General features: G+C 35.3%; 50 protein-coding genes (2 of these 50 only partly in view). 26 read left to right on the top strand and 24 right to left on the bottom strand.

All coding sequences use genetic code 11. The features are described 5' to 3' along the window. The 3 genes from fucP to ACF3OB_RS10220 all read right to left on the bottom strand — a co-directional run. Positions 1-606: the beginning of an L-fucose:H+ symporter permease gene (fucP, locus tag ACF3OB_RS10210; RefSeq protein WP_392447639.1), read on the bottom strand. 684 nt of this gene lie to the left of the window's left edge; only the first 606 of its 1,290 coding nucleotides appear in the window; the start codon lies at positions 604-606; the stop codon falls past the left edge of the window. Positions 607-1,058: 452 nt separating this feature from the next. Beyond that, on the bottom strand, positions 1,059-2,855 hold the full coding sequence (locus ACF3OB_RS10215) for an L-fucose isomerase (RefSeq protein WP_188111512.1): 1,797 nt from the start codon (positions 2,853-2,855) through the stop codon (positions 1,059-1,061). A 250-nt stretch (positions 2,856-3,105) separates the two neighbouring features. Next, complete coding sequence (locus ACF3OB_RS10220; protein WP_392420248.1) at positions 3,106-4,641, bottom strand: YifB family Mg chelatase-like AAA ATPase; 1,536 nt, start codon at positions 4,639-4,641, stop codon at positions 3,106-3,108. A gap of 716 nt (positions 4,642-5,357) precedes the next feature. Here ACF3OB_RS10220 and ACF3OB_RS10225 point away from each other — a divergent pair. Then, positions 5,358-6,554 carry a heparan-alpha-glucosaminide N-acetyltransferase domain-containing protein gene (locus ACF3OB_RS10225; protein ID WP_042342974.1) on the top strand — a complete coding sequence of 399 codons (1,197 nt, stop codon included), beginning with the start codon at positions 5,358-5,360 and terminating at the stop codon, positions 6,552-6,554. Between the two features lie 10 nt (positions 6,555-6,564). On the opposite strand, the gene ACF3OB_RS10230 is transcribed toward ACF3OB_RS10225, so the two are convergent. The 5 genes from ACF3OB_RS10230 to ACF3OB_RS10250 form a co-directional block, all read right to left on the bottom strand. Then, complete coding sequence (locus tag ACF3OB_RS10230) at positions 6,565-7,779, bottom strand: bifunctional folylpolyglutamate synthase/dihydrofolate synthase (protein ID WP_392447641.1); 1,215 nt, start codon at positions 7,777-7,779, stop codon at positions 6,565-6,567. A gap of 2 nt (positions 7,780-7,781) precedes the next feature. Further along, positions 7,782-8,639, bottom strand: a complete 858-nt coding sequence (locus tag ACF3OB_RS10235) for a hypothetical protein (RefSeq protein ID WP_042342978.1) — start codon at positions 8,637-8,639, stop codon at positions 7,782-7,784. A gap of 7 nt (positions 8,640-8,646) precedes the next feature. Further along, positions 8,647-9,033, bottom strand: coding sequence for a biopolymer transporter ExbD (locus tag ACF3OB_RS10240; protein WP_042007961.1), 387 nt, complete (start codon positions 9,031-9,033; stop codon positions 8,647-8,649). A gap of 21 nt (positions 9,034-9,054) precedes the next feature. Further along, entirely contained in the window at positions 9,055-9,753 is a 699-nt protein-coding gene (locus ACF3OB_RS10245; protein ID WP_042342983.1) for a MotA/TolQ/ExbB proton channel family protein, read from the bottom strand. Between the two features lie 167 nt (positions 9,754-9,920). Next, on the bottom strand, positions 9,921-10,637 hold the full coding sequence (locus tag ACF3OB_RS10250) for a DNA repair protein RecO (protein WP_392447643.1): 717 nt from the start codon (positions 10,635-10,637) through the stop codon (positions 9,921-9,923). Between the two features lie 105 nt (positions 10,638-10,742). Between ACF3OB_RS10250 and ACF3OB_RS10255 the strand changes: the two genes are divergently transcribed. The 9 genes from ACF3OB_RS10255 (at position 10,743) to ACF3OB_RS10295 (ending at position 24,482) form a co-directional block, all read left to right on the top strand. Then, a complete protein-coding gene (locus ACF3OB_RS10255) occupies positions 10,743-16,193 on the top strand; it encodes an alpha-2-macroglobulin (RefSeq protein WP_392447645.1) in 5,451 nt (1,816 codons plus the stop codon). A gap of 217 nt (positions 16,194-16,410) precedes the next feature. Beyond that, entirely contained in the window at positions 16,411-16,929 is a 519-nt protein-coding gene (locus ACF3OB_RS10260) for an inorganic diphosphatase (RefSeq protein WP_042007953.1), read from the top strand. A 17-nt stretch (positions 16,930-16,946) separates the two neighbouring features. Beyond that, entirely contained in the window at positions 16,947-18,029 is a 1,083-nt protein-coding gene (gene gcvT / locus ACF3OB_RS10265) for a glycine cleavage system aminomethyltransferase GcvT (RefSeq protein WP_172913843.1), read from the top strand. 509 nt (positions 18,030-18,538) lie between these two features. Further along, entirely contained in the window at positions 18,539-18,739 is a 201-nt protein-coding gene (gene ccoS, locus ACF3OB_RS10270; protein ID WP_042009732.1) for a cbb3-type cytochrome oxidase assembly protein CcoS, read from the top strand. Between the two features lie 12 nt (positions 18,740-18,751). Then, positions 18,752-20,929: a cytochrome-c oxidase, cbb3-type subunit I gene (gene ccoN, locus ACF3OB_RS10275; protein WP_095893282.1), complete on the top strand. Its 2,178-nt coding sequence runs from the start codon at positions 18,752-18,754 to the stop codon at positions 20,927-20,929. Between the two features lie 6 nt (positions 20,930-20,935). Next, a complete protein-coding gene (locus ACF3OB_RS10280) occupies positions 20,936-21,133 on the top strand; it encodes a cytochrome c oxidase subunit IV (RefSeq protein WP_042009728.1) in 198 nt (65 codons plus the stop codon). Beyond that, the gene (locus ACF3OB_RS10285) at positions 21,130-21,960 is read left to right on the top strand and encodes a cbb3-type cytochrome c oxidase N-terminal domain-containing protein (RefSeq protein WP_042009726.1); all 831 of its coding nucleotides are present in this window, start codon (positions 21,130-21,132) and stop codon (positions 21,958-21,960) included. Before ACF3OB_RS10280 ends, ACF3OB_RS10285 begins: the two co-directional genes overlap by 4 nt. A gap of 237 nt (positions 21,961-22,197) precedes the next feature. Further along, positions 22,198-23,622: a cytochrome c oxidase accessory protein CcoG gene (gene ccoG / locus ACF3OB_RS10290; protein ID WP_095893280.1), complete on the top strand. Its 1,425-nt coding sequence runs from the start codon at positions 22,198-22,200 to the stop codon at positions 23,620-23,622. A 488-nt stretch (positions 23,623-24,110) separates the two neighbouring features. After that, positions 24,111-24,482 carry a hypothetical protein gene (locus tag ACF3OB_RS10295; RefSeq protein ID WP_095893279.1) on the top strand — a complete coding sequence of 124 codons (372 nt, stop codon included), beginning with the start codon at positions 24,111-24,113 and terminating at the stop codon, positions 24,480-24,482. Positions 24,483-24,669: 187 nt separating this feature from the next. Here the strand turns inward: ACF3OB_RS10295 and metE are convergent, their stop codons facing one another. Together metE and metF are read right to left on the bottom strand one after the other, a co-directional pair. Beyond that, positions 24,670-26,973, bottom strand: a complete 2,304-nt coding sequence (metE, locus tag ACF3OB_RS10300) for a 5-methyltetrahydropteroyltriglutamate--homocysteine S-methyltransferase (RefSeq protein ID WP_392447648.1) — start codon at positions 26,971-26,973, stop codon at positions 24,670-24,672. A 60-nt stretch (positions 26,974-27,033) separates the two neighbouring features. Further along, the gene (gene metF, locus ACF3OB_RS10305) at positions 27,034-27,990 is read right to left on the bottom strand and encodes a methylenetetrahydrofolate reductase [NAD(P)H] (protein WP_042009719.1); all 957 of its coding nucleotides are present in this window, start codon (positions 27,988-27,990) and stop codon (positions 27,034-27,036) included. Between the two features lie 346 nt (positions 27,991-28,336). On the opposite strand from metF, the gene ACF3OB_RS10310 reads away from it, so the two are divergent. The 3 genes from ACF3OB_RS10310 to mazG all read left to right on the top strand — a co-directional run bounded on the left by ACF3OB_RS10310 (position 28,337) and on the right by mazG (position 31,508). Then, positions 28,337-29,119: a Mur ligase gene (locus ACF3OB_RS10310; RefSeq protein ID WP_172913840.1), complete on the top strand. Its 783-nt coding sequence runs from the start codon at positions 28,337-28,339 to the stop codon at positions 29,117-29,119. 90 nt (positions 29,120-29,209) lie between these two features. Next, entirely contained in the window at positions 29,210-30,544 is a 1,335-nt protein-coding gene (mtaB, locus tag ACF3OB_RS10315) for a tRNA (N(6)-L-threonylcarbamoyladenosine(37)-C(2))-methylthiotransferase MtaB (RefSeq protein WP_042342993.1), read from the top strand. A gap of 181 nt (positions 30,545-30,725) precedes the next feature. Continuing rightward, positions 30,726-31,508 (top strand): nucleoside triphosphate pyrophosphohydrolase, encoded by a 783-nt coding sequence (mazG, locus tag ACF3OB_RS10320; RefSeq protein ID WP_172913839.1) that lies wholly within the window; start codon positions 30,726-30,728, stop codon positions 31,506-31,508. A 138-nt stretch (positions 31,509-31,646) separates the two neighbouring features. Here mazG and ACF3OB_RS10325 read toward each other — a convergent pair whose 3' ends face one another. Next, positions 31,647-31,910: an Ada metal-binding domain-containing protein gene (locus ACF3OB_RS10325; RefSeq protein ID WP_042344983.1), complete on the bottom strand. Its 264-nt coding sequence runs from the start codon at positions 31,908-31,910 to the stop codon at positions 31,647-31,649. Between the two features lie 250 nt (positions 31,911-32,160). Here ACF3OB_RS10325 and ACF3OB_RS10330 point away from each other — a divergent pair, with 250 nt between their 5' ends. Together ACF3OB_RS10330 and gldA are read left to right on the top strand one after the other, a co-directional pair. Continuing rightward, complete coding sequence (locus tag ACF3OB_RS10330) at positions 32,161-32,451, top strand: DUF493 family protein (protein ID WP_042009711.1); 291 nt, start codon at positions 32,161-32,163, stop codon at positions 32,449-32,451. Between the two features lie 108 nt (positions 32,452-32,559). Beyond that, positions 32,560-33,483, top strand: a complete 924-nt coding sequence (gene gldA, locus ACF3OB_RS10335) for a gliding motility-associated ABC transporter ATP-binding subunit GldA (RefSeq protein WP_042009708.1) — start codon at positions 32,560-32,562, stop codon at positions 33,481-33,483. On the opposite strand, the gene ACF3OB_RS10340 is transcribed toward gldA, so the two are convergent. The 7 genes from ACF3OB_RS10340 to panC form a co-directional block, all read right to left on the bottom strand. Further along, positions 33,480-35,000 (bottom strand): sulfatase, encoded by a 1,521-nt coding sequence (locus tag ACF3OB_RS10340; protein ID WP_042009706.1) that lies wholly within the window; start codon positions 34,998-35,000, stop codon positions 33,480-33,482. The genes gldA and ACF3OB_RS10340 overlap by 4 nt on opposite strands. Positions 35,001-35,131: 131 nt before the next feature. Next, positions 35,132-36,412 carry a replication-associated recombination protein A gene (locus ACF3OB_RS10345; RefSeq protein WP_392447650.1) on the bottom strand — a complete coding sequence of 427 codons (1,281 nt, stop codon included), beginning with the start codon at positions 36,410-36,412 and terminating at the stop codon, positions 35,132-35,134. Between the two features lie 12 nt (positions 36,413-36,424). Continuing rightward, positions 36,425-36,745, bottom strand: a complete 321-nt coding sequence (locus ACF3OB_RS10350) for a translation initiation factor (protein WP_042009700.1) — start codon at positions 36,743-36,745, stop codon at positions 36,425-36,427. Between the two features lie 5 nt (positions 36,746-36,750). Then, positions 36,751-37,038: a hypothetical protein gene (locus tag ACF3OB_RS10355; RefSeq protein ID WP_042009698.1), complete on the bottom strand. Its 288-nt coding sequence runs from the start codon at positions 37,036-37,038 to the stop codon at positions 36,751-36,753. Positions 37,039-37,046: 8 nt separating this feature from the next. Continuing rightward, positions 37,047-38,006, bottom strand: coding sequence for a ribonucleotide-diphosphate reductase subunit beta (locus tag ACF3OB_RS10360; protein WP_042009695.1), 960 nt, complete (start codon positions 38,004-38,006; stop codon positions 37,047-37,049). 212 nt (positions 38,007-38,218) lie between these two features. Beyond that, positions 38,219-39,697, bottom strand: coding sequence for a proline--tRNA ligase (gene proS / locus ACF3OB_RS10365; protein WP_042345760.1), 1,479 nt, complete (start codon positions 39,695-39,697; stop codon positions 38,219-38,221). 380 nt (positions 39,698-40,077) lie between these two features. After that, the gene (gene panC / locus ACF3OB_RS10370; RefSeq protein WP_392420986.1) at positions 40,078-40,920 is read right to left on the bottom strand and encodes a pantoate--beta-alanine ligase; all 843 of its coding nucleotides are present in this window, start codon (positions 40,918-40,920) and stop codon (positions 40,078-40,080) included. Positions 40,921-41,029: 109 nt separating this feature from the next. On the opposite strand from panC, the gene ACF3OB_RS10375 reads away from it, so the two are divergent. The 5 genes from ACF3OB_RS10375 (at position 41,030) to ACF3OB_RS10395 (ending at position 46,774) form a co-directional block, all read left to right on the top strand. After that, complete coding sequence (locus ACF3OB_RS10375; RefSeq protein WP_392420256.1) at positions 41,030-41,836, top strand: glycogen/starch synthase; 807 nt, start codon at positions 41,030-41,032, stop codon at positions 41,834-41,836. A gap of 35 nt (positions 41,837-41,871) precedes the next feature. Beyond that, on the top strand, positions 41,872-43,455 hold the full coding sequence (locus tag ACF3OB_RS10380) for a DUF4270 domain-containing protein (protein WP_392447651.1): 1,584 nt from the start codon (positions 41,872-41,874) through the stop codon (positions 43,453-43,455). A 94-nt stretch (positions 43,456-43,549) separates the two neighbouring features. After that, positions 43,550-44,269 carry an ABC transporter permease subunit gene (locus tag ACF3OB_RS10385; RefSeq protein WP_392447652.1) on the top strand — a complete coding sequence of 240 codons (720 nt, stop codon included), beginning with the start codon at positions 43,550-43,552 and terminating at the stop codon, positions 44,267-44,269. After that, positions 44,266-45,993 (top strand): gliding motility-associated ABC transporter substrate-binding protein GldG, encoded by a 1,728-nt coding sequence (gene gldG, locus ACF3OB_RS10390; RefSeq protein WP_392447654.1) that lies wholly within the window; start codon positions 44,266-44,268, stop codon positions 45,991-45,993. The genes ACF3OB_RS10385 and gldG overlap by 4 nt, the downstream gene beginning before the upstream one ends. Before the next feature lie 244 nt (positions 45,994-46,237). Beyond that, positions 46,238-46,774: a DUF4199 domain-containing protein gene (locus ACF3OB_RS10395; protein WP_095893266.1), complete on the top strand. Its 537-nt coding sequence runs from the start codon at positions 46,238-46,240 to the stop codon at positions 46,772-46,774. Positions 46,775-47,252: 478 nt separating this feature from the next. Here the strand turns inward: ACF3OB_RS10395 and ACF3OB_RS10400 are convergent, their stop codons facing one another. From ACF3OB_RS10400 to ACF3OB_RS10415, 4 genes are all read right to left on the bottom strand, one after another. Next, positions 47,253-47,798, bottom strand: coding sequence for a DUF4252 domain-containing protein (locus tag ACF3OB_RS10400; protein ID WP_095893265.1), 546 nt, complete (start codon positions 47,796-47,798; stop codon positions 47,253-47,255). 14 nt (positions 47,799-47,812) lie between these two features. Beyond that, positions 47,813-48,313 (bottom strand): DUF4252 domain-containing protein, encoded by a 501-nt coding sequence (locus ACF3OB_RS10405; protein ID WP_042345769.1) that lies wholly within the window; start codon positions 48,311-48,313, stop codon positions 47,813-47,815. Between the two features lie 18 nt (positions 48,314-48,331). Next, positions 48,332-48,760 (bottom strand): hypothetical protein, encoded by a 429-nt coding sequence (locus ACF3OB_RS10410; protein ID WP_392447656.1) that lies wholly within the window; start codon positions 48,758-48,760, stop codon positions 48,332-48,334. A 61-nt stretch (positions 48,761-48,821) separates the two neighbouring features. Then, entirely contained in the window at positions 48,822-49,349 is a 528-nt protein-coding gene (locus ACF3OB_RS10415; protein WP_042009668.1) for an RNA polymerase sigma factor, read from the bottom strand. A gap of 78 nt (positions 49,350-49,427) precedes the next feature. On the opposite strand from ACF3OB_RS10415, the gene ACF3OB_RS10420 reads away from it, so the two are divergent. The 6 genes from ACF3OB_RS10420 (at position 49,428) to bcp (ending at position 57,025) form a co-directional block, all read left to right on the top strand. After that, positions 49,428-50,921: a S41 family peptidase gene (locus ACF3OB_RS10420; RefSeq protein WP_392447658.1), complete on the top strand. Its 1,494-nt coding sequence runs from the start codon at positions 49,428-49,430 to the stop codon at positions 50,919-50,921. 99 nt (positions 50,922-51,020) lie between these two features. After that, positions 51,021-52,061 carry a ferredoxin--NADP reductase gene (locus ACF3OB_RS10425; RefSeq protein WP_172913829.1) on the top strand — a complete coding sequence of 347 codons (1,041 nt, stop codon included), beginning with the start codon at positions 51,021-51,023 and terminating at the stop codon, positions 52,059-52,061. Between the two features lie 146 nt (positions 52,062-52,207). Then, a complete protein-coding gene (locus tag ACF3OB_RS10430) occupies positions 52,208-52,783 on the top strand; it encodes a DUF3365 domain-containing protein (RefSeq protein ID WP_392447660.1) in 576 nt (191 codons plus the stop codon). A gap of 67 nt (positions 52,784-52,850) precedes the next feature. After that, positions 52,851-54,149: a Fe-S cluster assembly protein SufD gene (sufD, locus tag ACF3OB_RS10435; protein ID WP_172918492.1), complete on the top strand. Its 1,299-nt coding sequence runs from the start codon at positions 52,851-52,853 to the stop codon at positions 54,147-54,149. Between the two features lie 319 nt (positions 54,150-54,468). Next, on the top strand, positions 54,469-56,364 hold the full coding sequence (locus ACF3OB_RS10440) for an SLC13 family permease (protein WP_095893259.1): 1,896 nt from the start codon (positions 54,469-54,471) through the stop codon (positions 56,362-56,364). A gap of 199 nt (positions 56,365-56,563) precedes the next feature. After that, positions 56,564-57,025 (top strand): thioredoxin-dependent thiol peroxidase, encoded by a 462-nt coding sequence (bcp, locus tag ACF3OB_RS10445; RefSeq protein WP_042005812.1) that lies wholly within the window; start codon positions 56,564-56,566, stop codon positions 57,023-57,025. Positions 57,026-57,115: 90 nt separating this feature from the next. On the opposite strand, the gene hemG is transcribed toward bcp, so the two are convergent. Next, positions 57,116-57,640 (bottom strand): menaquinone-dependent protoporphyrinogen IX dehydrogenase, encoded by a 525-nt coding sequence (gene hemG / locus ACF3OB_RS10450; protein WP_172915011.1) that lies wholly within the window; start codon positions 57,638-57,640, stop codon positions 57,116-57,118. Positions 57,641-57,649: 9 nt separating this feature from the next. After that, on the bottom strand, positions 57,650-57,671 hold the 3' portion of the coding sequence (gene hemH, locus ACF3OB_RS10455; protein WP_042346782.1) for a ferrochelatase. The gene runs 1,001 nt beyond the window's last position; only the last 22 of its 1,023 coding nucleotides appear in the window; its start codon lies off the right edge, out of view; it ends in the stop codon at positions 57,650-57,652.

Below are 57,671 nucleotides of genomic sequence, written 5' to 3' on the forward strand. Positions count from 1 at the left end.
TTTACTGATAATTTCTAAATCTTGAGTCCGTATGATTGCTTTTTCAGAAGCAGAGAGCGTCTCGAAAACTATATTTCCTGCAACGTCTCTTTTATCTGATTCTAAATGAGATAGAACAAAATTCGAAGCAACAAACATTCCTAATAGTGACCCAACAGGGTTGAATGCTTGGGCTAAATTTAGGCGACGCGTAGCCGTGGTTTCGCTCCCCATCGAAAGAATGTACGGATTTGCTGTGGTTTCTAAAAAAGCTAACCCAAAAGTTAGTATATAAAGCGAAATTAAAAAATAATTAAATTGCTCATATTTTGCAGCGGGATAAAACAATAACGCTCCCACGGTATACAAAATCAGCCCTAATAATATACCTTTTTTATAGCTGAACCTACTTGCAAAAATAGCTGCAGGAATCGCCATCGTTCCATACCCTCCGTAGAAGGCAAATTGAACCAAAGCAGCTTCTCTATTGGGAATTTCCATTACAGTTTTAAACGCTGCTACCATCGGATTGGTAATATCGTTAGCGAACCCCCATAAAGCAAAAAGACTGGTAATGATAATGAATGGTACTACGTAATGTGAAGGAACAATTTTTTCTTTTTTCATTGCAAAGAATAGTTTTGGTTGTGTTTATTTATACTATATCATCAGCTACAAAGATAAAAAAAAATATAAAAAAAACATGCTTTTTTAACTTTTTTTTGAAGATGTTTCGAATCTTCTCGTAAGAAAAGAAAGTATATCGAAGCTACAGCCTTAACGAAATTTGAAGTATGTTATACAAATACATGATTATCAATATTTTTCAAAAATATTAAAATATCGGGAAGTGATGTAAAAAGTATGATACCTTAAAAAAAGAGGACATTTCTGTCAGGCTGAGCGAAGTCGAAGCCCTGTAATGATAAGGCTTCGACTTCGCTCAGCCTGACAATCAGAACTTCCATCATACTTTTTACAACACGACCAAATATCGTATATTCAAAAGTAAACCTGAAAAAATCAAAAAGGCTGTTGAAAATTCATTCAGACAGCCTTTTTTATTAAAAATCAATCAATTATTTTTTGATTCCGTACAAAGCTCCATAGGTATCACAAGCTCGGTAATCAGAACCTTCTTTATCCATTCCAAAAGCGGCCCAAGCTGATGGTCGGAAGATGTCTTTATCCTCCACATTATGCATCATCACAGGTATGCGAAGCATTGATGCTAAAGTAATTAAATCTGCACCTATATGTCCATAACTGATAGCTCCATGATTAGCACCCCAGTATGACATTACCGAATATACATCCTTAAAGTTATCTTTTGAAGCATCTAATCTCGGTACAAACCAAGTCGTTGGCCATGTTGGATTGGTACGTTCATCTAATGTTTTATGTATATCCTCAGGAATTTCAACCGTCCAACCTTCTGCAATTTGCAACACAGGCCCAACACCTTTCACTAAATTGATTCGCGACATTGTTACAGGCATTTCTCCGACAGTTTTAAACTGAGACGAGAATCCTCCTCCACGGAAATACTCACGAATAGCTTGTGGCCAAAGCGTATTGTCTAAACAAGCCTGAACATCTTGCTCTGTAACTTCCCAATAAGGCTTTAACAAATGGTTGCCTTCGCTGTCTTTCATTTGTCCTGTAGCATCCAAAGTAGTTGATCCTGAATTGATAAGATGAATAATTCCATTCTTAGCTCTGCCTTCAAGAGTTTTTCCTGTGATACGTTTTACAGCTTCTGGACTCCAATAGGTTCTCACATCTGAGAAAATCTGGGCTGTTCCTGTAAGTAAATGCCCAAATAACATACTTACACCGTTTAAACAATCATTTTCCGTTGCCACAACAAACGCTTGGCGGATGCCGTTCCAATCAAAAGATGAATTCAGAATTGCCTCAGGGAAGTCGCCATTAGGCATAAAATCAGTCCATTGGCGTTGTCCCTGGAAACCTGAAATTAAGGCATTACGCCCGTTCGATTCTTCTCCAAAACCTAACTCGCGTAATTTTGGGTTACCAATCATTAAATCACGAATAATAATTGTCATTTTCACAACAGTTTCCCACTCATAATCTTTTTGTTTTTCATCGACAATATTATGTGCATTATTCCAATTTTTACCCTCTTTGCAATGTTTACGAGTCCATGCTATAGCTTTTTTATATTCATCTTTGTCGTAGATTTCTTCTTTGATACGACGTTGGATTTCAGACATATCTACGAACTCGGTGCGTACACCAAGATAATCTTGTAAGAAATGAATATCAACCATTGACCCTGCTATTCCCATTGATGAATAACCTAATGACAGATATGATTTTCCTTTCATGTAAGCTACGGCCAAACCTGATTTTACAAAACGTAAGATTTTCGCTTGTACATCAGCAGGGATACTGGTGTCATCAGCATCTTGCACCTCACTTCCGTAGATTCCAAATGCGGGAAGTCCTTTTTGAGTGTATCCTGCCAAGGCTGCAGCCAAATAGACAGCTCCCGGACGTTCTGTTCCATTAAAACCCCAAACCGCCTTTGGAATTAATGGATCAGTGTCCATGACTTCAGTTCCATAACACCAGCAAGGCGTAACGGTCAATGAAACACCTACTCCCTCACGTTGGAATTTGTCGGCACAACGTGCTGCTTCCGCCACACCTCCAATGGTTGTGTCGGCAATAACACACTCCACCTGTTCTCCATTCGGGAATCGCAGAGATTTACTAATTAAATCGGCGGCTGCTTGAGCCATTTTCATACACTGAACTTCCAATGATTCACGGACACCTTGCTCTCGCCCGTCAATCACTGGACGAATCCCCACTTTAGGAAGTCGTCCAATTAATCTTTCTTTATTCATTTTTATGATATTAATTTTAACCTTATTAATCCGAATCCTTTCTATCTCTTTATCAAAGCCAAGCTAGAGTTACTCGAACATACCTCTTTATTGGAGAAACTGTCCTTAGATAGAGTAATTTATATTGATTTTTAATCTCTTACATTTTTATTATTCTTTTCTTCCTTTCAAAACAAAATACATGTAAATCAGTTACTAATCTTTTTATGGAATAATCAGCAACAAAAGAGCGTAATTTATTTCCAAAACACTATCCCAACCAACCTTCACGATCTAAACTTCGGTATTGGATTGCTTCCCCAATATGATTTTGATTGATAGTTTCACTTTGGTCTAAATCGGCTATAGTCCGTGCTACTTTCAAAATACGGTCATATGCACGAGCCGAAAGATTCAAGCGACTCATTGCATCTTTCAACATCGAAAGTGAAGTTTCATCTAATTTGCAGAATTTTCGTATCTGTTTGGTATTCATTTGAGCGTTGTAGTGTATGTTTTCATACTCTCTAAATCGAGCAGTTTGTATATTTCTCGCTGCAATGACACGCTCTCGAATAGCGTTACTACTTTCTGACTTATGTTCTGATGACAATTTTTCAAACGGCACAGGGTTTACCTCGATGTGTATATCAATTCGGTCTAACAAAGGCCCTGAAATTTTACTCAAATAGCGTTGCATTTCGGCAGGTGTTGAGGTCATTGGAGCATTGGGATCGTTGAAATAACCACTGGGGCTTGGATTCATACTTGCCACCAACATAAAAGATGCAGGATAGGTTATGGTAAATTTAGCTCTTGAAATGGTTACTTCACGGTCTTCCAGAGGCTGTCGCATCACTTCCAAGACGGTACGCTTAAACTCGGGCAACTCATCTAAAAATAAAACTCCATTGTGAGCCAATGAAATTTCACCGGGTTGGGGATATGACCCTCCACCGACTAACGCCACATCAGAAATGGTATGATGAGGACTACGGAACGGACGGTGATACATCAAACCACTGTCTTTAACCCGCCCCACAATGCTATGTATTTTTGTCGTTTCCAAAGCTTCGTGCAAAGTCATCGGTGGTAAAATACTTGGTAAACGCTTTGCTAACATCGTTTTCCCAGATCCTGGAGGCCCTATCAGAATGATATTATGCCCTCCTGCTGCTGCAATTTCCATACAACGTTTGATTGACTCCTGCCCTTTAACATCCGCAAAATCAAATTCCGGTGAATCTATCTGCTTATAGAATTCCTCACGAGTATTAACAACCGTTTTTTCAAGTTCCTTTTCTCCGTTAAAAAAGTCAATAACATCTTTGATATTTTCCACTCCATAGACGTCCAAATCATTGACAATAGCGGCTTCCTTCGCATTTTGAACCGGTAGGATGAATCCCTTGAATTTCTCTTTTCTAGCTTGAATGGCTATCGGCAAAGCTCCTTTGATAGGCTGTAAACTCCCGTCTAAGGATAACTCACCCATAATTATATACTTCGAAAGGTGATCACTTTCCACCTGTCCGTTAGCTGCCAAAATCCCGATGGCAAAACTCATATCATACGCTGAACCTTCTTTACGCATATCAGCAGGAGCCATATTTATAGTGATTTTCTTTCCTGGAATTTTGTAGCCTATATTTTGAAGTGCAGCAGCAATACGGTAGTTACTTTCTTTGATGGCATTATCGGGCAAACCAACCAAATGGTACCCCACACCTTTGTCTATATTCACTTCAATGGTAATAGTGGTTGCTTCTACTCCAAAAACAGCACTTCCGTATATTTTTACAAGCATAAAATCCAATGTATTAGTTCTACAAAGGTATTTTATATTTTGAAAAAAAACAAGTTTTTAAAGCGTTGAAAATTATTTTATTCTAAAAGAACCCTTTTCATTGATTTTCATAATGAGTTGTTCCCGTTTACCTTGGAGTGTAAACGTACTTTTTAATTTTAGCTGTGATTTGGTAATTGCTACGATGGAATAACTTCCTTTGGGAAGAAAAAATGAAGATCAAGATGTTCCCGCAACGATGTTTTCAGAAAAATAGGGTTCAATACTGACAGAAACCGATTCAAAGTAATTATTTCTGATATTAAGATGATACTGTTCAGGTTCAATGGCATCTTTTCTGTGAAAAAATATATGCTATATCAGTAAAAAAGAGCGTGTGTTTAATTTTTTTTAAGATAACAATGTTAATCTTTTCTTAAAAAATAAACAGTTCAGGTTCATTTTTTGACCGTTCATGCAAAAATCACCTTTTTTGAACAGAAAATGTTAAAATTTCATGTGACACAAATTTGGTTAGAAGAAAATAGATATGTACATTTGTACCGCAAATTATCTCTTTGAGAGTACAAACTCTCAGAAGGAAATCATTAATCATCTCTTTATATGGAAAAGGTTGTCTATATTCAATAGCAACCTTTTTTCTTGTAAATAAAACCGTTTATCATTCATATTTTTTTGTAGCTTTGCATCCGTTTTATGAAAAACATATTTCTTAAATGAAAAATCCTGTATTCCGACTGTACTTTATTGATGTGATGAGAGCTTTTGCCATTTGCATGATGTTACAAGGTCACTTTGTTGATGGCTTGTTAGCAAATGAATTTCGAAACTCAGAAAATATTTTTTATTCTACATGGTTGTTTTTTAGAGGATTAACAGCTCCTGTATTTTTCACCGTATCAGGTTTTATTTTCATGTTCCTCTTAGCTAAAGAAAAAACAGACGAAAAAATAGGATGGAATCACTCACGTGTTATTAAAGGAATCCGCAGAGGTATTGTATTGATTATCACCGCATATCTACTCAGAACACATATTAGAAGTCTATTGGTTTACGGAAAAATATATCCAAACACCTATATGATTGACGTATTGCATTGCATTGGGTTATCTCTACTATTTCTAATTTCAATTTATTTGTTTTCCTATCGAAAGAAAATTTACGTAATGCCATCAATTTTGTTAGGTTTCACACTAATTTCTTTTGTCTTTGCACCTATCTATTCAGCGATGAACTACGATTTTCTACCGATAGCACTAGCAAATTATTTCACAAAAGCGAACGGATCGGTGTTTACGATTTTCCCTTGGTTTGGTTACGCTTCCTTTGGTGCGTTTATGGGCGTCTTGTTTAGTATCTTTCGTAATAATAAATATGTTTATAGCTACGCAATTGTTTTCACATCTTTTTTCGGGTTGGTGCTATCCTTTATCTTTTCTCCATTCCTTTTATGGGTGAATCAACTAACAAACAGCGATTTAGCATTATTACTTGCCAAAAACGAGATATTCAATCGTTTAGGAAATGTTTTATTAGTATTTACAGTGTTCATGGCATTACGAAATGTGATTATGTCTGAAAAAATCCGCAGTATCGGACAAAATACATTGTCGATTTATATCATCCATTACATCATTCTTTACGGAAGTTTTACCGGATTCGGATTGTATCAGTATTTTCATTTTAGTTTAAATCCGTACATAACTATTATAGGAGCATTGCTCTTTGTAGCGTTAAACATCTGGATTTCATTCAGATACAATCACTGGAAATTTATTGTATTTGAAAAACTGCAATTTGTTATCACTGAAATAAAACAAGCCTTCATCGAAGGATATCGCCTAAGTACTAGGTTTTTCCTGAGACTCAAAAATCAAATATTATTACTACTATTGGCGTTCACCCGAAAATAATGGATGCCAACTAAACAACCTCAGCAACAACAAACGTACTGCCTCCTACGAAAATAAAATCTTCGGGGGTAGCATTCTTTTTTGCAAAAGTGAGTGCCAATTCTACCGAAGAGTAAGTATCTCCTTTTAAATTATTTTTGTTCGCCAATTCCTTTAAAAGATGTACATCCAACCCTCTTGGGATATTTGGCTTACAAAAATAATAATGAGCTGTTTTTGGAAACATTTTCAATACAGTTTCTACATCTTTTTCTTTTACAAACCCTAAAACAATATGTAAGTTTTTATAAGTTTCCTTTGCAATTTGGTCAAGAACATAGGATAACCCTGCCTCATTATGCCCTGTGTCACAGATAATTTTAGGATTTTCACCAAGTGTTTGCCAACGACCTTTTAAATTGGTATTTTTCACAACGCTTTTGAGTCCAATAGCGATGTTTTCTTCTGAAATATCCCAAAAATGGTCGCGTAAAAAATCTAAAACGGCAATAACCCCTTTAATATTTTTCTCTTGATAAAACCCTTTCAAATCGGTAGTTAAATGAGTTTTTATTTCATTAGCGAAAACAATTGGAGCGTTTTCTTCTTTTGCTTTTTGAATGAAGACATCTGCCGTTTGCTCATCATATTCGCTGATAACCACAGGTGTGTTTCTTTTAATAATTCCAGCCTTTTCAGAAGCTATTTTAGGAAGTGTATTACCTAATATATCCGTATGATCTTTTGAAATGTTTGTAATCAATGACACTTCAGGAATTATAATATTGGTAGAATCAAAACGTCCTCCCAAACCAACCTCAATCACAGCTATATCCACTTGCTGTTTAGCAAAATAATCAAAGGCAAGTCCCACGGTCATTTCAAAAAAAGAGAGATTGTTAGCTTCGAAAAAAGATCGGTAATTAGCAATGAACTCAACTACCTCTTCCTGTGGAATTTCAAAGCCATTAATTTTTATTCGCTCCCGAAAATCACGTAAATGAGGAGAAGTATATAACCCCACTTTATAACCTGCCTCTTGTAGGACAGATGCCAACATATGGCTTGAAGAGCCTTTTCCGTTGGTTCCTGCGACATGTATGGTCTTAAATTTCGTTTGAGGATGTCCTAATTCGGCAACTAATTTTTGAATGTTATCAAGTTTATGGTTCAAAGCGCTACGCCCTTGTTGTTGAAACATCGGTAGTCTATTGAACATCCAATTGAGTGTTTGTTGATAGTCCAAGGTTATTCTCCTAACTTAAAATTAACGACAATAAATCCAACTTGACGAGCAGGAGCATTGCTGTCGGCATTCCATTTGTGCTTGAAAGCTGTTTTCCGAGCTGCTTCAAGCAAACAAGGTTCTCTACTGGTTGTTCCACGAGCTCCTGGGGTAGCTTTCACAACATTCCCATTTTGGTCAACTTCGATTTGTACAACGACTACGCCTTCTTCATTGCAGTTTTGTATCTCTTTTCCTTCAGCTTGAATGCTACGACCTTTAAGCCCCCAACCCTTACCGCTAGTTCCGGAGCCTCCTGCTCCGTAGTAAGAATTTGCGTATGGATCACCATTCGGATCACCTTTGTATCCTCCAACCTTATCGTCACCCTGCCCTGATGTAGCATTACCACCAGCATTGGCTGCCCCCAGAATACTTGACAGTGCATCCGTAGCTTCTTTTGAAGGCTTAGGGGTTTCTTTTGGAGTTTCAGATGCAGTTGGTTTTGGATTCTCTTTAGGTTTCTCCTTTTTAGGTTCGTCTTTTTTCTTTTCTTCTTTCTTAGGTTCGTTTGTAGTAGCGACAACCTCTTCATCAGTATTCTCTTGAGCTAATAAGTTTTCTTTTACCTCTTCGATTTTAGTTTCTTGAGGCTGTGAAGGTTGTTCAACACGCGTGGACTCAGATCGAGAAGCACTGGGTGGCGGTGTACGCTGTCCACTTCCCATCAAATCTACACCAAAAATGACATCTACCCCATTTTCAGGCGGAGGGTCTAAATATTTCAGACCTGTAAAAAACAACAAAAAAACCGTAATCGCCATAATAAATATGGTGATAACTAATGATTTACGTTTGTGTTTTGTATCTACTATACTCATATTTGCTTTACTTCGGGCGTACAGCCAAAATAACCTTATATTGATTTTGGTTAGCGATGTCCATTACTGTCACGGCATTCTCTATCGGTACGCTTTCTTCTACTCTCAAAATGATTGTAGGCTTTTCTACATCTTTAAGAGCATTTCTCAATTCTGTTTCTAAATTTTCAACCGCAACAGGTTTCTTATCAATAAAATAATCTAATTTCTTATTGATACTCACAGAAACATTCTGCGTATTTGTTGATTTTCCTTTGGCTTTGGGCAATAGCAAATCCAGCGCATTAGGACTGTTAGCCGTAATCATAAAAAACACTAACAGCAAAAACACAATATCGGTCATTGAGGACATGCTAAATTCTGCACTTACCTTGTTTCTACCTCTGATTTTCATTATTTTACGAATGTTAAAATGTTATAGAGGTTCGTTCAATAAGTCTAAAAACTCTACCACGTTTGCTTCCATTTGGTGAACCACTTTGTCAGTACGAACCACCAAGTGGTTATAGCCAATATAAGCAATAATTCCCACTATAAGTCCAGCTACTGTAGTTGCCATAGCCGTGTAGATACCACTTGCTAATGACCCCATTTCAGCCTGACCTCCTGCGGATGCCATCTCATGGAACGATAAAATCATACCAACAACCGTTCCTAAAAATCCAATCATAGGACCTGCTCCCGCAATAGTAGCCAAAATAGCAGTATTTTTCTCTAATTTATACACCTCTAATGTTCCTGCATTTTCAATGGCTTTGTTGATGTCATCAAGAGGCTTACCAATGCGAGAAATCCCCTTTTCAATCAAGCGAGATACCGGTGAGTTTGACTGCAAACAAAACATTCGTGCCGCATCTAACTTCCCTGCTAAAATGCTATCTCTAATTTTCATCATAAAATTCCTGTCTACCTTGGAAGCTGCATTGATGGCAAATAATCGTTCAAAATAAATGAACAAAGCCACTGTAAGCATAGCAAATAGTACAGCAATGATGATAATACTTGAGGTACCACCATTAACAATTAAATCCATAACGGAAAGCGTTTTTTCCTCAACAAGAGCAGTTTCACTTGCAACACCAAGTGAATCAATAGATGTCTGTAATGCCATAATAATTAGTTAAGTTATTTCTTTAAACCCGCAAAAATAACAATTAATTTATTTATACCACAATATTTTTTATTGATTTTTTGTTTTAAATACTATAAATGTTCCTCTTCAGCATCTTGACTAAAAGAGAGAGATGATTTTATCTCGGAATGTACGTCCTATAAGTTAGATCAAAATAGCGTTTGCAGAACTTCCAAAGATTTATTCCTTTTAAAATTTGGAAAATGCCACTCGTAATATTTCAACAAACTGTTTAACAAACTATTACGAATAATTCTATTGGTTTTTACACTTTCTAAATCGGCATACGAAGTTTGAATGATACGTTTGAACAAAGCTAAAGCTTCGCCCGAAATGCTGTACTTACTCTGGTCAATAGTGGTAAAAATACCCTCCTCAACGTTGAAAAACAGATGACTATCATCGAAAGTATTAGGATAAAAACCTAAATAGTACGTCATATCAACTAAAAATTTTAGATGGAAATTTGCCGAAAATTCGTTTTCATCAAAAAAATGAAGTTTTTCTATTAAAAATCGATAAAATTCAGGTTCCTTGTGTTCCACATTGCAAACAATAGCACTTATTTCCGAAAGCAACATCACCACTGAACTTTTCAAAACATTGGTGTGTAACGAATGGTAAAAGCGCTTTAATTTAGCTTCTTTAATGCGTCCCAATGTTCCAGAATCTTTGTTTAAGGCTATCAGCTCCAATTGTGTAAAAGGTTGAAAAAGAGCTATCTTTAAAGTTGTTTTCTTTGAGGATAATACACCTTGTAGCAGATAACTACGCATACCATATTCCTTTGTAAAACATTTGACAATCAAACTACTGTCAGTATATTTCATAGAGGAAATAACAATAGCATCGGTTTTTATATACATGGGTAGGATAAAACTTTGGTGGCAAAGATACAACTTTTTGTAACACTTTTCTTTGAGATTTTGATATTTTCTCGTACCTTTACGGCTCTTTTAAAAATAATCATTATGAAAAATAGTTTTATCATCTTATTTATCTTCTTTACAGCCTTGGGATGTAAAAAGGACGGTGCAAATTTTAACAGTAATCCATTGATTTACAAGGATTACATTACAGGATTTTCTAATGGATTAGTCTCTGCCGAATCTCACTTCAAAGTAACGCTGAATGAGGCTATCTCTCAGGAAAAGTTGGACAAAATTGATAATCTAAAACTTTTTGATATTTCTCCAAGAGTGAAAGGAAAGGTTGTGGCATTGAATAACCGACACATTGAATTTGTCCCAGAAGAACGTCTGAGTCAGGACACTGAATACAAAATTTCGTTTCAGTTGAAAAAATTATTTGACGTATCATCTGATTTAGAAGTGTTTAACTTTACTGTTAAAACTTTTCAACAGGCATATAAAATTAAACAAGGAGATTTGCAGTCTTACAACGAAAACTTATGTTTCTTAAATGCCGAATTGCTTACCAATGATGCACTTGCATATGAAGAGGTGCAGAAATTAGTAACTGCAAAAGTAGGAGACAAAAGCATTTCAGTTAAAGTATCACCACAGACGAGTGAAAATCGTTATCCAATTATTTTTGATAGTATCCCACGCACGGACAAAGAACAACGCTTGGTAGTGTCGTGGCGTAACGACCAAGTAGCCGAAGAAAACAAAGAACCTTTTGATTATTTGATTCCTGAAAAGGGAAATTTTAAAGTACTATCAATAGTTGTTGACGATAAAACCAACAAATCGTTTTCGGTAAATTTTTCAGAACCTTTGGAAAGAAACCAAAATTTTAATGGATTGGTTTCAAGCGTTTTAGGAACGGAACAAAAATATAGCACCAATGGGAATATACTGAAAGTATTTTTAGACGCTCCTGCTGAAGGCGATTACAAGTTATCTGTTTTTCAAGGTATTAAAAGTGTTTATAATAAACGTTTACGAACAGACTACACCACTAATATTTCTTTTTTACAACAGAAACCTGATTTGCGTTTTATTAAAAATGGTACAATTTTACCAAGTTCTGAAAATTTGAAAGTTAACTTTCAAGCAATCAACCTACGAGCAGTTCACGTAACAGTCTATCGTATCTACGAAAATAATGTACTTCAATTTCTACAAGAAAACTCTTTACAGTCAAGCAATTCCATTTACAGAGTAGGAAAACCTGTAGCTCGAAAAGTTATTGAATTGACTGAAAGTGCATTATATCCACTGAAGGAGTGGAACACCTATGCTGTAGACTTGTCGTCAATCATCATGCCTGAACCAGGAGCCATCTATCGTGTTGAATTGGGAATGAAAAAGAATTACGCTCTTTATGGCTGTGGCAAAGATGATGAACCTTTGGATTATTCTTTTGAAGATGAACCTCTTGAAAAAGATAATTTCTATGATGATGACTATTACTATTGGGAAGGTAGTGACGATCCTTGTGAAGAATCATATTACACATATAGAAGTAAAACAACCAACATCTTAGCTTCCGATCTGGGAGTAATCGCTAAAAAAGGACAAAATAATAATTACACCATCGTAGTTAATAACATTTTGACTACTGAACCTGTAGCTGGAGCTTTGGTAGAAGTATTTGATTATCAACAGCAAAAAATCAATGAAGCGAAAACCGATAAAAAGGGAATTGCCAACTTTGATTTGTCATCACGAGCGTTCTTTGCAGCTATTAAGAAGGATAATAGCACAACCTACATTAAAATGGATGATGCTATTCCTCAGTCAGTTAGTAAATACGATGTAGATGGAATGCGTTTGCAAAAGGGATTGAATGGATTTGTTTATACAGAGCGTGGTGTTTGGCGTCCGGGAGATAGTATTTACGTTGGATTTGTACTTAACGATTTTGCTCAGAAAAACCCTGAGAAATTACCTGTAAAATTAACATTTACAGACCCTTATGGAAAAGTAGTTGCTGAACGTATGCAAAATAGCAATGAATCGAATCACTACATGTTTGGTTTAAGCACCTCACAAGATGCTCCAACTGGGAATTGGAGCGTAAATATTGCAGCAGGAGCTTCTCGCTATACCAAACAAATTAAGATTGAGACAATTAAACCTAACCGATTAAAAATAGAAAACAGTTTGCATGGACAACAAATTTCAGCACGAGGTTCCAACGCTCATTTACGTGTATCATGGTTACATGGAACACCTGCAGGAAATACCCAAGTGAGTATGAAAGCAAAATTCTATCCGATGGAAACTCTTTTCAAAGGATATGAAGAATATATATTTAACAACGAAGCATACCAGTTTGAAAATCAAGAAATTGATGTGTACGAAGGAAAAACTGATGAAACAGGGAATACTAGTTTCTTCTTTAAAACGGAGAATTTGGAAGCTCCTGGAATGTTGCGTGTCAATCTATTGACACAGGCTAGTGAAAGTGGTGGTGATTTCAGTACAGATGTTAGTACAGCGTCTTTTTCGCCATACAACAATTATGTTGGATTGGGTTTACCAGAGGTGAACAAATACGGATATTATGGTACCGAAAAAAAACATACATTCGAAACAATTGTAGTCTCTGAACAAGGTCAGCCATTACGTAACAAACACGTATCGGTTGCTATTTACAAAGTAGGTTGGAATTGGTGGTGGGATGCTTCTAATCAAAATATTTCAACTTACAACAGTTCAAGCAGTAATTCACTGTATGCAACTACTAGACTAACGACTGATGCCAGTGGAAAAGCTTCTTTTGACATAGAAATTCCTGACTCGGATTGGGGCAGATATTTCGTCTTACTTTCTAATGAAGACAGTGGACATAAGTCTGGAACTTCTGTTTATTTTGATTGGGATTCATGGAGTGGAAAATCACGTAATGTAAGTGGCGATGAGGCTGTAATGCTTACATTAGGAAGTAATAAAAAAGAATATAATGTTGGCGAAAAAGCTACTATTTCGTTCCCTTCAGATGAGGGAGGAAGAGCCTTGATTTCTGTTGAAAACGGAAGCAACGTTTTGGAAACATATTGGGTAGAAACGGACAAAAACGAAACAACCTATGATATTTCTATTACTGATAAAATGGGGCCAAATGTCTATGTTTACGTAACTTTGCTCCAACCTCATGCTAACACTGTAAATGATTCGCCTATACGCCTGTACGGAATTTTACCAATCTCAGTGATTGATAAAGAGACACAACTTACACCTGAGATAAAAATGCCTGAAGTATTGCGTCCAGAACAAAAAACGACTATCAAAGTAAGTGAAAAATCAGGAAAACCAATGACTTATTCTTTGATGATTGTAGAAGATGGTTTATTAAATTTAACAAGATTCTCAACCCCAAATCCGTGGAGAACTTTCTTTTCAAAAACCGCTTTAGGAGTGAAAACTTGGGATGTTTATAACGATGTGATTGGTGCTTATGGAGGCACTATTAATCAAGCGTTTAGTATTGGTGGAGATGAAGATTTAGGAGGAGCTGAAGCTCAGAAAGCTAACCGATTCAAGCCTTTTGTAATCGTAAAAGGACCTTTTAAACTCAAAAAAGGAGGAACAAATACACACGATATTCAAATTCCCAATTACATAGGATCAGCACGTGTGATGATTGTAGCATCGAATGTGGAGAAAAATGCGTATGGTTTTGCTGAGAAAAAAGAAGTGCCAGTTCGCAGTCCACTAATGTTATTAGGTTCACTGCCTCGCAAAGCCGTTCCAGGAGAGCGTATTACCTTACCTGTAACTGTATTTACAATGGAAAATAACATCAAAAATGTGTCTATATCCGTTGAAACTAATGAACAGTTCAAGGTGGTTAGTGATCGTTCACAATCCTTATACTTTGAAAAACCAGCTGAAAAAATGGCTTATTTCGAATTAGAAACCACAGCAGCTATGGGCATAGGAAGGGTTAAGATTACAGCTTCATCTGGTAACGAAAAAGCAGTTTATGAAGTGGAAATGGATGTTTATAATCCAAATCCAATGACATATCACATCAGTAAGGAAGTGATTAGCGAAGGAAAAACAGCTAATTTCTCAATGAAGGCGTTTGGTGATAAAGCCAATGCTGTATTGGAAATTTCGAGTTTCCCTGGAATTAATTTGCACCAGCGATTGAACTATTTGATTTCCTATCCACACGGATGTGCCGAACAGATTACTTCAGGAGCATTTCCTCAGTTATTCTTAACTGATTTTATGAATCTTACATCTGAAAAAATCGAAGAAACTAAGCGAAATGTAACTGCTGCAATTAGTAAACTACACGAAAACCAACTTACTAACGGAGGATTTTCGTACTGGAAAGGTAGCAACTACGCCGATGATTGGGCAACATCCTATATTGGGCAATTTTTTATTGAGGCTGAAAAACGAGGATACGTGCTTCCTTCAGGAAGTAAAAATAAATGGTTGACTTACCAAAACAATGCAGTACGTCAATGGAAATACGAACCACGTTATAGCAATGATTTTGCCCAAGCATATCGCTTATATACGTTGGCTTTGGCGGGAAATCCAAATATAGGTGCAATGAATCGTTTACGTGAAATGAAAGAAATTTCAGTCAAAACTAAACGTATGTTAGCTTCTGCGTACGCTGTAGCGGGACAGAAGAAAACGGCTGAAAATCTGTTCCAAACGATGAGTACAGACAATGATGGAGACTATTACTACTATGGTTCGGAACTTCGCAATAAAGCGATGGCATTAGAAACAGCCTTACTTATCGGTAAAAAACAGGAGGCTGCAGAATGGGCTTTCCAAATCGCAGAAAAATTGTCTTCGACAGATTGGTTGAGTACGCAAACCACCGCCTATTCGTTGTATGCAATGGCAAAATACGTGGCTGTGAACAAAAGTGGTTCTGATTTTTCAGCAGCATATGTGCTTAACGGGAAAACCGAAAATATAAAATCTGGTGAACCTATGGCGTCAATCACTTTACCAGTCAAAGGTGAAAAACAAACCGTTCAAGTAAAAAATAATTCAAAACAAACTTTGTATGCTAAATTGATTACCAGTGGTGTACTCCCTGTTGGGGAGGAATTAGCTATGCAAAACGGATTAGCAATTTCAACTACATTCCGAACTAAAGGTCAAAACACCGATATTAGCCAATTGCAACAAAGTACCGAATTTACAGCAATTATTGAAGTTAGAAATTTGACGCAAGATTATGTAAATAATATAGCCTTAACACAATTAATTCCATCCGGATGGGAAATTGTCAATACTCGATTTACGGACTATGGAGGAGCTGAACAAAATAATCTTGATTATGTTGATTTCAGAGACGACAGAGCTAATTTCTATTTTGCATTGCGAGGTCAGGAAGTAAAAGTAATTCAATTGAAGTTAAACGCTTCTTACGCAGGAAAATACTATTTACCTGGAACCTATGCGGAAGGAATGTACGACAATCGTTACAATACTCGAACTGAAGGCAAATGGGTAGAAGTAATAAGAAAATAATATTTAAGGGTAAATTCTTAAAATAATCTAAAAAAAATATATATTTTTGCGGGTAAAAAGTTCTAAATAACCTTTCTGAGGAGAGGGCATAATCTCAATTAACATCAATTTTAGTTGTAATTGGAATTATTTCCTCTCCTTGGTGTTGGGGTAGGGGAGATGCAACTGCAATTCGCCCGAGTAAACGAAAACAATTATTAACATATAAAATAAAAAAATGTCTAAACAAGAAAAACTATCATTCGATGTGTTAATCGAAATTCCAAAAGGAAGTAGAAACAAATATGAATATGATTTTGATTTGAAAAAAATACGTTATGATCGTATGATTTTCTCTTCCATGATGTATCCAGCCGACTACGGTTTTGTACCTGAAACCTTAGCATTAGACTCTGACCCTTTGGATGTGTTGGTTTTGGTTTCTGAACCAACTTTCCCTGGTTGTGTTATGGAAGTTAAACCATTGGGAGTCTTCCATATGGCAGATGAAAAAGGGCCTGACGAAAAAATGATTTGTGTACCAGTTTCTGATCCAGTTTGGAGTAAATTAAACACCTTAGAAGATGTTAATCCACACTTGATAATGGAAATTGAACATTTCTTTCAAGTGTACAAAGATTTAGAAAAAAAGAAAGTAGCTGTCAATGGTTGGGGAAATTTAGATGAAGCAATCGAGATTTACCACGAGTGTAGAAAACGCTATGAAACGAGTGAAAAGAAATATTCTATTCGATAATTTAATAAAAATATAAAATGAAAAATACAACTTTAACCGATGTACACATTGCTTTAGGAGCTAAGATGGTTCCCTTTGCTGGGTATAACATGCCTGTTCAGTATGATGGGGTAAATATCGAACACGAAACCGTTCGTAATGGTGTTGGAGTATTTGATGTAAGCCACATGGGAGAATTTTTCCTGAAAGGAAAACACGCTTTAGATTTAATTCAAAAAGTAACCTCAAACGATGCTTCAACGTTATTTGACGGACGTGCTCAGTACAGTTGCTTACCAAACAACGAAGGCGGAATTGTAGATGATTTAATTGTTTACAAAATAGCTGACGAACATTATTTACTGGTCGTTAATGCTTCAAATATCGAAAAAGATTGGGACTGGATTAGTAAACACAATACTTGGGGTGTGGATATGGAAAATGCTTCTGACCAGTATTCTTTATTAGCAATTCAAGGGCCAAAAGCCATAGAAGCAATGCAAAAACTTACACCTGTGAATCTTGGGGACATTAAATATTATCACTTCGTTATTGGAGAATTTGCAGGAGTTCAAGACGTGATTATCTCCGCAACTGGCTACACAGGAAGTGGAGGAATTGAAATATATGTTAAAAATGAGCATATTAAATATGTTTGGGATAAAGTTTTTGAGGCAGGAGCTTCATTTGGGATCAAACCAATTGGACTAGCAGCACGGGACACCTTACGTCTGGAAATGGGCTTCTGTTTGTACGGAAATGATATTGACGATACCACCTCTCCAATTGAAGCAGGACTTGGTTGGATTACCAAATTCAACAAAGAGTTTGTAAACTGTGAAACCATCAAAGCACACAAAGAAAACGGTGTAAGCAGAAAATTGGTAGGTTTTGAAATGCAAGAGAAAGCAATTCCTCGGCATGACTACGAAATTGTTGATGCAGATGGTAATATCATAGGAAAAGTTACCAGTGGAACCATGGCTCCTTCATTAGGCAAAGGTATTGGTTTAGGCTATGTACCTACTGAATTTTCCAAACCTGGAAGTCAAATTTTTATCCAAATTCGTAAAAACAGAGTACCTGCCACAGTAGTCAAATTACCGTTCTACAAAGTATAGGTTCTAAAAAAAGAATTTAAAAAAAATATTCAAAAATCTTGGAATACTGAAGCAAGCAAATAAATTGCGTACATTTAATAAGTTTTAACACTTTAGTAATTCATAAATTAAATGTAATTTATCAAAAAAACTTGAATAAATTCTTAAATCAACATACCTAAACGGAATTAAAAAATAAAAACATCATTATTCATGATTGTTGTAGTTTTTTGGTTCCGTTTTTTTTTTATACTGCTCACTGTTACCTATAGAAACTAATAGATAAGAACGATAAAAACTTTTTTTATTTATAAAACACACAATAACAATAATTTAATCAGTTAAAAAGGATATAAACAAAATATACCTTTGAACTGCTTATGCTATACGGATAAGGCATAAAGAGCATATGTAGAGCCGCTTCTTTTTTAGATTTATTCAAAATAGCAAAAAAGTGATTAAAATCATTTTTTTTACTGATTAAGATTGTGTACTTTTGCCACATCTATTATTCTGAATTTGATTTAACAATGAGTGTTATTTATATGTTAATAACTATAAGTATTGCTGTAGCGTTACTATTTTTCTTTCTGTTCATAACGGCAGTTCGTCGTGGTCAGTTTGATGATAGTCATACCCCAGCTGTGCGTATGTTATTTGAGGATGAGCTTGTTGGTTCGGAAGATACAGAAAGTAAACAATCTAAAACAGAGAAACTAACAGATAATTAATTTCAATAAATAATGGAGAAGCAACAATTTTACTATGACAACAAAATTGTAAGGAAGTTTCTTTTCGCTACCCTTGCTTGGGGAGTAGTGGGAACATTAGTTGGGCTTTGGTTAGCCTACCTATTTTTATTTCCGAATATGTCGAATGAAATTCCATGGTTGAGTTTCGGACGACTGCGTCCATTGCACACCAACGCGGTGATTTTTGCGTTCGTGGGTAATGCGATTTTTGCAGGGGTTTACTACTCTATGCAACGCCTTTTGAAAGCTCGTATGTACAGCGACTTTCTAAGTAACCTTAACTTCTGGGGGTGGCAACTCATCATCGTGGCAGCTGCTATTACTCTTCCGTTGGGTTACACTTCTTCCAAAGAGTACGCCGAATTGGAATGGCCTATTGACATTGCTATTGCTGTGGTTTGGGTGGCTTTTGGAGTGAATATGATTGGAACGCTTCTCAAAAGAAGACAACGCCACATCTATGTTGCTATTTGGTTCTACTTGGCGACATTTGTAACCGTTGCTGTGTTACACATATTCAATAACTTAGAGCTTCCAGTGACCATGTGGAAATCCTACTCTGTGTATGCAGGAGTACAAGATGCTTTGGTACAGTGGTGGTATGGACACAATGCGGTTGCGTTCTTCTTGACAACACCTTTCTTGGGACTAATGTACTATTTCGTTCCGAAAGCAGCAAACAGACCTGTTTATTCTTACCGTCTATCAATTATCCACTTTTGGAGTTTGATTTTTATTTACATTTGGGCAGGACCTCACCACTTGTTGTATACGGCTCTACCAGAATGGGCTCAGAACTTAGGTGTTGTATTCTCTGTGATGTTGATTGCTCCGTCTTGGGGAGGTATGATCAACGGATTGCTAACTCTTCGTGGAGCTTGGGACAGAGTTCGTGAAAATCCAACTTTAAAATTCATGGTTGTTGCTATCACAGGTTATGGTATGGCAACTTTTGAAGGGCCTATGCTTTCATTGAAAAACGTGAATGCTATTGCACACTTTACTGATTGGATTATTGCTCACGTTCATATAGGAGCTTTGGCTTGGAACGGATTCTTGGCATTCGGTATGATTTACTATATCGTTCCTAAAATGTGGAAAACAAACCTTTACTCAATGAAATTGGCTAACTTCCATTTTTGGATAGGTACACTGGGAATTGTTTTCTATTGTCTTCCGTTATACGTGGCTGGATTCGTTCAAGCATCTATGTGGAAAGAGTTTAATCCAGATGGAACATTGGTTTATGGAAACTTTTTGGAAACCGTAACGCAAATCATACCAATGTACTGGATGCGTGCTATTGGAGGTACATTCTATGTTACAGGGGTAATAGTAGGAGCTTATAACGTTATCAAAACCTTGCAAACAGCTCCGAAATTACAAGATGAATTGGCAGAGGCTCCTGCATTGACCAAAATAAGCAATGGTAGATTGCAAGGAGAAACTTTCCACACTTGGTTAGAAAGAAAACCTATCCAAATGACTATTTGGGCTACGGTTGCGATCTTAATAGGTGGTGTCGTTCAAATTGTTCCTACTATTTTTGTAAAATCTAATATTCCAACTATTTCAAGTGTGAAACCGTATACTCCATTAGAGTTAGAAGGTCGCGATCTTTATATTCGTGAGGGGTGTGTGAGTTGTCATAGCCAAATGGTACGTCCGTTCCGCAGTGAAGTTGAACGTTACGGTGAATATGCAAAGGCGGGTGAATTTATTTATGATCGTCCATTCTTGTGGGGAAGTAAACGTACAGGTCCAGATTTGTTACGTTTGGGAGGAAAATACTCTGATAACTGGCATTTCAACCATATGTATGATCCCACAAGTACATCACCAAACAGTATAATGCCTGCTTATCCTTGGTTGACAAGAAATAAACACGACCGAAGCGATATCGAAGCTAAGATGCGTGCTTTAGTTAAGTTAGGAGTTCCTTACACCGAGGAAGATATTGCCAATGCTCACGTTTCTATGGAGGCTCAAGCTGCTAAAATTGAGCAAAATCTGCATAATGATCCTGATTTCGTGAAACAATACGAAGGGGCTAAAGCAAGTGCTCAACAAGCAGGAAAAGAATTTGTTCCGATGAAAGACCGAGAAATCGTTGCTTTAATCGCGTACTTACAGCGATTGGGAACAGATATTAAGTTGGAAAAAAAGTAACAAACAATGCTCAAATTTATTAAGGAACATATGGCGACGATTGATGGGATTGAGATTTTTCCCATCATATCTTTCCTGATATTTTTTATCTTTTTCTTAGCACTCTTCTGGTGGGTGTTCGGATATAAGAAAGAAACTATCGATACGATGAATAATATTCCTTTTGATAATGATGAGGACGAAAATAACAATACCTTACAATGAAAAAGAATTTAATACCATTTTTACGAGTAGTAACCATCGTTGGTGTTGTGGCTCTTTTCATAGAGTTGCTCTATGGAACTAAAGAAAGTACAGCATTTGCTAAATACTATCAAGTTCCGTTGTTTTTGACTTTCTTGTTCTTCTTACTTGTTTTTACAGAAGTAGTCTTGAAAGCAGTTCAGAACCTGATTTCGGGTATCAAATCTAGGTCAGGTGCAGAAGAAGGAACGCTTTGGCAGCGTTTTTATGCAGGAATGGTGGAACAAGTGCCTCTTGAAAAAGAGGGAGATATCCTTTTGGAGCATGAACACGATGGCATTCGTGAATTAGATAATACTTTACCACCTTGGTGGGTGTACCTTTTCTATGCTACTATTGTGTTCATGGTTATTTACTTGGTACGATTCGAGGTTCTAAAAGATGATAATCAAATTGACGAGTATAACAAAGATGTAGCTCGTTCAAAAATTGAAGTTGCAGAGTATAAGAAAAATAATCCTTTCGAAGTACGCTTGTTGGTAGATGATGCTTCAGTTGTTGAAGCAGGAAAAAAAGTATTCCAAACCAATTGTGTTGCATGTCACGCAATGGATGGTGGAGGTGGTATCGGACCTAATTTAACGGACGACCATTGGATTTTAGGAGGAAATATCAAAGATATCTACAATACTATATCAGAAGGTGGACGTGATGGAAAAGGAATGGTTGCTTGGAAATCACTATTGAAGCCTACTGAAATTGAGCAAGTAGCAAACTATATTAAAACACTGAAAGGAACCAAACCTGCAAATCCAAAAGGACCTGAAGGTGATCTGTACACCGAGTAAAAGTGTTTTCAAAACTTAATATTGGCAATAGGGAAATAGACCATATTCGCAATCGGATAAAAGCTATTGCCTATTGCCTATATTTTTTATTAAAAAAGAACTCGAGTGGAGTTTTGTTTCATGGCAAAATCTTACAAACGACGGATGCTCCACCATCGCATTTAAAATCCTTTTATCAAAAATAGATATTATATTTCTTCCCAAAAGAAGCAAGATTCTCTATAAAAAACACTACACATGGAAGAACAAGATAAAGAAATATTCCGAGATTCCATCGGAACCATTGACAAGGAAGGAAAAAGGGCGTGGGTATTCCCTAAAAAACCATCTGGACGTTTCTATAGATATAGAAAATACGTCAGCTATGTACTTTTGATTTTTTTATTGGTCAGCCCGTGGGTGAAAATAAACGGTAACCAATTTTTGTTGTTTAATATTCTCGATCGTAAATTCAATATCTTCGGATTGCCTTTTTGGCCACAAGATTTCTATCTATTTGTGATTTCGATGATTATCGGAGTTGTGTTTCTTGCACTTTTTACGGTTGTTTTCGGACGTATTTTTTGTGGATGGATTTGCCCACAAACCATATTTATGGAGATGGTTTTCCGTCGTATTGAATATTGGATTGAAGGTGATCGAGGTTCACAAATGCGACTTGATAAACAGGCATGGGACAAGGAAAAAATCAGAAAAAAAACACTCAAATGGAGTCTATTCTTTTTGATTTCTTTCTCGGTAGCAAACACTTTTTTAGCATATTTAATAGGTTCTGATGTTTTGTTAACCTACATCAAAGAAGGCCCAATAAACCACTGGGGAACGTTCATAGCATTGTTTATATTTACTTGTATTTTTTACTTCATTTTTACATGGTTCAGAGAACAAGTATGTATAATAGCTTGTCCTTATGGACGCTTACAAGGGGTTTTGTTGGACAATCGTTCTATCATCGTAGCCTATGACTATGTTCGAGGAGAATCGGATAATGGACGTAAAAAATTCCGAAAGAATGAAGATCGTCAAGCCTTGGGACATGGTGACTGTATTGATTGTATGCAGTGTGTACATGTATGTCCAACAGGAATTGACATTAGAAATGGAACTCAATTGGAGTGTGTGAACTGTACGGCTTGTATCGATGCTTGTGATGAGGTAATGGACAAAGTTGGTTTCAAGAGAGGGTTGATTCGTTTTGCAAGTGAGGAAAACATAGCTAAAAAAGCTCCTTTCAAATTTGATTTACGCATGAAAGGCTACACAGCTGTACTTACAATTCTGATTGGAATACTTATAGGAATGCTATTCATCAGAACAGATGTTCAGGCTGATATTTTACGTTTGCCTGGACAACTATATCAACATGAGGAAAATGGAGTGATTAGCAACGTTTACACTTATAAAATTATCAATAAAACTACTCGTGATTTTGAAAATGTAACGGTTAAAGTGGTTGGTTCTTTGGATGCTGAAGTAGTTATCGTCGGTAAAAATTCTATTTTCGTCCCAAAACAAGGTCTGGCGGAAGGTACACTATTCGTAAGAATAAAAGAATCTTCCTTGAAAGAAGAAAAGTTGAAGGTTCTTTTGGAGGTATATAGTAATGGCAATAAAATCGGTTCAACAAAAACGATTTTCTTAGGGCCAAGAACATTCCGATAAAATATAGGATTTGCTTTTTTGAATAATCATAAACTTTTAAAAAATGTTTTGATAAGGATGAAGGGTTGTTCATAGGAGGCTGTCTGAAAAGTTTGATGACATTACTAAATTGGAGGTGATGTAAAAAGTATGTTGCCTTAAAAAAGAAGTTTTTTTGTCAGGCTGAGCGTAGTTGAAGCCTCGTAATTACAGGGCTTCGACTACGCTCAGCCTGACAATCAGAACTAACATTATACTTTTATAACACTATCTTGATTTTAGTTATTTGATAGTAAAATATTGAAAAACAATAGATTGTTTTTTGGGACAAATCTTTTTGGACAGTTTCGAACAACATTCAATAGCCGTAAGAATGAAGAATGTTTCGCATCTATAACGAAACCGTACAGGTAAAATAAACATTTTTTCATGTGTAAGTAACACCACTAAAATCTAAAAGCAAACAATGAATTGTCACAGTAAAATAGAACAAAAAACTAACTCCTTAAATGTTTAGAAAAGATTATATAAAACGACAAATAGACCTGTTTTTTCAAGAACTGGCAAACCTTTTGAGTAAGAAAGTACCCAAAGAGGAAAAATTAAAAGAATTGGCAAATATGTCAGAGCGGTTTACGGGTAATTTATTAGTACATTTGCAGGAAAGGTCAGCAGAGGAATTGGTAAATACCTTTGAAAATGATTTGGATACGATAGAAATCATTTCAGAATTGTTATATCATTCCGAAGAAGAGAATACTAAAAATAATCTTTTAAAGGTAAAAAGTCTTTTGTTTTATATAAACCAAAAAAGTGCTGCTTTTTCGCTCAATAGAGACCAAAAAATGCAAGAAATTGAGCGAAAATTAAAGGAATTGTAATGTAGAAATGTTTGTCTCACTGTAAATATGCGATTTATTAGAGGCTTATTGTATAAAGCAAAACACGAAAAGGTCGTATAGAAATATTATTTACCAATTTTAAGAGACTGTCCGAAAAGATTGACTTTTTCGGACAGCTTCAATAAAAAAACTGCCTAAAAAATTTCCAGACAGTTTTTATTTATTTCTAGGCATTGTATTTAGCCCGTAATTCTTTTGCTGTATCAACCATTGCTACAAGAGCCTTTTTAGTCTCTTCCCAATGGCGGGTTTTAAGTCCACAGTCAGGGTTAATCCACAAGTTACGTTTTGGTATCACACCAATGGCTTTTTCCATCAAGAAAGTCATCTCCTCCACCGATGGAACTCGTGGTGAGTGAATGTCATAAACTCCTGGTCCAATTTCATTTGGGTATTTAAACTCCGCAAATACATCTAATAATTCCATTTGCGAGCGAGAACATTCAATCGTAATTACGTCAGCATCCATATCAGCTATTGCTTCAATCATATCATTGAATTCGGAATAGCACATGTGCGTGTGAATCTGTGTGCTATCTTCCACACCTGACGCCGAAATACGAAACGCACGAATTGCCCAATTGTAATATGTTTCCCAATCCTTACGGCGTAAAGGTAGCCCCTCTCGAACCGCTGGTTCATCAATTTGAATTACCTTGATACCTGCTTTTTCTAAATCAACCACTTCATCACGAATTGCCAACGCTATTTGGGTACATGTTACCGAACGAGGTTGATCATCACGAACGAATGACCATTGTAAAATTGTTACAGGTCCCGTTAGCATTCCTTTTACAGGCAGTGAAGTTAACGATTGAGCAAACTGTGACCAACGAACCGTCATTGGAGTTGGACGAGAGACATCCCCATAAATAATTGGTGGCTTCACACAGCGAGAACCGTAACTCTGTACCCAGCCAAACTTAGTAAATGTATATCCTTTGAGTTGCTCTCCAAAATATTCCACCATGTCATTGCGTTCGAATTCTCCGTGAACCAACACATCAATTCCTGCATCCTCTTGGAAACGAATTGACTCTTCGATTTCTTTTTTGAGTAATGTTTCATATTCTTCTAATGGAAGCACACCTTTATTAAAATTAGCTCTCCAACTTCTAACCTCTTGTGTTTGAGGGAAAGATCCTATTGTTGTTGTAGGAAACAGTGGTAATTTTAACGCTCCTTCCTGAATAGCTTGGCGTTGAGCAAATCCACTCTTACGATGTGCATCTTTTTCAGTGATTGCTCCTACGCGTGATTTAACATCCTCATCATGAATCAACTTCGATGTCTTACGATTATCATTCGCTTTTTTATTTTGAGTCACTGTTTCTCGTTGAACTTCAGTTAAATCATTAGTTACTAAAGATTTAATTGTTGATATTTCAACTAATTTTTGTTTTGCAAAAGCTAACCATTGTTTGATTTCAGGAGTAAGTATCTTTTCGTTATTCTCATGTTCCAAATTACAAGGCGAGTGTAACAAAGAACAAGAAGATGCTACCAACACGCGGTCAATACCCAAAGCTTTTTGAACTTTTTCAATCAAAGTTACTGATTTTTGGAAATCGTTGATCCAAACATTACGCCCGTCTACAACTCCAAGAGATAATTTTTTATCTTTTGGTAATTTAGATAATATTTCATCTAATTGATTTTCAGCGCGAACTAAATCAATATGCAATACATCCAACGGAAGACTTAACGCTAAATCAGTGTTATCTTCCAAAGCTCCAAAATAGGTTGTTAAAATAAATTCTGTAGTAGGGAACGCTTCTTTCAGAATAGTATACACCTGTTTATAAGCCTCTTTTTCAGTTTTTGTAAGGTCAAGTACTAAACAAGGCTCGTCAATTTGAATAGTTTTTGCTCCAGCATCTACCAAACTCTGTACGATTTGTTTGTACACAGGTAACAAATTTTCAACCAGTTCAATTCTATGGAAACCATCCTCTTTTTCTTTCCCTAAAAGCAAATATGTTATAAGACCTAAAAGCACAGGCTTCGTTTCAAATCCATTGTTTTTTGCGAATTGATATTCTGCAAGAGCTTTGTTATATCGCAATTTAAACGATTGATTTTTAGTAAACTCTGGAACTAAATAGTGATAATTCGTATCAAACCATTTGGTCATTTCCACAGCCGTGATATCAATGCCATTCTTTTGGTAGCCTCGTGCCAATGCAAAATAAAGCTCCATGTCCGACAAATTGTCAATAGGAGCAAATCTACTTGGGATTGCATTTACCGAGAATGAAAAATCTAATACTTGGTCATAAAAGGAAAAATCATTGGAAGGCAACAAATCTATATTTGCTTCTTTCTGTAATTTCCAATTGTGAATTCTGATGGTATTTGCCACATCAAACAACTCATCTTCTGATATTTTTCCTGCCCAAAAAGCTTCGTTTGCTTTTTTAAGTTCACGTTTTTCCCCTATACGAGGATAGCCTAATAAATTGGTTTTCATATAATTCGTATGTATTTTTTTGTTTATTGTTCTAAAAAACTATGCTTCAGTACTATTCAATTAAAAAACTTTGGAAACAATGTCTACAATATTGTCTGATTTGCCCATTGAATAGTAATGCAAAGTAGGCACTCCCCACAGTTTCAATTCTTTACTCTGTTCGATAGCCCATTCTATTCCAACTTGTTTTACATCTTCGTTGGTTTTACATTTTTCCAATTCGGATACTAAAATTTCCGGTAAGTCGAGTTTGAACACTTGTGGCAACAAATTCAGATGTTTCTTTGTAGTTATAGGCTTAATTCCAGGAATGATAGGAATATCAATTCCCATGAGCCGTACTTTTTCTACAAATTCGAAATACTTTTGATTATCGAAAAACATCTGGGTAACAATATAATCCGCTCCGGCATCTACTTTTTCCTTCAACCGAGCCAAATCAAACGTCATTGAAGGAGACTCTATATGTTTTTCAGGGTAACCAGCAACTCCCACACAAAAATCAGTTCCATAGTCAGTCTCTATTACATCATGCAAAAACTTTCCACGTCCTAAATCTTTGATTTGCCTGACCAAATCTACAGCATAGGTATGACCATCTTTGGTCGGCTCAAAATAACGTTCCTCTTTCCGAGCATCGCCGCGAAGTGCCATAACGTTGTCGATTCCCAAATAGAAGCAATCTACCAACAAATATTCCGTTTCTTCTTTTGTGAATCCTCCACAAAGAACATGTGGTACGGTATCTACACCATATTTGTATTGAATCGCAGAACAAATCCCTACCGTTCCAGGACGCATTCGAGTAATTTTCTTTTCTAACAGACCATTAGGATGCTGTTTGTAAAAAAATTCCTCCCGTGAAGTGGTTACATCAATAAAAGGAGGCTTAAACTCTATCAAAGGTTCAATATTTCGGTAAAGTTCTTCAATACTATTCCCTTTTTTAGGAGGAACTATCTCAAAAGAAAAAAGTGTCTTCCCTTTGGAACGAGCAATATGTTCGGTTACTTTCATTTTTGTCTTAAGTAAAAAATTATATTCACGGGGCAAAATTACGAACATTTTTTTATACTTCAAAATTATTTTAGAAAATAAATCCGTAAAAATTTTATATCACTATTTGTTTCATTGATTTTTTTAATCAAAAATAGAATATATTTCTTTTGTATGTTATTTGTGCAGAAATAACATACATTTAGAGTTAGTATTTTGACCATATATGAGAAAAATCTTCTTTTTTGCAGATACCAAAAAAAACATTACTTTTGCCAGATTGATGAGGCTCATTCAAAGGATTAGGACGCAAAAAATCAAAGTATTGAGTCCGAAATAATGAGAACTAATTAAAAAAATATAGCTAATGCATATTCATTTTACATCCTATAAGGATTTTCAAGCGGATTTAGTTTCTGAACTTTTAGCAGCTAATCACACCATTTCAGAAGGTGAATTAATAAATAAAAATGCTGATTTTGTAGTTATTAATAGAAGTAGTAAAGCAAATAGTGACCTCGAAAAAGAAGCCCAATTATTAGGCTTAACTACAGGAACGGAAAACGATTTTTTGCATACTTTTTTTAAAGATAAAACACGTGTAGTAATTGCAGGTAAAGGAAAAGAAAACGTGTTAAAAACGGTAGTACATACATTTGATTTTCACAATATTCCATTAAGTTTTTTTACCGAAAAACCAATTAAAGGAAAGTCTTTTCGTCTTTCAACCCATGCCGAATTTGTACTTTTCGACGGAAGTGAGGAAATAAATTCAATAGTTGACAAGCATCCAAAATATCTTACCTATCAACCTACTTTGGCACTATTAGAGAGCATCTCAGTGGATACAGAAAATTACGCCACTTTTGTGGATAGCATTACCAAAGGGGGGATTTTGGTATACAATGAAGAATGCGAGAATGTAATGAAAGTTGTGCAAAATACCGAGAATCCAATACGAAAAATAGCTTATAAAACTCCTGATTATGAAGAAAATAATGAATCTTTTTTCCTCATTACGGATGAAGGAGAGTTACCTCTGAACATTACCCAAAAAGAGGAAGTCCGTTATGTAGAAGCCGCCAAATGGATTTGTCAGAATATGGGAATTGATGCGGCAGATTTTTACGAAGCAATTGCTTCAATGTAAAAAAACAAATCGATCGAACATTCTATCGTACGTAGTTCATACATAACAAACTGAATACAAAATCATTAGATAGCATAGCTCATATAGAAAATGATTACATTAGAAAATAAAAAAAAGGTAGCTTTTTACACGTTGGGTTGTAAACTGAATTTTTCAGAAACTTCCACCATAGCACGTAGTTTTGAAAACGAAGGTTACCAACGTGTTGATTTTGAAGATTTTGCAGACATATACATCATCAACACCTGCTCAGTTACAGAAAATGCTGACAAGCAATTCAAACAAATTGTACGTAAAGCATTGAAAATAAACGACAAGGCTTTTGTTGCAGCTGTAGGATGTTATGCTCAACTGAAGCCTGCAGAATTAGCAGCAGTTCATGGCGTAGACTTGGTACTGGGAGCAAAAGAAAAATTCGACATCACTCAGTATATTGATGATTTGACCAAAAATAATGAAGGTCAAGTACATTCATGTGAAATTTCGGAAACAGATTTTTACGTGGGAAGCTATTCCATTGGCGATAGAACTCGTGCTTTTCTAAAAGTACAGGACGGATGCGATTACAAATGTACGTATTGCACAATCCCAATGGCACGGGGAATTTCACGTAGTGATACGATTGAAAACATTCTAAAAAATGCTCAAAAAATATCCGAGCAAGGAATTAAAGAAATTGTACTAACAGGCGTAAATATAGGTGATTACGGAAAAGGAGAGTTCGGGAATAAAAAGCATGAACACACCTTTCTGGACTTGGTACAAGCCTTAGATAAGGTCAAAGGTATTGAACGATTGCGAATTTCGTCTATTGAGCCGAATTTACTCAAAGATGAAACTATTGAATTTGTTGCACGGAGCAAAGCTTTTGTTCCTCATTTTCACGTACCTCTCCAAAGTGGAAGCAATCATATCTTGAAAAAAATGAAGCGTAGGTATTTACGAGAATTATACGTCAGCCGAGTAGCAAAAATCAAAGAAATGATGCCACATGCTTGTATTGGAGTGGATGTTATTGTTGGATTTCCTGGTGAAACTGACGAGCTTTTTTTAGAAACATATCACTTTTTGAGTGAATTGGATATTTCGTACTTGCATGTATTCACATATTCAGAACGTGACAATACGGAGGCTGTACTAATGGATGGAGTTGTTCCCGACGAAGTGAGAGCTAAACGTAGTAAAATGCTTCGTGGTTTGTCCGCTAAAAAACGTAATAATTTCTATGTAAACCAGTTAGGAACAGAAAGAACTGTACTTTTTGAAGGAGAAAACAAACAAGGTTACATCCATGGATTTACCGAAAACTACGTGAAAGTGAAAACGCCTTGGAATCCAGAGTTAGTCAACACATTGCGTCGAGTAAAACTTACTAAAATTGACTCGGATGGAATGGTTCGATTTGATTTTGTAGATAATCCATAACATAAATATCTGACAAATAAAAATTTATTAAAATTTATAGCTAACCTTATTTGCATAATTCTTATATCTCTTTTAGATATTTCAGTTATGATCCTCCTACTAAAACATCAAAAGTTTCTAAGTAAAATGATGATTTTTTTCGTATATCTGACTGAATTTAACTAAAATTTTTCTATTACAAATGAAAAAAAATCGCCTACAACAACTACAGGCCTTTGAACGGCTACTGGATATCATGGACGACCTCAGGGAAAAATGTCCATGGGACAAAAAACAAACACTACAATCACTTCGACACTTAACGATTGAAGAAACCTATGAGTTAGGAGATGCCATTTTGGATAATGATTTAAACGAAATAAAAAAAGAATTAGGTGATTTATTGTTACACATTGTGTTCTACGCAAAAATAGGTAGTGAAACCAACGATTTTGATATTTCCGATGTGGCAAATACGGTTTGCGATAAACTCATTGAGCGACATCCACATATCTATGGAAATGTGAAAGTTGAAAATGAGGATGATGTTAAACGCAACTGGGAAAAAATTAAACTTAAAGAAGGTAAAAAAAGCGTATTGGAAGGCGTACCAAAAAGTTTACCTGCTTTGGTTAAAGCCACACGCATACAAGATAAAGTCGCTGGTGTAGGCTTCGATTGGGATTCTATTGATGGTGTTTTTGACAAAATCAAGGAGGAAATCAATGAATTACACCATGAAGTTACTCACAAAAATAAAGAAAATATCGAAAAAGAATTAGGCGACGTATTTTTCAGTTTAATCAATTACAGTCGATTTTTAAAAGTAAATCCCGAAGATGCCTTAGAAAAAACGAATAAGAAATTTATCAAACGATTTCAATACTTAGAAAACAAGGCTCAAGAACAGCACAAATCACTAAAAAACATGACCTTAGCTGAAATGGAAGCATTTTGGCAAGAGGCTAAAAAGTTTGATTTGTAAATTCCTTTGTAAAAAAGCGAAATTTTGATTTTAAGAAAAAATAACTGTTAACCTTTTTAATCTCATCTCTTAACTGATATCCATAAAGCAAAATTCGTCCTTAAGGCTGATTTTTAATGGCTTGTCAGTAAACATTATCTAAGGTTTACAGATTTTACAAGGAACATACCCTTGTTCGATGGCTGTTTTTCTGTTCTTTAACTTGGTTTTATTTTTATCTTTTATCTTATAAACTGAATTACAGTCAGTTCTGTGAAACTTTTTAGTATTTCGATTACCTACATAACTCTGCTGAATTTTTTCAACACATCCAATAACCGACTCATTACCATCAAGTGGAGCTACTTGTCGAATAAATGAGAGGTTGAAAATGAAAAGTAAAAAGAATATTTTCTTGAACATAGATTAATTTTATAGACTCCACGAAGGTACAAAAAATACTGATAAAATTCAAGTTTAAAACTTGTATAGTACTACAAAAATCCAATATCTTTGCGGAAAGAATGAAAATAAATATTTAATTTAATGGCTTTACGATTATTTTGTATACGTTATAAAATATTGTAAAACAATCGTATAAAAAATTCATCGAATGCTAAAAAGCGTATTTTAAACTAATTCAAATTATTAATCATAGAAGTAATAGAATAAAATGAAAACAGAGCAAGAACAAAAAGAATTTTACGAGCGTTTAAAAAAAGAATTAGAAGAAACTTCTCAGTGGCCTTCAACCTATCTGTACAAATTCATCATACCTAACGATACTGAAAAAAAGCACACTCTGGAAGCTATTTTCGAAGGAAAAAAAGCTGATATCAAAACGCGTACATCATCAAATGGAAAATACACAAGTGTTTCGATTTCAATATTATTGCAAAACCCTGATGAAGTAATTGCATACTACAAAGAAGCTGGAAAAATTGAAGGTATTTTATCTTTATAAACCCATCCTCCTTCATTTGTTAATCACCAAGGATTATACGAAAAAAGATATTCTTAAAATAAAACTATTCAAGAATTTTCTTGAATTTTTTAGAAAACTAACGAAAATATGTCGATAGAAGTAAAACAACTAACAAAAACTTACGGCAAACAAGTAGCTGTTAATCAAATCAATTTTTCGCTAAATAAAGGTGAAATTACGGGTTTTTTAGGGCCAAACGGAGCAGGAAAATCCACTACGATGAAGATGATCACAGGGTCATTAATACCAACTAATGGGGAAATTTTTGTCAATGGGATAGATATGATCAAAAATCCGATTGAGGCTCAACGAAATCTTGGCTACTTACCAGAGCACAATCCTCTGTATTTAGAAATGTACGTACGTGAATACCTTTGGTTCATGGGAAAATTATACAAAAACATTTCGAAAAAAAGAATTGAAGAAATCATTGAAATTACGGGACTTACACCTGAAAGTAACAAAAAAATTGAGCAACTATCCAAAGGTTATCGTCAGCGTGTAGGACTGGCATCGGCACTGATTCACGATCCTGAAATTTTGATTTTAGATGAACCTACCACAGGTCTTGACCCTAATCAGTTAGTTGAAATACGTGGCATCATCAAAGAATTTGGAAAGAACAAAACCATTCTGTTATCATCGCATATTATGCAAGAAATTCAAGCAGTTTGTGACCGAGTGATTGTTATCAACAAAGGGAACATTGTCCTGGATCAGTCAATGAAAAACCTTCAAAATAAGGAACAAACCATTGAAGTAGCGTTTGACTTACGCGTGGAAGAACGTTTTTTACGACAAATTCCTATGCTAAAATCGGTAGTGAACATACACGAGTTCTTGTACCATATGGTATTTGACACACAAGAGGACATGCGTCCCAAACTGTTTGACTTTGCTAATGAAAATGGACTTAAAATATTGCAAATCAACCATAGACATAAGGATTTGGAGCAGTTATTCAGTGAACTAACACGAGATCAAACGAAAACTGCTCCAAAATCTATTTAATTCGATGAATGAAATACTTCTAAAGCTGTAGTGTCATCCAAAGCCTTAATTTCTTTTAATAATATGGATTTCATTCGCTTAGTTAACTTCTCTGTGGAACGTTTTCCATAAATATTATTCATCTCCTTAGGATCTTTCTTCAAGTCGTAGAGTTCCCATCCATTATGTCGTTTGTAGAACCGAATGAGTTTGTACCGTTTATTTTTAATTCCAAAATGTGGCGAAACAGCATGTTCCCCATTTTCATAGTAATGGTAATAAACTGTTTCACGAGAAGGTCTCTTAGAGCCTTTCAACACATTCAAAAACGATTTCCCCTGAATATCAGCTGGAATTGGAATACCTGCTGCCTCCAAAAGAGTTGGAGCTATGTCCACATTCATCACAAAACTATCTGTTGACTTATTTCTTTTGATATATGTAGGGTACTTTATAACCATGGGTGTTCTAAAGGATTCCTCATACATCCATCTTTTATCATACCAGCCGTGTTCTCCCATGTAAAATCCTTGATCTGAGAGATATATGAATATTGTGTTATCGGCTAAATTATTTTTATGCAAATAGTCATTCATTCTTCCTATGTTTCTATCAAGAGAAACCGCCGTTGCATAATAATCTCTCATATAACGCTGAAACTTCCATTCGGTAAGAGCCTTTCCTGTCAATTTTTGACTCTCAAATTCTTTTTGAATTTGGTGATAGAAATCATTATAGGCTTTACGTTGTGATGGCGTCATCCGATTAAAGTTACCATCTTTTTCTTCTTGATTAGGGGGAAACATTTTCAGGTCATAACCCATCTGTAAATCTTTAGCGATGGTCATTTCTTGCATGGTAGCAGGAATTCGCCCCTTATAATCATCGTAAAAATTGTCGGGAAGAGGAAAGTTTACTTTCTCAAAGCTTCCTAAATCTTGAATATCGGGCATCCATGTGCGATGGGTAGCCTTATGTCCTACTATGAGACAAAAAGGCTTACTCTTGTCACGGTTATCCAGCCACTGTTCGGCTTCATTTTCAACAATATCAGTCACATACCCTTCTTCACGAACAACTTTTCCTCCAGGAACATAGAAATCGGGGTTAAAATAATGCCCTTGTCCGATTAAAATTTTAAAAAAATCAAATCCTTTCGGATCTTTTCCTAAGTGATATTTTCCAATCCATGCTGTTTGATAACCGTTTTCTTGCAAAATATTCACAAATTGCTGCTGATTTGAATTGTAGCGTGAAGTTTCATTATCGGTATATCCGTTCTTATGGCTAAACTTACCCGTAAGGATACAGGCTCGACTTGGGCCACATATTGAATTAGCCACATACGCCTTATTGAAAGTCATCCCCTGCTCTGAAAGTTTATCGATGTGGGGTGTATAAGAAGTTTTCCCTTCGTTGTATGCTCCTATGGATTGAAAGGAATGATCATCGGAAATAATAATCACAATATTAGGCCTTTGCTGTGCTAAAACCACACAAGAAAAGAAAAAACTACATAAAAAAAATACTTTTTTCATTTTGACTTTTTATAAAATTTAATTAAACAAAACTTGAAGTGCTGACAAAGTTACAAAAAAATATATTTAGCACCATATTTTTTACGAATAATGAGACGAAAACAAAGTTCGAAGCACTACCCCTGCTTCTTTCAATATCCGTATCTTTTGCCCCATAGGTTTCTCAAATATTCTCTTAACCCATTTTCGCGAACGTTATCTGCGGGGTCATAAAAACGATACCCTTGTAACTCTTCGGGTAAAAAATCCTGAAAAACAAAATTTTGTGCATAGTCATGGGAATATTTATAATCTTTCCCGTAGTTGAGTTCTTTCATCAATTTAGTAGGAGCATTCCGCAGATGAATCGGTACAGAAAGATCTCCTGTTTGCTTAACGACTTGTTGTGCGGTGTTTATAGCCTTATACGATGCATTACTTTTGGGTGAAGAAGCCAAATAGATCGCACACTGACTCAAAATGATTCTCGCTTCCGGATATCCGATAGTAGTTACTGCCTGAAAGGTATTGTTTGCCAAGATTAACGCTGTAGGGTTGGCATTGCCAATATCTTCTGATGCTAAAATAAGCATCCGACGAGCGATGAATTTGACATCTTCACCTCCTTCAATCATACGTGCTAACCAGTAAACTGCTCCATTAGGATCGCTTCCTCGGATGGATTTGATAAATGCTGAAGTCAAGTCGTAATGCTGTTCACCTGTTTTGTCGTACAACACCGTATTCTTTTGAACAATTTGCGTCACTTTCTCATTAGTAATTTCGATGGTTTCACCTTCTGAAAAAGCATTTACAATAAGTTCGAAGGTATTTAGTAATTTTCTACCGTCACCTCCTGACAATCGAAACAGGGCTTCCTTCTCTGTGACTTGTATCTTTTTTGTTCGTAAAATACTATCTTTCTCAATTGCATTTTTAAGTAATTTTTCCAAATCTGCCCGATCAAAAGCATTTAGTACATACACCTGACAACGCGACAACAAGGCTGGAATAACCTCAAAACTTGGGTTCTCAGTAGTTGCTCCAACCAATGTTATCCAACCTTTTTCAACGGCTTGTAACAAAGAGTCCTGCTGAGTTTTATTGAAACGATGAATTTCATCAATAAATACAATAGGATTCTTAGCCGTAAACAAACCACTGCTATTTTTAGACTGCTCAATGACTTCGCGTACCTCTTTAATACCTGAACTGATAGCACTTAGCGTAAAAAAAGCTCGTTTGCTTTCCAAAGCGATAATGTTTGCCAATGTAGTTTTACCAGTTCCAGGAGGCCCCCAAAAAATCAACGATGGAAGCCAACCACTTTCAATTTGTTTCCGAAGAGATCCATTTTCTCCTACCAAATGTGTTTGTCCTACATAGCTCGACAGAGAATTTGGACGCATACGTTCCGCTAATGGTACATTCATCATTTCATGGATTTATCCTCCAACTCTTTTTACTTTAAATCCTTTATTTCTAAGGAATTGCATAATCTTATCTCGGTAATCTCCTTGAATGATAATTTTCTCGTTTTTCACCGAGCCTCCAACTCCTAAAAAAGTTTTCAATTCTTTCGATAAGATTTTAAAATCACTGTCTGCCCCATTGTACTCTTCAATAATGGTAACAGGCTTACCATTCCTTTTCTCATATTTACAAATCAAAGGATCGTCTTGCAACCAGACATTAGATGCTTCCTTTTCAGGGATTTCCTCTTCAACATGATTCGGAAATAAGTTTTTCAATTGATCTCGTAACATAAAAATTAATTGAATTCCAACATCAAAATCACTAAGGCTAATATCATAGAAGCCATGATAACACCTTTTGCTCTATTATCCTGCCCTAACCGTAAAAGAACAAAAAAAGAAGCCAAATCAAGCAATCCTCCTAAGGCAATCAACGCTCCTAAATATCCCTTAACATAAGCATCTCTTATTGTTAACTCAATGCTATGCCGTGAAAAAATTAGTATGTAGAGTAGAATACCTAAAGCATTAGCTATCAGCCCTACAAATAGACCAATGATGATATCTTTTTGATGTTTTTTCATCGTATAAATTAAAATAAATCATTTGCACTAATACTCTTATCGTGCTTTGTATAATCTACTGGACGTTTGGCAAAAAAATCATCTAACGAATTTGAAAAAACTTCTTCCTCAAACCACAGCATGGGCTTTGCTTGATCAGTTGTAATACCAAAAGGTTTCCCGAAACCAAGTTGTGTCAAGGAATCATCCAAGCGATAACGCATATAATTTGCCAAATCTTCTTTGGAAAAAAACTCAATTTCTCCTTCTTCAAAAATCCAATCTAACATTTTATCCTCCAACTGGATATAATTTCTTATGAACTCAGTTGCTTCCGTTTGAGCATGTTCTTTCATTGCAGGATTTTCTTCAAATATTTTTTTGAGAATGTATATTCCTGCGTTGGCATGTAGTTGCTCATCAACTGAAGTCCAAGCGATGATATTCGCTACATTTTTCATATATCCTTTAAAGCGTGTGAAAGACAAAATGGTAGCAAATTGACTAAAAAGAGAAGCGTTTTCGATGATAAGTGTAAAAAACAGGATACGTTGCATAGCATTTTCCTTATTTTTTGCCAAATATTCCTTTAAAACTAGATTTCTTTCCTTAAAAATAGGCACTTCCAACAAATTTTCAAATTCATTATTATAGCCCAACACTTCTAACAGACGAGAATATGCCTCACTATGCCGAAATTCGCATTCAGCAAAAGTAGCTCCTAATCCATTGAACTCAGGTTTAGGGAAAAGATCATAAAGATCACCCCAAAATGTTTTAACAGAAACTTCCACTTGGGCTATTCCCAACAAAGCTCTTTTCACAGCTTCTTTTTCTACTATGGACAAGTTGGCTTTAAAATCCTGAATGTCTGCCGTAAATTCCACTTCTGAATGCACCCAAAATGATTTGTGCATTGCATTTACAAATTCCATAACCTCCGGATATTCAAAAGGTTTGTAACTTTCGCGTTTATCAAATATTCCCATAATGTATATTCTTTTTGACTGCGAAGATACAAGTTTTTTAGCCTTTAAAACAAATTTAAAATGCCATTAAAATGTTAATTTTTTTAATAACATGTTTTTTAGGAAGTTATGTTTTCGTAGACAAATTTACATTTTCCTGAGTTTTAAAAACACCAAAGCAGAAACTGAATTGTTCAATTTCTGCTTTGATTTTTTTATGATTTAATCATGTACTAATACGCCTTTGCAAATAAAACTCTTTTTGCGGAAGGCTTACCCGTTACCATACAAACTCCTGCTTCTTCTTTGGCTTCCAACGGAATACAACGTATAGTTGCTTTGGTTTCTTCCTGAATACGCTGTTCGGTTTCAGTAGTACCATCCCAATGAGCTGCAATAAACCCTCCTTTGCTTTCTAAAACCTCTTTGAACTCTTGGTATGAATTTACTTCGGTAATATGTGCATTTCTATAATCCAAGGCTTTTTTATAAATATTCTCTTGAATTTCCTGTAAGAGTTTTTCAATGTATTCTACGATGCTATCTCCAGAAACAGTTTCTTTGGTTAGTGTATCACGACGAGCGACCTCGAAGGTATTGTTTTCCAAATCACGTTGTCCAACTGCTAAACGTACAGGTACCCCTTTCAGCTCATATTCATTGAATTTGAATCCTGGTTTATGGGTATCTCTATCGTCAAATTTTACAGAAATACCTTGTTTTTTGAGTGTTGCCATTAGTGGTAGTACACGCTCACGAACAGCTTCCAACTGCTCCTCCCCTTTGTAAATAGGAATAATTACTACTTGAATAGGAGCTAATTTAGGTGGAAGTACCAATCCATTATCATCACTATGCGTCATAATCAATGCACCCATGAGTCGGGTAGATACCCCCCATGAGGTCGCCCAAACATAGTCCAATGTGCCTTCTTTGGAAGCAAACTTCACATCAAATGCTTTAGCGAAATTCTGTCCCAAAAAATGTGAGGTTCCTGCTTGTAGGGCTTTTCCATCCTGCATCAAAGCCTCAATACAATAGGTTTCATCAGCTCCTGCAAAGCGTTCCGATTCGGTTTTAAACCCCTTAATAACAGGAACACACATGAAGTTTTCGACAAACTCGGCATATACTTCTAACATTTTTTCAGCTTCCTCAAGAGCCTCTGCCTTGGTAGCATGAGCTGTATGTCCCTCTTGCCATAAAAATTCAGCAGTACGCAAGAATAAACGTGTACGCATCTCCCAACGTACTACGTTTGCCCATTGATTGATAAGAATTGGCAAATCACGATAGGACTGAATCCAGTTTTTGTACGTATTCCAAATGATTGCTTCCGATGTGGGGCGAACTACTAACTCTTCTTCCAATTTAGCTTCGGGATCAACCATGAGTTTTCCTTTTGCGTTTGGATCTGTTTTCAATCGATAGTGAGTTACAACAGCACATTCTTTGGCAAAACCTTCAGCGTTTTTCTCTTCTGCTTCGAAAAAACTACGGGGTACAAACAACGGAAAATAAGCATTCACGTGTCCAGTTTCCTTAAACATACGGTCAAGTTCAGCTTGCATTTTTTCCCATATCGCATATCCGTATGGTTTGATAACCATACAACCACGTACACCTGAATTTTCTGCCAATTCAGCTTTTACTACTAACTCGTTATACCACTTTGAGTAGTCCTCACTTCGTCTTGTTAAATCTTTACTCATATTTTTACTTGTAGATTTTTTGTCTGTTTTTTTATATTTTTACCTTAATAAGAATATTACCACAGGAGTTAAATTCACTCACAACAGAACATCTCATCACAGGCAAATTTATGAAATTATTCGATATAGTACGTTTTTTGAGTTATTTTTTTAAGGCATTACTAATTTCTTTGTGAACGTATGATGGATTGGTTTGAGTCGTAAGGGCGTATTGCATACGCCCTAAAATTCGTAATAGGGCGGGCGTATGCAATACGCCCCTACAAGAACTAAATTATAACCCATAGTCCATTGGCTCCACATTTTTTTAGGAGAGCTTTTTTTTAATGATTTATAATCGCAAACAATCAAAATAATTCAGTGAAATACAACAAATTAACTCAAAGCTCCATATTATCTATAAGACGGATTCCCTCTGCATAAACGGCTATAAAAGCCCGAAATTTCTTGTCAATTTCTCGGGTTGTGGCAGTTTGCAGAGTATCGGCTTCGGCTATGGTAAAATATTCCAATTCAAAATCTTTTTCTTCAACAAAAGTATTTTCTACAAATTCGTTGATTTCGGAAATATTCTTCGTAACAAACTCATCTTTAACCTTTTGCAGAATTTTGTAAATAAACGTTACTTTTTCTCGCATAGAATCGCTAAGCAACTGATTTCGAGAACTTAAAGCCAATCCACCTTCATTTCTGACAATAGGACACCCGATAATTTCAACTGGCAATTGTGTGATTTCCACCATCTTTTTGATGATAAGCAATTGCTGATAGTCCTTCTCACCGAAATAGGCTTTTGTAGGGGTTACGATTTCAAAAAGTTTTTTCACCACCGTAGCTACTCCATCAAAATGCCCTGGACGGAAAGCCCCTTCCATAACACGATCCAAACCTTGAAAATCAAAAAAATCGGAACTTACATTCGTTCCATAGATATCCGAAATTTCAGGCGAATACACCAAAATATCTTTGCTGATAGTAGCTATTTTTTCAACATCAGCTTCCAATGTTCGAGGATATTTCTCCAAATCTTTTGGATTGTTAAACTGAGTTGGATTTACAAAAATACTAACCACAACAACATCGTTTTCTTCCAATGCTTTTTTCATTAGAGATAGGTGTCCGTTGTGTAAAGCTCCCATAGTAGGGACAAAACCGATGCTTTTTCCTGCCTTTTTAAAATCAGAAATCACGGTATTTAGTTTCTTCTGCTGAGTGTATATCATCATCATCCAAATATTAAAAAATGCAAACTTATAAGTTTTTTATGGATTTCTGCATATTTTTTTGTACTTTTGTGGCTTCCAAAGCTAACGAAAAAACAATTTACTTTTTATGACTGACAAAAAAGTGCTTTTTGTTTCCTCTGAGGTATTACCATATTCTCCTGAAAATGAAATCTCTAAGATGTCATTTGAGACCCCCAGAATGGTCAATAGTTACGGAGGACAGATACGGATATTTATGCCACGTTTCGGGAGTATCAATGAAAGACGACATCAGTTACACGAGGTCATTCGGCTTTCAGGAATGAATATTGTTATCAACGATATTGATGTGCCTTTAATCATAAAAGTGGCATCAATTCCGAAAGAGCGTATCCAAGTCTACTTCATCGACAATGACGAGTATTTCAAGCGAAAAGCTACGTTTGTTGATGAGGATGGGGTCTTATTCGCTGACAATGATGAACGTTGTATTTTTTTCGCAAAAGGAGTTGTTGAAACCGTTAAGAAATTGAATTGGTTGCCTGATATCATCCATGTTCACGGATGGTTAGCTTCGCTACTACCTTTATATTTAAGAACTTACTACAAAGACGAACCTATTTTTTCAGAGAGTAAAATCATAACTTCGGTTTTCAATCAAGATTTTGAAGGCTCTTTAAGATCCGATATCACTAGCAAGGTAGCTTTTGATGGGATCAACAAAAAAATGGCTGAACATTTGGCCGAGCCTAACTATTTCAATATGATGCGTGTAGCTTCTAAATATTCGGATGGAGTCATTGTTGTTGGCGACAATGTGCCTGAAGATTTCAGCTCCTACATAAACGGATTAAAAAAACCTGTCCTTTTTAATTCCGACATGGAAACCTTCCAAGCTTCATACAGAGAATTTTACGAACAATTTTTAAAATAAAAACACTAAAATCAATAATAATATAGCATAATTATATGAATAAATCCAAATATGCAGGTATTTTTTCCTTTTTGGGATTGGCCATCTTATTATCGTCTTGTACAGATGATTCTTTCAAAGAAATTAAGAGTGATTTACTGAAAGACCCTAATTTTGAAACAGCGGTGTTCGACGCCTCTGTGTCTGTCGAAAATATTGCTAAAAATAGAGTACAAACTAATGGGTTGGGTGGTTACCTATTAGGGGAGTACACGCAGAAGCCTTTTGGAAAGAAAAAAGCTAGTATCATAGCTCAAGTGCAGTTGCCTTCGGTAAGTCCCATCTTCGGTGATAAAGCTCAGAATTCTGAGAATACGGATAATAAACCAGAAAAAGAAACTGTGACGGAAGCGTATCTGTATCTACCATATTTTAACCCATACAGCACTCGAAGCAACACGGCATATGTTACTGAAACGGAATATGCTCTCGATTCTATTTACGGGAATACAAAGGCATCATTCAAAGTAAATGTACAAGAATTAACCTATTTTTTGAGAGACATTGATCCTGCTCAAAATTTAGCTCCTCAGCGTTACTATTCTGATTTTGAAGTAAGTAATCACTTAGGTACTACTCTAACAAACGTAAATAATGCTGAAACTGTAACCATATCTAAAAAATCAATCACACGCAATCAGTTCGACAACCCAACTACCCCTGATGACGAATCAAAAGGCGTTGCAGATGTCTTAGCTCCAGGAATTAGAATTGCTTTAGACCCTGAATTTTTCCAAACGAAAATCATTAGTAAAGAGGGAACTACAGAATTAGAAAACCAAAATAACTTTAAAAATCACTTCCGTGGAATTGTAATTGATGCTGATGGTTTTTCCGATAATTTGATGATGCTTTTAGACATGTCAAAAGCTAAAATTGAGCTTGTCTACACCTATGAAACCGAATCGAATAATCAAAAGGCTACTTTGAAAAAACGATATGATATGAACGTAAATGGTATTACGTTCAATACATATACTACTGAGGATGAAAGTATCTCTTTGGAGACCGACAGTAATAACATTTCACGTATTTATTTGAGTGGAGGAATAGGTCAAATAGCTAATTTAAAACTCTTTACAGATGCTGAACTGGCTGAAATTCGGCAACGTGATGTGCTTATCACAGATGCGAGTTTATATTTATATGTTGATCAGTCAGTTACCTACGGAAAGGAACCTGAACGTATTTTTATTTATAATGCGAAAACAGGTGCTGTTATTGCGGATTATGTCAACGACCCTACCAGCACACTCCAATCGGCTGAAGGTTCACACCTGATTCACTTAGGGAAATTACAGAAACAAAACAACAAAGGTAATTACTACCAAATCCGATTGACAACGCATGTGATCAACATTATCAAAAACAAAGTTGAGAATGTTCCTCTGGCAATTGCTGTAGCTTCAACTGTGAAAAACCCATACGTTGTAAATTATTTTGATTCTGCAAATAAAAAACGAGTAATTCCGACAACATCCGTAGTAACCCCCTTGAGTACGGTAATTTACGGAAATGACGCCAGTATTGATGACTCTAAACGTTTAAAGTTAAGAATCAATTATTCAAAATTGAGATAACACACCCATCATATTGGATGTGTTATCTTAAAGATGTTCCAAAATAGAAATTCTCACAACAAAGGATACTACTTTGATCCTATATTTCGAATTTATGTTCGCTCTATTTAACAAAGAAATACGGTATTTTTTTACATCTGCCATTGGCTTTACAGTCATAGGGCTGTTCATAGTTTTGAATGGGATTTTCCTTTGGATTCTAAAAACTGACTATAATATTTTCAACAGCAATTCCGCTGATTTATTACCTTTTTTTCGTTTATCATCGTGGATTTTTGTCTTTTTAGTACCAGCACTCACCATGCGAAGCATCTCCGAAGAAAAACGTAGTGGTATGTTACAATTACTTTTTACTAAACCGATTAGTATATTTCAGATTGTTTTAGGAAAATATTTAGGAATCTTATTCCTGTTATTTGTTACCTTACTCCCTTCATTATTGTACGTTTACATCATATGGATTTTAGGTAATCCTGTTGGGAATTTGGACATAGCAAGCACAGTCGGCTCCTATATCGCTTTATTTCTGTTGTCAGCAACCTTTGGTGCAGTAGGTCTGTGGTCATCCTCAGTGAGTAATAACCAAGTGATTTCCTTTATGTTAGCAGCATTCCTATGTTTTTTCTTTTTCTTTGGATTGGATCAGACAGCTATGTTACTCTTCCCTGACAGTGTTACAGCTTTTGGGTTTCAATCTCATTTTGATGCTATTAGCCGTGGAGTGATTGATACTCGTAATGTGTTCTATTTCCTTTCGTTTATTGCTTTTTTCTTATACACAACTACTTTATCATTAAAATACTACAAGCTATGAAAACATTTATTGATAAAATAGGAAGCAAAATCGGTATTGCCTTTATCATGCTACTTGTTTTCAATTGGATAATCTCACAATGGTACATTCGTTGGGATTTGACTCATGATAAACGCTATACACTCTCGGAAACTACGCGAAAAACATTACTAAAAATCAATCAACCTGTGGTGATTGATGTACTTCTGAAAGGAAATATCCCCATAGAGTTTAAAAAATTACAAACCGAAACCCTACAATTGTTAGAAGAATATGTCGCACAAAATAAAAATATTCATCTCAACTTTGTAAATCCTTTAGAAGAAGGAAATGACCCTCAACAAACCATTAATGAACTGATACAATTTGGATTAAATCCATTACAAATTTCGCAAACCGAAGCCGGAATGTCCTCAATTGAGTATATTTTTCCTTGGGCTGTGATTAGCGATAGTATTCAGTCGCAAAAAGTGTCATTGTTCGTCAATAAAATAGGGACAACAGATCAAGAGCGTGTACAAAATTCAGTTCAACTATTGGAATACAATATAACGGATGCACTCCACAAATTAACGCTCAAAAAACATAAAAAAATAGCTATACTCAAAAGTAATGGTACATTAAACGACACGTACATAGCTGATTTTTTGAAAACTATGAAGGACTACTATCTGATTGCTCCATTCACATTGGATTCAGTACCCACCCAACCCGAAAAAACTTTAGCTCATCTGCAATCGTATGATTTACTGATAGTTCCTAAACCAACAACCCCATTCACTGACCCTCAAAAGCAAGTGTTGGACCAATTTGTGATGAATGGAGGACGTGCCCTCTGGCTTATCGACCATGTAGGCATAGATATTCAGGATTTGTACACTCAAAACGGAACTGCCGTAGCGATGCCTATGAATCTGAATTTAGGAGATATGTTCTTTCAATACGGATTTCGAGTGAACTATACACTCATCAATGATCTGTATTTTTCTGACTTAATGATTGCCACAGGAGAAGGCAGTCAAACACGTTATATTCCAATTCCTTGGGTCTATAATCCCATGATACTATCACAAAACAACCACTTGATTAACAATAATTTAGATGCAATTCGTTTGCAATTTTCAAACAGTATTGATACTTTAAAAAATGGTATACGGAAACGTGTATTACTAACAAGTTCACCAATTTCAAAAGCCGATGGAACGCCTCGAGAGGTCACGCTAAATGTAGATACCAAAAAGATGGACAAAAACGCTTATAAAAGTGGAAACATCCCCGTAGCAGTACTTCTCGAAGGAGAATTTTCATCGGTTTATAAAGACAGAATAACACCTATTGAACTGAAAAACAACTTACAAACCAGTAAACCTACTAAAATGATCGTCATTGCTGATGGCGATATTATCAAAAATGACCTTAGCAACAACACTCCTTTGGAACTAGGACTTGACAAATGGACTAATCGATTTTATGACAACAAAGCCTTTTTACAGAATTCTGTTAACTACCTCTTGGACGACACTGACTTCTTATCCCTACGAAATAAAAAAGTACAGTTAGCATTTTTAAACAAAGAAAAAGTAGCTGATTATCAATCAAGTTGGAAAATAAAAAGTATACTCTATCCTCTGTTGTTCCTCATTTTCACAATCCTTGGGATTCGAATAATTTACCAACGGAAATATAAAATTGGCTATACTAAAATTTTTGTGAAGATTATTAAATCTGTATTTTTTGATTTTTAAAAATTTGTGTTCATTCTGTACATTTGTGGTCAAATTCAAACCACAAATACACACAAATTTTCACAAATATGCTTTCAATAAACTAAAATCACTAAAATTATAAGGACTATTTTTTTGAAAGGTCACCACAAAAATTTTACTAATGCCATAAAATTTAACTTTTTATAGTGTATTCTTCACACTGCCTTTGGAGATTTCATTTTTTTATATTAGTTTTGGGCTGTAAATTTTAATATTTTTTATCATGGAAATTAGAAAAACAGTCAACGCAAAAGACATTATGCTGAAGTACGGGATGTATTTTGGTGTTGGTCTCGTTGCTATTAGCGTGGTAATGTATACCACAGGAATGATTTATTCGAAAAGTATGATGGTTGGATTAGCTGCCTCTGCATTAAACCTATTAGTTTCTATCTTAGCAATTGTTTATGGCATTAAAGCCTTTAAAACAAGGAATGGAGGCTTTTTAGCTATGGGGGAAGCTCTAAAAATTGGGGTTGGGATCGCTCTGATTGGAGGAATTATTTCCGTATTGTACACCTACGTTTTTGTGAACTATATTGAGCCCGATTTCATGCGAAAAATGACAGAATTGCAGTTTGAAAACATGGGAGAATTAGGTATGGATATGTCCAATGTAGATATAGATGCTACAGTAGAAATGAGTAATAAAATGAGTGCTTTGACCTATATTTCCTCGTTAGTTGGATATTTGCTTTTAGGGCTTATCGTTTCGGCAATCGCTGGAGCTGTAATGAAAAAACAAGAACAAGTTTATTAATAAACTTCATAAAAAATAAAAAAGAAGCTGTCTGAAAAGGCAGTTTCTTTTGTTTTTTAGGTACAAAAAAAATGAAACTTCCTATAACCATTTCTGAAAATTAAAAATTCACTTCAATGATTTATTTTTAGAATTCAATTTCTTTAAAAAAACACGGACCCTCTTTCGCTTTAATCTACTTTTTTCATTTTTTGTGATTTTCTGAAGCTAATGCCTAATAACCATTAGTAGAAATGAATTTCTACTTTTTTATAATCTTATTGTTGCTTATTTAGTTGATTTTAGTTTTTACTTATTTCTGGTATTTTTTTCACGAAGTTTTTCATAAAAATTTTACTAATGCCGTTATATTTAGGGTTTATAATAAGGTTTATTAGAAAAGTTTAAACAGGTTCATTGTTGAAATATTTTTCAATAAAAACTTTGTCAAACCTAAAAAAGTTTGACAAAGTTTAAAATTGTAAGAGATTTTCTGGTGTTAATACAAAAGTTGTCTGATTTCAGAGATGACATTATGAGCTTTGTCATGATCCACAGAATTTCCAATATCGGTCAAATCAGAAGAAAGTTTGGAGAGTTCATCAATATTTAAATTTTGAGTAATCATACGCATCAAAGCAAATTTTTCTTTGTTTTGGCTTACTAATAAAATTACTTCTTTAATGTTATCATCACTCCCAACGTAGTTTACATTGATTTTATACTCTTTGTTTGAAATTTGTATCAACTCTTCATATTTGTCCGTTTTCAGGAGTTGTTTCACTTCTTGATATTCCTTTTGAAAATCTCCATTGTTTTTCTTTTCATACATAAGAATATGAACATTCTCTATAACATTCAAAATATTTTTTTCATCAACACTGCTTCCTCCCAATTTTAAAAAATCTTTTGGAGAAAAGGTAACTGATTTAAAATCCTTATTTTCAGAATTTTTAACGATGTAACTTTGTAAACTGTTCGAATTACAGGATATTATTGAAACACTGATAAGAAAAAACAATAAAAGATAAACTATTTTTTTCATAGTATAAGAGAGTATTAAATTTGGTTCATTTCTTTAGGCAATATGTTGATGTTTTTGGATAACACTCCGATTTTATTCAAATCAACTTCACCTGTTAGAATCATCAATACAGTTTCTTTGTCTTCCTGAACAAACATCACCAATTCCGAAACAATGTCTTTTGTTTTTCCCTCTTTGACGTAGAATTTCACATTTGTATTTTTTTCTTTCACACGCATAAATTCCGAAAGACTACCTCCTTTTACATAGCTTTCTACTTCCTTTTTCATTTGTTGCGAAACACTTGCAGTTTCGGTAGAAAAGATTTTCAACGCTTTAAGTTTGTTAGCTATTTCCATAAACTCCTTAGTGTCAGGGTCGTTACTGTCTATTTTTGATAGCATCTGAAACATCTTTTGTGAGATGACTACGGTGGTTATATTTTCATTATCTTCATATTTGTCGAATATGGATTGACCAAATAATGCTGCGTTGCAAAATAAAAAGCTTACTAAAAATAAAAATCTTGTTTTCATCGTATAATAATTTTAAAGTTACTCTAAGTTCTTGAATATTTTTTTTGTGTTTTTATTAAATTCGCCGAGATATACCATTTTTTCCGTACCTTTATTGTAGTTTACCGAAACAAGTTCCAAGGCGTATTTCACTTGCTGATAAATCAACTCGGCTTCTTGCTGTTCTCTTTGTTCTTTTACGTAAAACCATCCGAAAACGGCTGGAAAAATAGTTGCAGCGATTCCGATTTTCCAAAACAAAGAACGATTTTTAGGTGTTTTTACCGAAAATTCTTTCACAAGTCGCTCTTCTCTATTAGTTTTGAAATATGCAAACATCGGTTGATAATGTTTCAAATCTGATGCCACATTTTCAGAATTGAAATAGGTATGTAAGGTTCTTTCTTCTTCGATTGAAGTTGTACCCTCGAAATATTTTTCTATTAATTCGTGTATTTTTTCGCTCATATTTTTTGTTAAATTGTTTTTTATTTTCTGCTGGGAAAATTTTTCATTATTATTTTTTTGGTTAATAAACTCGTGTTTGCTCTATCTTTGTTGTTAATTCTCCACGCAAGGATTCTCGGATGGTCTTTCTGGCTCGTGAGAGGATTACCCGAATAGTAGCCTCTTTAATTCCTGTAATTTTTTCGATTTCCTCAAATTCATATTGCTCAATATCACGTAATTGCATGATCATCCGCTGTTGCTCACTCAATCCATTGATTATGTTTTTTACTTGTTCCAAAAGATCTCTTGCTTCTACTTGTTTTTGCAAAGATATTTCATTTTCGGCTTGATAAGTAATATGGCTTAGTGAAATATTATCTGAACTTTTGGCTTTCAGCCTATCATAGCACAAATTTTTAGTAAGCGTCATGGCATAAGCTTCCCAATTCTTGATGGTTTCCATGGTGTTGCGTTGTTGCCACAACTTCATCAAGATGTCTTGCGACACATCTTCCGCCTCATCAGAGGATAGAAGCAAACGTTTTGCAAATCGGAAAATCTTATCTTGAAAAGGACGGATGCCATCTAAAAATGTTTGGTGTGTCATAACAAAAATAACTATTTTCTTTACTAAGAAGACGAATATATAAAAAAAATGTTACATTTGTGGTAAAAAAAATATGTTATGAGAAAAATATTATCTATTACTTTGTTGATTTTCAGTGTTTTTTCGTGTAAAAAAGATATTGATGATACACCTAACGGAGGATTGATATCTCAACTGACTCCTGAGCAGCAAGTAGATTTACAGATAAAAAATTTTATTTGGAAAGGATTAAATTTATATTATCTGTGGCAGGCCGATGTTCCTAACTTGGCGGACACTCGCTTTGCACCTTCTTTAATGAAGACTGACTTTAACAATAAAGAGTATGTTGATTTCCTGAAAAAAGAACAAGCTCCTGATAATTTTTTCTACTCATTGCTAAACAACCATCCGAAAATTGATAGATTTAGTTTTATCACCGATGACTACGAAGAATTAGAAAGAACTTTTGCAGGTCAGGTATATAGTTCAGGGATGGATTTTGTTCTTTCACGCTATGGAACTCAAGGAGGTGTTTTAGGTATTGTTCGCTATGTACTTCCCGATACGGATGCAGCACAAAAAGGCATAAAACGTGGAGATGTTTTCACGCAGGTCGATGGACAAGCCCTTACGATAAACAATTATCGGCAGTTGTTATTCAACGATAAAACATCTATGGTCATTGACATCAATCGCATTAAAATAGTTAATGATAAACCAACCATTGTTTCGGAAAACAGAACCGTTACCATGGCGAAAAAAAGCATTAAAGAAAATCCTGTACACATTTCAAAAGTGATTGAAAAAGGAAGTCACAAAGTGGGCTATTTGATGTACAATAGTTTTGTTGCTGATTTTGATTTACAACTCAACGATGCATTTGGCATGTTTAAATCTCAAGTAATCAACGATTTGGTGTTGGACTTGAGATATAATGGCGGAGGGCGAATTTCATCAGCGGTGTATTTAGCATCTATGATTACAGGGTTGTCAAAACAAAACGTTTTTGCTAAAGAACGTTGGAACGACAAATTGCAACCAGCATTTAAAGATAGCGATATAACTAACTATTTTGCCGATAAAATCATAAAAGAAGGTGTAAGTTACCCAATAAATAGTCTTTCTGGGCTGAGAAGAATTTATATTTTAACCACAGAGAGAACAGCATCTGCCAGTGAATTGGTTATCAATGGATTAAAACCTTATATCGAAGTTATTCAAATAGGAGGAACTACTACAGGTAAAAATCAAGGGTCAATCACATTGTACGATAGTCCTGCTGGGTATAACAAAAAGGGTGTTAATCCTAAGCATAAATGGGCGATGCAACCTTTGGTGTTGAAAATCGTAAATAAAGATGGAGAAGGGGACTATACCAGTGGTATTACTCCAAATCACGCCATTGAGGAAGATTGGGCAAACTTTGGTGAGTTGGGACAAGAAACAGAGCCATTTTTAGCAAAAGCCTTGGAGTTAATCACAGGAATCAATACTTCAGGAAAATCAATTCCTGCTCAGCCATTGATGCCTGTTAAACCGTTAGCAGACTCAAAAACATACAATTTCGGAGCAAACGAAATGTACAAATAAAACAAAAAATCAATAGGATAGCAAAGTTGTTCATTTATTGTTGTATTTTTGCAACCACTAAAGAATTCTTTGTTAAAACTCAATGGCTAATCGATTAAAATGAACAAATTTTATCAACTAACCGTAACAAAAATAGAAAAGCTAACGGCTTCGTCTGTGAAAATTACCTTTCAGGTGCCTGACCTTTTGCGTAAAGTGTTTTCCTACGAGGCAGGGGAGTATCTAACTCTACAGCAAACTATTGATAATCAAAAGATAAGAAGAGCTTATTCTATTTGTTCGGGCGTAAACGAGAACGAACTCAGTGTAGCGGTGAAGAGAGTTCCAAACGGAATTTTTTCAACATATGCCACCACCCAACTTAAGGAAGGTGACACATTAGAAGTGATGCCTTCAAAAGGAGCTTTTGTTTTCTTTTACGATATATTTGGTAATAAGGATATTATGTTATTTTCCGCAGGAAGTGGTGTAACGCCTATGATGAGCATCGCAAAAACGGCTTTAGCAAAAACCAATATCAAAGTAGTGTTCGTCTACGGAAATAAATCAAAGGAAGAGACTTTGTTTTTTGATGAAATAGAGTCTTTACGAGCCACGTATCCCGACCGATTTTTAGTACATTATGTGTTTAGCCAAGAGATGTGGGGGGACAATCTTTCGGGACGTATTAATGATCAGGTAGTGTCTTATATTTTTGAAAAATATAAGGATTTGAATTGGGGACGCTACTATGTTTGTGGGCCTAATCAAATGGTAGTAAACGTTAAAGAAAATATCCTCAATCGAGGAATCACGAAGGATCGTATTTTTACCGAATTGTTTGAAGCGGAACCTGCCAGTAATGATTTTACACAATTGAAAGGAAACGTAACCGTTTTTTCGACACTTTCGGGGAAAGAAATCGTTTTTGAAAGCCCTAAAAATCAGACCTTACTTAATTCCATACTCTCACAAGGCGTTGATGCACCTTACTCGTGCTTGAATGGAGTATGCAGTAGTTGTATCGGTAAGGTGACCGAAGGAGAGGTAAAAATGGCAAAAAACGAAACTTTGGTTGAAAAAGAAATTTCTGATGGTCTGGTACTTACCTGCCAAGCCTACGCAATGAGTGATGTGGTGAGAGTTACTTTTGATTATTAATGGTGGATATTTTATTTCTATGTACATATGGAAGTCAAGTAATAAAAGCTAATTTTTTCCGTAATAACCTTCAGATTTTCCCGTCATAATTTCGATAACAAATTTTTAAATAACAACAAATCATTCAAAAACAGAGAATCTAATTTATGAAAAAACTGTATTTTATTTTAATAGCTTTATTATTAGTAAGTTGCGTTAATACTCCTAAACCTCTTACGGAAGCTCAACGGACGGAATATATCGCTTTAGCGGATAGTGTAACCACTGAAACTCAGAAACTTCTTTTAATGAATGTTTCTAAAAAAATTGCAGAAGTAGGTTTTGTTGGAGCAGTCGATTTTTGCAATGAAAATGCTGTTCCATTGACAAATTCATTCGCAGACAACAGGTTTGAAATTAAGCGTTTATCGAATAAAAATAGAAATTCCGATAACGCCATAGCTACTGACATTGATCTTCAGGCATGGAATGAAATCACAGCCTTGATGGGAGACAAAAACCAGCCTAAACATATCCTGTTCGAGGAAGAGAATAAGATTTATTTTTACAAGGCTATTCCGTTAGGTATGCCTACTTGTTTGGCTTGTCACGGAAATACTCAAGGGGATATAACTGCTGAGGTTCAGAAAGTTATAGCAGATAAATATCCAAATGATAAAGCCGTTAATTATACCATGGGAGAACTTCGTGGTTTGTGGAAGATGACATTTGAAAGACAATAAAAAAGGTGTATATTTGCACCGTTTTTGAAAAAAAAATACTAACATAATAAAGATAAAATCACAGTAGATGAGTTTACAGAAAAAATGGGTTGATTCATTTCAATTGTTTGAAAATAAGGAAGATATATTAAAAAATAAACGTCAAGAGGCAATTATTTTTTTTGAACAAAAGGGGTTTCCAACCAAAAAAGACGAAGCGTGGAAATATACCTCGCTTTCCACATTGTTAAAAAATGATTTTGAGATATTAGTTTCAAAACAAACATCGTTGACATCTGAGGATGTGCGTCCATTTTGGATTCAAGAGGATAGTCACAAAGTAGTGTTTATAGATGGGGTTTATTCATCAGAACTCTCTCAGGTACAGGCTGATAGTTTTATGGTTTCTTCATTCCGAGAGATATTAAAATCAGAGGATGCAGCTGATTTTACCTCAAAGTATTTTGATCGTGAGACTCGCAAGGACGATGTGTTTACTGCCCTCAATACAGCTTTTTCGAAAGATGGAATTTGTATCTATATTCCTAAAAATAAGGTGGTTGAAAAACCAATAGAATTACTTTTCATTGCTACAGACTTAGGGAAAGCCATGTGTTATCAGCCTCGAAACATTATCGAAGTAGGGGAGAATGCGCAGGTGAAAATCATTGAAATGCATCATAATTTATCAACTCAAAAAGTGCTAACTAACGTAGTTACAGAGATTTTTGTAGATAAAAACGCTATTTTGGATTATTACAAAATTCAAAATGATAGTTTGACATCTTCAATGATTGATAATACCTATATCTCTCAAGAAGGAAACAGTAATGCTTCCGTGCATACGTTTTCTTTTGGAGGAGAACTTACGCGTAACAACCTTAATTTTTATCACCATGGAGAGCGCTTGGAGTCTACTTTGAAAGGGGTTACCATTCTTTCAGGTACACAACATGTTGATAATTATACACTTGTGAATCATGCAGAGCCAAACTGCGAAAGTCATCAGGATTACAAAGCTATTTTGTCCGACAATAGTGCAGGAGTGTTCAACGGAAAAATTATGGTAGAAAAAATCGCTCAGAAAACAAATGCTTATCAACAAAACGATACCATTTTACTTTCGGAAAAGGCTACCATAAATACCAAACCTCAGCTTGAGATTTTTGCCGATGATGTGAAATGTTCACACGGTTGTACTGTAGGTGAATTGGATAAAGATGCACTTTTCTATCTTCAAACTCGCGGAATCCCGAAAAAAGAAGGGGAGGCATTACTTACGTATGCTTTTGCAAATACTGTTTTGGAAAGTGTTCGTATTCCTGCGTTAGAGGATCGTGTTAGTGAAATGATTTCGGTTAAATTAGGTACTGGAGTTTTGATATAATTCCGTAAAATAGAAAATCATAAAATTGCGGAAATAATAACCCTAAAATCTACATTTTTGTACATTTTAGGGTTGTTTTTTTGAAAAATATTTATTACCTTTGGTGTCAAAATTGTTCTTTCATCGTCAACACTACCATATTATGAAAGGAAAATTAACTGAACCAAAGAAAAGTAATATATCAATAAAAAGCAAAGGGTAAAGTCTCATTGTTTGTTTTATACATCTTTAATAAGATATAAAGCAGACATTGGGATTTTTTCTTTTTAATTTGTTGTTAATTAGCTGATTATGTAAATTAATTATAAAAAATACAAGTATGATTTCGTTAAGCAGTACAATTTTAGGGTTTGATGCCTACGCTACTTTGGCAATTTTATTAGTAGCCGCGGTTTTTTTTGTCAGTGGGAAGGTGCGTGCCGATTTAGTTGCAGTATGTTCTTTAGTGCTTCTAATTACCTTTGGGATTCTTTCGCCCAAAGATGCTCTTTCAGGATTTTCTAATCCAGTAGTGATTATGATGTTAGGGCTTTTCATTGTTGGAGGGGCGATTTTTCAGACAGGATTAGCCAAAATGATTAGTAGCTACTTTCTTAAATTGGCAGGAGATAGTGAGATTAAATTGTTGATAATAATAATGTTGGTCACAGCCTCTATCGGAGCTTTTGTTAGTAATACAGGAACGGTGGCTTTGATGCTCCCCATTGTGATTAGCTTAGCTATGGCCAGTAACAAAATTAATATCAGTCGCTTGTTGATGCCGATGGCGTTTGCTAGTAGTTTAGGAGGGGTAATGACCTTGATTGGTACGCCTCCCAACTTGGTTATTGATGAAGTATTGATTGAAAAGGGATATCCACAATTGACATTTTTTTCGTTCACTTCTGTGGGAGTCATTGGATTGGTCGTAGGAATGTTGGTCATCATACCGCTGAGTAAAATTTTGATTAAGAAGAAAGAAAAAGTAGGGGAGGGAAGTGAAAAAAACGACAAAACTCCTTATGATTTAGTTCGAGAATATAAACTATCGAAAAATTTGTACAAAGTTCAGGTTCAAAAAGACTCTCCTTTTGTCGATAAAAGTTTAAAAGAGTTGCATACAACCGAGAAATATCATATCAATATATTAGAAATACGCCATAAATCACCTTTAGGAGCACCTTTTTTTGAAAGTAATCATCAGGAGGTAGTAAATGCTAACTCAGTGATTTATGAAGGAGATATTCTTTATATTCAAGGAAAGAAAGACGATGTTCAGCAATTAATTGATGATAACAAATTACAACTTCTGGAGTTAAAAGGAAACAAAGATGAAACTGAAGTGCTAAAATTCTCAGATATTGGTATCGCTGAAGTATTGGTGATGCCTGCTTCAAAATTGGTTAATGTACCTGTTAAAAAAAGTCGTTTACGAGAGCACTTTGGATTAAACATTTTGGGAATTCAACGGCAAGATACGTATCTTTTACAGGATATTAAAGATGAAAAAATACATACAGGAGATATTCTTTTGGTACAGGGAACGTGGGACAATATTGTGAAGTTAGGAGCTGAACGTAGTCAATTAGTAGTATTAGGACATCCACTTGAGGAGGCTTCAAAAGTCACGTTGACACACAAAGCGCCTATCGCAGCAGTAATTATGATTGCCATGGTAGTAGCTATGATGTTTGATTTTATTCCGATTGCACCAGTAACGGCCGTAATCATAGCTTCAATTTTGATGGTTGTTTCCGGAGCATTGCGAAACGTTGAAGCTGCCTACCAGACTATAAATTGGGAAAGTTTGGTACTTATCGCAGGAATGTTACCCATGGCAATGGCATTGGAAAAGACAGGAGTCTCACATTATGTTTCTGAAATGTTGGCACAGAATTTAGGGAATAATCCTTACATACTATTGGCAGGTATCTATTTTACAACTTCTGTATTAACACTTTTTATCAGCAATACAGCAACAGCCGTATTATTAGCTCCTATTGCATTTGAATCAGCTGTTTCCTTGAATTTCAGTCCATATCCTTTCTTATTTGCTGTGGCTGTAGCAGCAAGTTTGGCGTTTGCATCGCCTTTTGCTACGCCTCCTAATGCTTTGGTAATGTCCGCAGGACGTTATAAATTTATGGACTATGTCAAATTAGGGTTGCCGTTGCAAATTATTGTCGGAATTATTATGATTTTTGTATTACCTTTAATTTTCCCGTTGAATCCATAACATTGATTCGAGATAATAAAAATTTATTTTATCACAATGAGGCTTTTCGTAAAAGTTAGTTTGAATTAGTTGTTTCATTTTAATTCTTTGATTTTGAGTTTTTTTGGCAGAAATATTCAAATTCCATTTTTTTCGGACAGTTTCATTGTGATTTTTAACTATCAGTTTGGTAAATAAATTGTGCATAAAATATTAAAATATGAATACTGTAAAAAAAGGAGATCAAATTCAAGATTTTCAGGGTACTGATCAACATGGAAATGTAGTGAAACTTTCGGATTTCCAAGGTAAAAAAGTGATAGTTTTTTTCTACCCGAAAGCCAGTACGCCGGGGTGTACTGCTGAGGCATGTAGTTTAGAAAGTGGTTATGAAATTCTAAAGCAGAAAGGATACGCCTTGCTTGGAGTGAGTGCTGATTCGGTAAAGCGACAAGCCAACTTCGCTACTAAAAATAAATTAAGCTATCCACTCATCGCTGATGAAGAAAAGAAAATCATTGAGCAATTTGGCGTATGGGGTCCTAAAAAGTTTATGGGGATGGAATTTGATGGTATCCACCGAAAGACTTTCGTTTTAAATGAAAATCATGTAGTTACTCATGTGATCGACAAGGTTAAAACAAAAAATCATACAGAACAACTTCTAGAATTTTTAGAATAATTGAACTTGTTTTGAACTTTCCGTAACTTTCAGGTTAGGACAATAAGTAAATAACGATGATTATTTGCTATTTGTTCTTTAACTTATTATCTACAGTTCTGCAAAATCATTTGCAAAGCGTTTTACTTCATCCCAATTTGTATAGTCAATTTCGGTAGGGGAGCTTGTAGGTCCTTTGGTGATAAACATAATAAGTTTGATGATTATTCTATCAAAAAAACCGTATATTTTGTAGTTTAATTTTCCTGCAAACACTTTGACTACAGAAGGCTTCCATTCAATATTTTTTAAAAATTTCACAACATATGGATTTGTCGTTTCTGTACTCTTCTCGGATTTTCGAGCTACTAAGTTTACGGATATGAACGCTGCTTTTTTTATATTCAATACAGCGTAGTTTTCATTGATAAGTTTCAGAATGTCAGTATGATGCTTCCCATACCGGATGCTCGAAGCTATCAGAATTTTATCAAAAAAATGCAAGTTGCCATCAAAGGTTTGCACTGGTATCAACTGTACCTCTTTTTGTTTTGAAGAAAGCACTTCGTGTATGCTATCGCATATTTTTTTTGTATGTCCGTCAACAGTTGCATAAATAATTCCAATTTTTTCCATAGCTCAAATTTATTTGTTCTGCCATTCTTGA

This window comes from Capnocytophaga canis (genome assembly GCF_043187445.1).
Classification (GTDB): Bacteria; Bacteroidota; Bacteroidia; order Flavobacteriales; family Flavobacteriaceae; genus Capnocytophaga; species Capnocytophaga canis.

Excerpts from the sequence above, each read along its gene's own strand:
- metF (WP_042009719.1), bottom strand. The coding sequence starts at position 27,990 with ATGAAAGTAACCGAACATATTGCTCGTTCCAAAGGGAAGACACTTTTT.
- proS (WP_042345760.1), bottom strand. The coding sequence starts at position 39,697 with ATGAGTAAAGATTTAACAAGACGAAGTGAGGACTACTCAAAGTGGTAT.
- gcvT (WP_172913843.1), top strand. The coding sequence starts at position 16,947 with ATGAAAAATACAACTTTAACCGATGTACACATTGCTTTAGGAGCTAAG.
- bcp (WP_042005812.1), top strand. The coding sequence starts at position 56,564 with ATGAATACTGTAAAAAAAGGAGATCAAATTCAAGATTTTCAGGGTACT.
- ACF3OB_RS10355 (WP_042009698.1), bottom strand. The coding sequence starts at position 37,038 with ATGAAAAAACATCAAAAAGATATCATCATTGGTCTATTTGTAGGGCTG.
- ACF3OB_RS10375 (WP_392420256.1), top strand. The coding sequence starts at position 41,030 with ATGACTGACAAAAAAGTGCTTTTTGTTTCCTCTGAGGTATTACCATAT.
- panC (WP_392420986.1), bottom strand. The coding sequence starts at position 40,920 with ATGATATACACTCAGCAGAAGAAACTAAATACCGTGATTTCTGATTTT.
- ACF3OB_RS10405 (WP_042345769.1), bottom strand. The coding sequence starts at position 48,313 with ATGAAAACAAGATTTTTATTTTTAGTAAGCTTTTTATTTTGCAACGCA.
- gldA (WP_042009708.1), top strand. The coding sequence starts at position 32,560 with ATGTCGATAGAAGTAAAACAACTAACAAAAACTTACGGCAAACAAGTA.
- ACF3OB_RS10420 (WP_392447658.1), top strand. The coding sequence starts at position 49,428 with ATGAGAAAAATATTATCTATTACTTTGTTGATTTTCAGTGTTTTTTCG.
- ACF3OB_RS10430 (WP_392447660.1), top strand. The coding sequence starts at position 52,208 with ATGAAAAAACTGTATTTTATTTTAATAGCTTTATTATTAGTAAGTTGC.
- ACF3OB_RS10415 (WP_042009668.1), bottom strand. The coding sequence starts at position 49,349 with ATGACACACCAAACATTTTTAGATGGCATCCGTCCTTTTCAAGATAAG.
- ACF3OB_RS10310 (WP_172913840.1), top strand. The coding sequence starts at position 28,337 with ATGCATATTCATTTTACATCCTATAAGGATTTTCAAGCGGATTTAGTT.
- ACF3OB_RS10225 (WP_042342974.1), top strand. The coding sequence starts at position 5,358 with ATGAAAAATCCTGTATTCCGACTGTACTTTATTGATGTGATGAGAGCT.
- ACF3OB_RS10350 (WP_042009700.1), bottom strand. The coding sequence starts at position 36,745 with ATGTTACGAGATCAATTGAAAAACTTATTTCCGAATCATGTTGAAGAG.
- ACF3OB_RS10400 (WP_095893265.1), bottom strand. The coding sequence starts at position 47,798 with ATGAAAAAAATAGTTTATCTTTTATTGTTTTTTCTTATCAGTGTTTCA.
- ACF3OB_RS10380 (WP_392447651.1), top strand. The coding sequence starts at position 41,872 with ATGAATAAATCCAAATATGCAGGTATTTTTTCCTTTTTGGGATTGGCC.
- ACF3OB_RS10345 (WP_392447650.1), bottom strand. The coding sequence starts at position 36,412 with ATGAATGTACCATTAGCGGAACGTATGCGTCCAAATTCTCTGTCGAGC.
- metE (WP_392447648.1), bottom strand. The coding sequence starts at position 26,973 with ATGAAAACCAATTTATTAGGCTATCCTCGTATAGGGGAAAAACGTGAA.
- hemG (WP_172915011.1), bottom strand. The coding sequence starts at position 57,640 with ATGGAAAAAATTGGAATTATTTATGCAACTGTTGACGGACATACAAAA.
- ACF3OB_RS10255 (WP_392447645.1), top strand. The coding sequence starts at position 10,743 with ATGAAAAATAGTTTTATCATCTTATTTATCTTCTTTACAGCCTTGGGA.
- ACF3OB_RS10325 (WP_042344983.1), bottom strand. The coding sequence starts at position 31,910 with ATGTTCAAGAAAATATTCTTTTTACTTTTCATTTTCAACCTCTCATTT.
- ACF3OB_RS10215 (WP_188111512.1), bottom strand. The coding sequence starts at position 2,855 with ATGAATAAAGAAAGATTAATTGGACGACTTCCTAAAGTGGGGATTCGT.
- ACF3OB_RS10330 (WP_042009711.1), top strand. The coding sequence starts at position 32,161 with ATGAAAACAGAGCAAGAACAAAAAGAATTTTACGAGCGTTTAAAAAAA.
- ACF3OB_RS10285 (WP_042009726.1), top strand. The coding sequence starts at position 21,130 with ATGAAAAAGAATTTAATACCATTTTTACGAGTAGTAACCATCGTTGGT.
- gldG (WP_392447654.1), top strand. The coding sequence starts at position 44,266 with ATGAAAACATTTATTGATAAAATAGGAAGCAAAATCGGTATTGCCTTT.
- ACF3OB_RS10280 (WP_042009728.1), top strand. The coding sequence starts at position 20,936 with ATGCTCAAATTTATTAAGGAACATATGGCGACGATTGATGGGATTGAG.
- ACF3OB_RS10220 (WP_392420248.1), bottom strand. The coding sequence starts at position 4,641 with ATGCTTGTAAAAATATACGGAAGTGCTGTTTTTGGAGTAGAAGCAACC.
- ACF3OB_RS10240 (WP_042007961.1), bottom strand. The coding sequence starts at position 9,033 with ATGAAAATCAGAGGTAGAAACAAGGTAAGTGCAGAATTTAGCATGTCC.
- ACF3OB_RS10340 (WP_042009706.1), bottom strand. The coding sequence starts at position 35,000 with ATGAAAAAAGTATTTTTTTTATGTAGTTTTTTCTTTTCTTGTGTGGTT.
- ACF3OB_RS10250 (WP_392447643.1), bottom strand. The coding sequence starts at position 10,637 with ATGTATATAAAAACCGATGCTATTGTTATTTCCTCTATGAAATATACT.
- ccoN (WP_095893282.1), top strand. The coding sequence starts at position 18,752 with ATGGAGAAGCAACAATTTTACTATGACAACAAAATTGTAAGGAAGTTT.
- ACF3OB_RS10395 (WP_095893266.1), top strand. The coding sequence starts at position 46,238 with ATGGAAATTAGAAAAACAGTCAACGCAAAAGACATTATGCTGAAGTAC.
- ccoS (WP_042009732.1), top strand. The coding sequence starts at position 18,539 with ATGAGTGTTATTTATATGTTAATAACTATAAGTATTGCTGTAGCGTTA.
- mazG (WP_172913839.1), top strand. The coding sequence starts at position 30,726 with ATGAAAAAAAATCGCCTACAACAACTACAGGCCTTTGAACGGCTACTG.
- ACF3OB_RS10360 (WP_042009695.1), bottom strand. The coding sequence starts at position 38,006 with ATGGGAATATTTGATAAACGCGAAAGTTACAAACCTTTTGAATATCCG.
- ACF3OB_RS10425 (WP_172913829.1), top strand. The coding sequence starts at position 51,021 with ATGAACAAATTTTATCAACTAACCGTAACAAAAATAGAAAAGCTAACG.
- ccoG (WP_095893280.1), top strand. The coding sequence starts at position 22,198 with ATGGAAGAACAAGATAAAGAAATATTCCGAGATTCCATCGGAACCATT.
- ACF3OB_RS10235 (WP_042342978.1), bottom strand. The coding sequence starts at position 8,639 with ATGAGTATAGTAGATACAAAACACAAACGTAAATCATTAGTTATCACC.
- ACF3OB_RS10440 (WP_095893259.1), top strand. The coding sequence starts at position 54,469 with ATGATTTCGTTAAGCAGTACAATTTTAGGGTTTGATGCCTACGCTACT.
- ACF3OB_RS10410 (WP_392447656.1), bottom strand. The coding sequence starts at position 48,760 with ATGAGCGAAAAAATACACGAATTAATAGAAAAATATTTCGAGGGTACA.
- ACF3OB_RS10385 (WP_392447652.1), top strand. The coding sequence starts at position 43,550 with ATGTTCGCTCTATTTAACAAAGAAATACGGTATTTTTTTACATCTGCC.
- mtaB (WP_042342993.1), top strand. The coding sequence starts at position 29,210 with ATGATTACATTAGAAAATAAAAAAAAGGTAGCTTTTTACACGTTGGGT.
- ACF3OB_RS10260 (WP_042007953.1), top strand. The coding sequence starts at position 16,411 with ATGTCTAAACAAGAAAAACTATCATTCGATGTGTTAATCGAAATTCCA.
- sufD (WP_172918492.1), top strand. The coding sequence starts at position 52,851 with ATGAGTTTACAGAAAAAATGGGTTGATTCATTTCAATTGTTTGAAAAT.
- ACF3OB_RS10295 (WP_095893279.1), top strand. The coding sequence starts at position 24,111 with ATGTTTAGAAAAGATTATATAAAACGACAAATAGACCTGTTTTTTCAA.